The organism is Streptomyces sp. WM4235 (genome assembly GCF_001279725.1).
In the GTDB taxonomy this organism is placed as follows: Bacteria; Actinomycetota; Actinomycetes; order Streptomycetales; family Streptomycetaceae; genus Streptomyces.
This window is the reverse complement of sequence record NZ_LGDE01000393.1, coordinates 1-56,968: the sequence shown is the minus strand read 5'-3', so window position 1 is coordinate 56,968 and position 56,968 is coordinate 1. Positions and strand designations below refer to the sequence as shown.

Genomic DNA, 56,968 nt, shown 5'->3' with positions numbered 1-56,968 from the left:
GACCGCGCCGCGCCCCCCCAGCCCGCCACGAACGAAGCCACCGCCACGACCGCGCACACTGCCACAAACGCACGCACTGACACGCCCGCGCCCAAGACCACGCCCGCGCCCTACACCACCTCGGAACCCGTGACCGAGGGGGCCGCCCGAATCGAAGCCGCCGAGGCGCGTGCGGCCTCCGCCCAGCCCCGCAGGCCTCGTACGGTGCTCCTCGTCGCGGCCGGCGTGGCGGCCTGCGCCCTGACCGCGGGCGGATTGACCTACGCACTGTCCGGCAACGACGGGGACACCGCCACCGGTTCGGGCGTACGGATGTCGGTGGCGGGCGCGAACACGACGTACACCGGCAGCTGCCCGACGCCCGAGGGCCGGGCCCCGGCGTTCACCGCGACCTTCACCGCATCCGAACCGACACTGATCTCCTACCGTTGGGTGTCCGGTGACGGCTCGGTGGTGGATCCGCACTGGCGCACCCTGTCCATCGGCGACAAGGCCAACCCGACGGGCCACGACACCGTACGCCTGACCACCTACACGAAGGCGGGCACCCTCACCACCGGAATGGCCGTGGAACTCCAGAGCCCCACCCGCACCCTCTCCAACCCGGTGCCCTTCTCGATCACCTGTACCGGCTGATCCGGCTGATCCCCCAGGAAGCGGAGTCGCGGAGGCCCGACGACGGCCCGATCCGTTCCCGCACCTTGACGAGGTGCGGACCCGCGCGCACGGGCCCCGACTCGTCGGGGCCCGCCTTCCCACAGGTGCCCGCCCGGCCGTGCGCCGTTGCGTCACTCACCGCAGGAGTTGCGTCACTCGCCGCAGGATCCGCCACCGCCACCGCAGGACGAGCCGCCACCGCAGGAGTGACCGCCGCCCCCCGACCCGCCTCCCCGGCCCCCTCCTCGCCAGGGGCCACCACGTCCGCTTCCCCGTAGCGCGGCGATGGCCAGCACGATGATGACGATCCCCAGGCTCACCAGATACTCCATGTGCCCACCCCCAGTCGATGCGCAACTGTCCGAAGGAGATGTTCCGCAGGGCCGGCCCGGTAAGCACGTCTTGAGGAACTCCAGAGCTACGGCGGGCGTGGGCCGTTGGCGGGTTCGGTGCGGGCCCGGCACAGGGTCTCCGCAGCAGCAGCAGCAGCAGCGGCAGCAGCCGCAGCCGAGACCGTGGACCACAGGCCGTTGATGCGACGTGACCGCATCAGAAGAGCTGCCGTGGGGCCCGAAGCGGCCCCGTTCACCGTGCGGAGCCGCTCGGCCGCTCGGCCGCCGACACCACGTCTGCGGCCGGGCGCATTCATCCGGCACGCCCTGAACCCACGAGGTCTGCAGGGCCCGGTGGGGACGCTGGTGTCCGTGGGTCACCCATGTGGCCGAGGAGTGAGAGGGGCTTCAGTCCCGCACCGGCGTCTTCGCTCTGGAAGGCCGCGTGGCCCACGAGGCTTTCCCCTGTCCGGAAGAAGGGTGCGTTGGCCGGCAGGAGGCCGGGGGCCGCCAGTCCGAACCTGCTCCTGCGGCCCTCATCTGCTCTTGGTGTGCCCGGGCCGTGGCCATCAGCGCGTCCAGAGTGTCCCTGGTCCGCAGAAGCTCGGCGATGTGCGCGGAGAGCCGCTCGCGCTCCAGTGCCATCCGCTCCAGCGCGGCGTCGGAGTGCTCTTCACTCGGCGCATCGATGCAGGGCATCAGCTCGGTGATGGTGCGACTGGACAGGCCTGCGGTGTACATCCGCTGGATGAAGGCGATCCGCTCGACCTCGGCGTCCGTGTAGTGCCGCTGCCCGCTGGCACTGCGCGTACTGGTGAGCAGCCCCTGCTCCTCGTAGTAGCGCACGGACCGGACGCTGACTCCGGCGCGTGATGCGAGCTCCCCGATCCGCATGTGACCCTCCCGGCGAACAATTCGTGTCGTAGGCCCTTGCCTCTGACATCGATGTGAGGTTTTAGCGTAGCTGCTGTCCGCGAACCGCGGGCACAACAGCTGCGAAGGAGTGCAGGCATGACGAGTCTGTTCACCAGTTACCAACTCGGCGGCCTTACGCTGCCCAACCGTATGGTCATGGCCCCGATGACCCGCGGCCGCGCTGTCGCCGACGGCCTGGCGACCCCGTCCATGGCGACCTACTACGCCCAGCGGGCCACGGCCGGACTGATCGTGAGCGAAGGGGTGCAGCCGAGCCTGATCGGGCAGTCCAACCCGGGCACACCGGGACTGCACACCGACGAACAGGTCGAGGCGTGGCGCCCCGTGACCGCCGCCGTCCACGCCAACGGAGGACGTATCTTCGCCCAGCTCATGCACGGAGGCCGCGTCTCCCACCCCGACACCACCGGCCTCCAGCCGGTCGGTCCGTCCGCGGTTCCCGCCGCCGGCGACGTGTTCACCCCCACCGGCCCGCAGCCCGCCCCGATGCCGCGAGCATTGGAGACCACCGAAGTGCCCGAACACGCGCGGTCCTACGCCCGGGCCGCCCGCCGCGCCGTGGACGCGGGCTTCGACGGAGTGGAACTGCACGGTGCCAACGGCTATCTGATCTCACAGTTCCTGTCATCCAACGCCAACCTGCGCACGGACCGCTACGGAGGCACGATCGCCAACCGCATCAGGTTCGCCGTCGAGGCCGTCGCCGCCACCGTCGAGACCGTCGGCGCGGAGAGGACCGGCCTCCGGCTCTCACCGGGCGGGACCTTCTGGGGAGTGGAGGAGAGCGAAGTCCGTGACCTCTACACCGCACTGCTCACCGAACTGGACCCCCTTGGGCTCGCATACGTACACCTCGAAGCCACCAGCGACGAAGCCACGCTCGTCGCCCTGCGCCGTGCGTGGCAGGGCACGCTCGTGATGAACCCGGTGTTTCCGATGGGCCGCAAGCAGACCGGGAGGGAGGACGCCGACCACTGGCTCGGTTTGGGCGCCGACCTCATCAGCTTCGGCCGAGCATTCCTCGCCAACCCCGACCTGGTCGAACGACTGCGCGGTGGTCTTCCCCTCGCCCCCGTCGACGAGGCCACGTACTTCCAAGGCGGCGACACGGGCTACCTGACCTACCCGGCCCACCGGTACGCGGCGTGACTCCGAGCTGCGGCGGCCAGGCGAACCCACGGAGGTGAACAACAGCCGGCCTGCACGGTCATCGAATGCGCCCACGAGGTCGGCGACCTGGGCGGCCTCGGTACCGCGCCGTCGGTATCCGCCAGGCGTTCGCCGGACTGGGTCATCCCCCTCGATCCGGCCGCGCGGGCGCACCCTCGGGCAGCGACGCACGACCGCCCGTACCGGGTGGCTGTCCCGGTACGGGCGGGCCGGTGTGAGCGACTGCTACTTGCCGGTGGTGGCGGTGAGGTCGGCCGGGTCGGTGAGGGCGCCCGGGATGTCACGCCAGGCGGTCCACGAGCCGGTCGTGGTGTCGAGGGTGGTGCTCCGTACCCTGCCGCTCGCGCCGGTCGCGTAGACGAGGACGTTGTTGGCGGCGTGGGCGCTGGTGACTCGGGTCAGGCCGGTGCCGCCGACCTTGGTCCAAGTCGGCTTCCAGTTCCCGGCCAGGTAATCGCCCGCCTGCGCGTGGAGCGCGCCGTCAGCGCCGATGACCTGGACGTGGACGGTGTGGCCGGTGACGGACACCGCGATGTCCTTGGCGCCGGTGAAGCCACCGGGCAACTCGCCCCAGACGGTCCACTTGCCGGTGCGGGTGTCGAGGTCGCGGCCGTAGGCCTTGCCGCCGCTGACACCGTAGAGGCGGACGTAGGATCCGGCCTTCGCGCTGCTGATGGCGGTCATGTCCGCCATGCCCGCGACCGGGGTCCAAGTGGTGTTCCACCGCCCGGCGTTGTAGTCGCCGGCCTGGGTGTAGAGCGCGCCCTCGGATCCCAGGATCTGGACGTACATCACGTTGTTGATCATGGAGGCGGCGATGTCCCTGACACCGCCGGCGCCGCCGGGGATCTCGGTCCAGTTGCCCCACGTGCTGGTAAGCGTGTCGAAGTCGCGGCCGTAGACCTTGCCCCCGGCGACGCCGACGTAGCGGATGGCGGTGCCCGCGTCCACAGCGGCGAGCCGGGTGATCGCCACACCGCCCACGTTGGTCCACTGGGCGCCGAAGGAACCGGTGTCCAACTGTCCGTTCTGGCTGAACAGCGTGTTGCCGGCCGAGGCGGCCAGCGTCACCTTCGACGGGGCGGCGGCGACGGTGGCGGCGACGTCGGAAGCTCCGCCGAGACCACCCGGAAGCTCGGCGAAGGAGCTCCAGGATCCGGTGGCGGTCTCCATCGAGGCGTTGGTGATCCTGCCGCCGGTACCCACGGCGTAGAGCTCGACGGTGTTGCCCGAGGCAATGCTGCTGATGCGGGTCAGGCCCGTGCCGCCGGCCTTGGTCCACGCACTGTTCCAGCGGCCGGCGTCATAGTTGCCGAACTGTGTCCAGATCGCGCCGTCGGCGCCGATGACCTGCACGTGGACGTTGTTCCCGACGGTGCTGGAGGCGATGTCGACCGCGCCGTCGATGCCGCCCGGGACCGCACCCCACGAGGTCCAGTTGCCGGTGCGGGTGTCGAGGTCGCGGCCGTAGACCCCACCGCCGCCGATGCCCTGGACACGCACGGTGGTGCCGGCGGCCGCGCTGGTGATGTGTGTCAGGCCGGTCGCGCCGACGGGGGTCCAGTAGGTGTTCCAGCGGCCGGCCTTGTAGTCGGCGGCCTGCGCGTACAAGTTCCCTTCAGAACCGACGATCAGTACGTGGACGGTGTCGCCCACGAGCGCGGCCGTGATGTCCTTCGCGCCGGCGGCACCACCGGGGATCTGGCCCCAGACGGACCACTTGCCGGTCGCGAGGTCCAGGTCGTGGCCGTAGACCTGACCGCCCGCGATGGCGTAGGCGCGGACCGTGTCCCCGTGGCGGACCGTACTGATCCGGGAGATGTCGAGCCCGTCGATCTTGTCCCACGACGCGCCGTACTCCCCGTAGGCGAGGTCTCCGGTCTGCGACCACGAGGCCCCTCCGCCGGCGGCGATGAGCGAAACCTGCCCGCCCTGACGCGGAGCGACGGTCTGGTCGATCCAGCCGGCGATGTTGTCGGCGCGGGCGGCGATGGCGCCCGTACGGATCTCGGCCGGGTCGGTGCCGAGGCAGCCACCCTGCCAGGAACGGCTGTTGACGCCGACGAGCTCACCGGCGGCGTTCAGCAGCGGGCCGCCGGTGTCGCCCTTGCAGATGGCGTCGGCGCCCTTGCCGGTGAGGGCGAGGGTGGCGCCATCGGACGAGTTCAGCGTGAAGGCTCCGCTGTGGAGCTTGCCGGGCACCCACTCGGTCTTTGTCCTGCCGAAGCCGGCCGCGGTCACCTCCGCGCCCGACGCGGGGGCGGTGGCGGCGCGTTTGACGGTGGGGATGCCGACGGCCGGGGTGGCGAGGCGGGCGAGGATCAGGTCCCGGTCGGCGGCGCCGGCGGAGACTTCGACGATCTCGCGGCGCCGGCCGTCGCTCGATGTCGCAATGGTCTTCAGCGCGGGCTTGCCGGCCGGGACCCCCACGCCGGGAGTGGTGGCGAAGCAACTCGCCGCGGTCAGTACCCAGCGCGGGTCGACCAGCGTTGCGGTGCAGGCGCGGCCGGTCGCCTCGTCACCGAGGGCCAGCTGCACGATGGAGGCGTACGGTCCGGAGGCGGCCTCCGGCCCGGTGACGGCTTGGGCGGTTCCGACGGTGACCAGGGAGGTGGCGACCGCGACCGCGGCCACCACGAGGCCGGGCCGCACCGAGCGGGTATGGAGAACTGGCATACGGAACATCCTTAAGCAGACAGGATCAGGATCTGGTGCCCGAGCGCGCGGAGGAGCGGGCTCGTCGGCGCCGGGGACGACGGCGGGGACGACGGCGGCCCCGCGACCGGTATCGCGGGGCCGGAGAGTCGGATCAGCTGTGCAGGGTGGCTGTGATGGCGAGCGCCCCGGGAGCTCCGGGCAGGCCCTCCAGGGGCACGGTGACGGGAGCGCCCCAGGTACGGTCGGTGTGGCGGGTGGTGTGCAGGACCTTGCCGTCGGCGGTGGTGACGGCGATCTGGAGCTCGCCGTTGACTGCGGCGGCGGAGAGGGATGTGGCGGTGATGCTCCCGAAGTAGGGCTTCAGGTCTCCGAAGGCGGTCCACGTTCCGTCGGGATTGCGGAGCGTGTGGTACTGGCGGGAGCCGTTGTCGGTGGCTACCACGAAGTGCGTCCCGTCGCCGGCGCCGGCCATGCTGATCGAGGTGATGGGGCCGGTGCTGCCGGCGGCCTGGGACACGTTGCCCCAGCTCAGCCAGTTCCCGTTGGTCTGACGGATGCTGTGATAGGGCCTTCCGCCGCTGACGAGGCCGACCTGGAGCTCGCCCCGGACACTGGCGGTCGCGGCAGCGGTCACGTGGGTGAGGGAGCCGCTGCTGACGTCGCGGAAGGGGGTCCAACTGCCCGCGGCGTTGCGGACCGTGTGGAAGGCCTTTCCGTCGGCGACGGCCACGACGTGGAGGTCGTAGCCGATGGAGACGGCTGAGACCTGGGTGAGGTTGCCGAGGGTGTTTGCCGCGGCGAAGACGTCTCCGAACCGGCCCCAGGTGCCGTCCGCCTTGCGGATGGTGTGGGAAAGGCCGCCGCTGTTGCTGATGGCCAGCACGTGCGTGTCGCCGTTGATACCGGCAGCGGCGGAGCTGCGGATTCCGCCCAAGTCGTTGACCTTGGCCTGGACGTCGCTGAACCCGGTCCACGAACCGTCGGGCAGGCGAATGCCTTGGTAGAGGCTGCTGCCGGACTGTACGAGGGTCTCGGTCTGCCAGCCCGAAGTCGTCGCGCGGTATCCGTCGATCCACTCACGCAAGTCGTCGACGCGGGCGGCGATCGCGCCGGTACGGGTCTCGGCGGGGTCGGCGGCGTAGCAGCCACCCTGCCAGGAACGGCTGTTGACGCCAACCAACTCGCCGGCGCCGTTCAGGAGAGGCCCACCTGTGTCGCCCTTGCACAGGGAGTCGGTGCCCTTGCCGGTGATGCTGAGGCTGGTGGCATCCGCAGCGTTCACGTTGAACGAACCGGTGTGGGGCTTGTCGGGCACCCACTCGGTCCTGGTGCGCCCGAACCCGGCCGCCGTCAGCTCGGCACCGGCCACGGGTGCAACGTTCGCGCGCTTGACGCCGGTGAGGGCAGCGGAGGGGGTGGCCAGGCGGGCGAGGACGACGTCGCGGTCTGCGCGTGGAGCGATCTCGACGATGTCCACGGTCTTGCCGTCGCTGAGGGTCGCCGTGGACTTCAGCGCCGGCTTGCCGGCCGGGACCGTCGTACCCGGGGTGGTCGCGAAACAACTGGCGGCGGTCAGGAGCCAGTTGGCGTCGACGAGAGTGGCGGTGCAGCCACGGCTGTTTGCCTCGCCACCGACGACCAGCTTTGCGGTGAAGGCGTACTGACCGGCCGGTGTCTCGGGACCGACGACGGCCTGAGCCGGCCCGGCCGATACGAGGCCCACCGCAACGGCGGTGGCGGTGACGAGCAGACCGGTCGCCCGCGCAGGGCGGAGACGCGTTTCAGTCATGGTCTTCTTTCAGAACAGGAAAGGGAGCCGATGCGTTCGGCGGTGACACGCGGGTTTGCCCGGCGAGAAAGGGCGGCGACGCGACGAGGACTACTTGGAAGTCCTGATTTCGAGAAGCATGAAATCACGCCCCTGCTCGTCTGCGGTCTCACCAACGGCCGTCCAGGTGTTCTTGTCGACGTTGAACGTCTTCTCCTCGGAGCCGGTCGACATTTCGACCTGGGCGGCAAAATTGTTTCCCTTGATTCCGAAGACCGCCGGGATCTCCAGGCTCAGATAGCCCTTGTCTCCGGTGACTCGGAAGCAGACCTTCTCGTTCACATGGGAGAAGACTTCCATCAGTTCGGGCGCACCCGTGCACTCGGCGAGGAGGATATTCCCATTCCCGCTCTTGAGCTTGATCTTTTTCTCCGCGAGGATCTTGTCGGCGTTCGGGTAGGCGAAGTCCTCGACGGCATATCCGGGGCCCTCATCGGCGATCGACTTCGTAGAGATGCCTTCCGCGCCGGATCCTCCGGTCACGCCGCCCGCGACAGCGGCCCAGGCCAGAGCACCCGCACCCACAGCCGCGCCGACGATCCGCAGGATTGTGCCACGTGCCTTCATGTTCATCCTCAGTTTCGAATGTAGGTGATCCCGAACGTGCGTACATGCGCCGCGATCGGGGGAAATCGTCAGACCGGTAGATGGGTGCGCGCGTGCTTTCTGGGCGCCCCGGTAGCCGGCTGGGCAACGCAGTCGAATGAATGCTACGACGGAGCTTCGAGGTGGCTGACGATCTCCTGAATGAAACCAAGCCACACGCCATCCAGCCAATGGGATAGAGAGGGTATACAGGTACATAACCGCCATCGGTGGAGTGACTTGCGCCACTCCGCGAAATGGTTGTGGCGGTTTTGCGAAAACCTGAGGATGAGATCCGGCCATCTTTTGAATGTAGTGTCGGTGAGGTTCCAGCCAGGTGTGTTCAGGGCCTGTTGCTGCTTAAGGTCAGCTGACTGTCGTTCCGGTGATTGTCGATTTATCCCGGGCGTGATTGGGCCTCGACCTCGAGGAATCAACAGAGAGGTTCTTCCGTGCAGGAAACTTTTTGGAGCCGACGCCGGTTCGCTACCGCCGTCGCGGCGAGCGCGGCTGCCGTCTCCACTCCCTGGCTGTTCACCACACCCGTACGGGCAGCCACCAGCAGCGGCGCGGCCGGAGCGACCACCGCGGCCGGAGACGCGCTGTCGCTTCCGGACACGGAGCGGGCCCGGGTCGTCAAGGCCTGGATGCTGGGCGGTCGTTCGGTCAAGGAGGCGGCCACGTACGCACTCAGCGGCACCGACCAGGACATTGCGACCTTCCTGGCCGAGCAGCTGCCGAGGGCGACGCGGGTCGACAACCGTGTCGCCGCCTTCACCTATCTCGGCTACGGAGGCAAGAGTGTCCGCAGAGACGTCACCGCGGCCCTCAACGGTGGTGACGGGGCGATATCCGCATTCGTCAAGGACGGATTCCGCTCCTCGGTAACCGAGGACATGCGGGTCTCGACCCTCACTGTCATGGCCAATGGTGGAAAGAGCATCAAGCGGGACGGCAACGCCGCGCTGAGTGCCAGTACGGACCAGGCGCTGGAGCAGTTCCTGCTCACGTCCCAGTACAACGCCAGGCTGGAGGACATGCGGGTGGACATCCTCCGCAGCCTTGCCACGGCCGGACCGGAACTCAAGAAATACGCGAACCGCGCCCTGAGCGGTACCGCGGACGACGTTCAGTGGTATCTCGACACTGGCCAGCACATCGCGCGGGCCCGCGACCAGGAAGCCGCCACCATCGGGCAGTTGGTCGCCATCGTCGAGCGCGAGAGCGCGCGTGCGCGGGAACAGACCGACCTCGCGGTCGAGGCCTCCGCGCGTGCGACGACAGCCGCGAGCAAGGCGAAGGAGGCGGCTGAAACGGCAGCGGCCGAAGCCGAGAAGGCAAGGGACGACGTCCGCAGGTCCGCCGAGGCGGCCCGCCAGGCCGCCACCGCCGCCGGCGGCGCCGCGGCAGCGGCCCGCACGGCCATCCGCGCCTCCTCCGCGGCGGTCCAGGCGTCGCAGCGGGCGTCCTGGGCGGCCACGGCGGCCTCCCAGGCGGCCGCCGCCGCGGGATCGGCGGCCACGCGCGCCTATCACGCCGCCATCGCCGCGTCGAAGGACGCGTCGAAGACCAACGAGGCCAAGAACGCCGCCGTCGCCGCCCGTGACGCCGCCGCGAAGGCGTACTCCGCTGCCAAGGCTGCCGATGACGCGGCCGTCGCCTCGGAGCAGTCGGCCGGCGCCGGTCTGGCCGCGGCGGACGCCGCCCGCGACGCCGCGGCCGCCGCGAAGGCCTCCGCCCAGGCGGCCGAGGCCTCCGGTGTCGCCCAGGGTGAGGCGGCCGAGGCCAAGCGTCAGGCCGCGCTCGCCTCCACCGCCGCCAACCAGGCGACCAACGCCGCCTCCACGGCCCAGGCGCTGGCTTCGACCGCTGCCAAGGCCGCCCGCACCGCGAACAGTGCGGCCAAATCAGCCGCCGTACACGCCGAAAAGGCCGCTGACGCCGCCGAAGAAGCCGTCAAGTACGCAGGACAGGCGATCGACTTCGCCAACAAGTCCACCGCCTACGCCGACGAGGCGGTCAAGGCGGCCAACCTCGCGACGCAGGCCATCGCGGACGCGCTGAACGTGGAGAAGAACGCCCGCGCCGCCGAGGCGGCCAGGCTGGCGGCCGACAGGCTGCAAGGAATGAAGGAGGCTGCTCAACTCGCCCTGCTGGACAAGAGCGAACGCGCGGCCGTCCTGAACAAGCGCACACAGGCACAGCAGACCACCCAGGCCACCAAGGACCTCATAGCCAGGGCGGAGCAGGCCCTCGGCAGCGACAACCTGACCGTCGCCGCAACCCTGGGTCGCCAGGCAGCCACCGCTCTGCTCGAGGCCCATGGCACCTGGACCCGCCAGGCCGCACGCTTCGCTCTCGCCGGATCCGACTACGACGTGTTCTCCTGGATCGACCTCGATCGGCAGCTCGCCGCGGCCCAGGACGATCGCGAGACCATCCTCTTCATCGCCCAGGTCTCCGAACCGGCGGTCGCGAAGGCGGCGGTCCAGGCCCTCGCCGGCGGAGTCCCCGCGGAAGGGGACTTCAACACCGGCGGTGTCATCAAGGCACGTGCCGAGGACAACAGGGTCAACATCCTGAAGATCCTGCACGAGAAGCCCGGCAAGGCTGTCACCAAGGCTGCCAACGACGCACTGAACACCAATACACCGGAATCGCTCCAGAAGTTCTTCGACGAGGACCTTCCCAAGGCCGTCGAAGAGGACGACGCCGTCGCCACCATGAAGGTCATAGCCACCGCTGACGCGTACACCAAGGCCTACGCCGAAGTCGCCATGGAGGGCCCCGCCTGGATGCGCCGGCGCTTCGTGGAATTCGTCCAGCACCGAGCCACCCAGCTTGACTACGACTCCCTCAGCCACGCCGCCGCCATGCAGGCTGCCATCGCCGCAGCAGCCAAGATCGCCCAGGAGGCACAGCGAGACGCGGCACTCGCCTCCCAGGTGGCTGCGATAGCCCGGGATGCCGGGACCAAGGCCCAAGAATGGGCTGACAAGGCGGTGGACTCGGCGAAACTGGCCGACGGCTTCGCAGCCCAGGCCCGCCGGCACGCGGACGCGGCGGACAAATCCGCCGCCGACGCCCAGACTTCGGCGAACAAGGCCAAGGACGCCGCCGCCACCGCACAGAGTGCCTCCCGCGCGGCGAACCACTCCGCCAACCGCGCCATCGACGCGGCCCGCAGCGCACTGGCCTCTTCCTACAGCGCCCAGGCCTCCGCCGCCGATGCCCACCAGGCCGAGCTCGCCGCCGGCCGGGACGCCAAGACCGCCGCCGCGGCCGCCGCCGACGCACGCCAGATCGCGGCGGACAAGCGGACGGCAGAAGTGAGGGAAGCCGCGCGCGTCGCCGCCGAACAGGCACAGAAGGACCGGGACGCCAACCACAATCCCTCCGACACGACGACCAACGACACGGTCAATCCGAAGGGAAGCGAAGCAGGCAAGGACGAATGGTGGAACGACGCCAAATGGTGGGCTGACACCGCCGACAAGGTGAGCATGGCAGCCGGTCTCCTGGCAGCGGGCTTCGCCGTCTCCTGCGTGTTCTTCCCGGCGGCACCCGTTCTGGGCAGCATCGCCGCGGTCTGCCTCGGCATCTCTGTCGTAGCCGCTGGAGTCAGCGTGCTGGCCACGGGCATCGAATACGGCTTCACCAGCGGCGAGTTCGTCTCCTCGGCCGGCCGTACGGCACTGGGGCTCGTCACCCGCGGCGGCGGACGTGTTGCCTCCACCGTGGCCAAGCCGGTCGTCAAGAAGGTGGTCAAGGTCGCCGAAGACGTCGCGTCCGACATCGTCAAGGTATTCACCTGACAGCCGCTCACCACTGACCTTGCCCCCGCCGGCGGTGGTGCGTCTCCGCCCAATCGGTCGGAGACCAACCCGGGTATCTCTCCGCCCTGAGTGGCACAGACGATTCCGCTCAACTGATCACGCGGCCGGCCATGTGGTGGCTGGGGTGAGTTGCCACCGCAGGCGCCCGAGGCGCCCCCTGCCAGGTGCGGAGTATCGACCCGGCGATCTCACGCGTCTTCCCACCCCGGCCAAGACCCGGCCGGCTGCGGTGAACAGTCCGTAAGTGATCTCGCCGCACGCTCCGAGAGTGCCTGCCTCGGGCGCGTCACATGGAGTGCCACCCCTCGATACCCATCTACCAAGACAGAAGAGAGATCTGACAAGCATGCACAGCACACGTCCCAGAGGCAGCGTGCGAATACGGGCCCGGTCGACCCTGCTCTCGGTACTGATGGCCGCGACGCTGGGACTCACCACCACGGGCATGGCCACGGCACAGCCGGCCACAGACAAGCCCACGCAACTGCAGAGCACGGATCGGTCCGCCGCAACGGCTTCCGCGGCGACAGCCGGCGTCGCGCCGAGGACGTCCGGGGAACACTGCGAGGCCACGGCGCCAGACTCGAAGGAACGCAGGAAGGGCGCTGTCGAGGCCTGCCTCACCATCGCCTCCTCGCCCCGGCCCGCCGCCGCACAGCCGCGCGCCGCCGCACAGCCGGCCGCCGCCGCACAGTCGCTTGCCGGCGCCGGCTGCGCCGTCAGTGGTCTCGGCAACTACTCGTATGAGCGCTTCAGTTACTGCGTGTCCGGGCTGAACGTCCTCTACATCCTGCGCGACGGCAACGGCGCGGAGATCGGGCGAGGCACCCTGGAGGTCTCCACCAGCGCGTCGCTTCCGGCCAGTGGCACGACGTGGAGTGAGCAGGTCACCACGAAGATGACCTCTGCGCAGGGCGACGTCACCGCGCTCACCGCCAAGTTCCGCGCCGCCTGCGGAACCGGTTGCAAGGCGACGAAGGCCGCGCCCTGGTTCGGGGGCAACCTGACCGTGGGACAGTCCCTCACCGGCACCGTCTCGTACTCCTCGACCCCCGCGGCGGGAGCGGTTTCCGAGTTCGACACCTCATACCAGATGTACGTGACCATGCCGGGTGCCACGATCACCGACCCGAACGCCTCGTGGACCAACCCGCGCAAGATCCGCTGCGACGATGCCGTCGCAGACCCCGCGGGCACCCCGTCGCCGGGCTGCGTCATCCCCTCGGTCATGGCGCTCGTCGAGATGAACGCACAGGGCTCGGACCCCGGTGGCGCGGTCGCCGCCTACCAGTGGGCCCAACAGCACCTCAACGACGGGTGGGGAAAGGCCAAGCCGCTGACCCGGCAGAAGAGCGGCACGGCCGACCGCTCGGGCCGCACCTGCGGCAGCGCGGGAACGGAGCCCTTCGACGCGAACACCGACCTCGTCGACACCGACACTTGCGCCGAATTCCCCTTCGCGGAAGTCAAGGAAGGAGGAATCGACGGGGCCCGGTGCGTCGAGGTGATCCCCAACGCCAGCAGTGGCGGCTGGGACACCTACGTCCTCGGCAACAGCCTGGATCTGGATCCTGCGGCGCCGTGCGTGCGCGCTCATGTCCCGGCAAAGGAAAAGCAGTTCGCCGACGGGAAGCTCGCTGAGGGATTCCAGAGCCAGCGGGTCATTGACGCCGACCAGTTCAAGGTCGAATTCACGACGCCGGCCGGGGCTCCGCAGGCCGCATGTCTGGCGAATCTGCCGGCCGGGGCCCTTCCCAAGGGTGACGGCTGGTACCAGAACACCACCGAACCCGTCGCCCACGTCAACAAGACCACCACCCCGAAGGGCGGGGCGGGCACCCGCCCGACCAAGGCGACAGCCTGCCTGGGTAAGAACGTCGTCGAGGGCAAGCATGCCGGGGGTGACCCCACCGGCTGGCAGGACGCGAAGAAGTTCCGCGACGACTACTCTTCCGGAACCGATCTGGCCCGGTGTCACCTGATCGCCAACATCCTCGGCGGCCCGGGGAAAGTCAGGGATGGAGGCCAGAACAATCTCGTCCCCTGCTGGCAGGTGGGAATGAACACCGGAACGCCCAGCATGAGGAGCTTCGAGTACCAGGCTCAGGAGGAAGTGAAGAAGTCGTCCTTCGGCGCCAACGATGCGATTCTCTACCAGGTGACCCCCGTCTTCCGGGATGCCACGAGCACCATCCCGGTGGGCGTGACGATGACCGCTAACATCGAACGGGCGAACGGGACGACAGAGTTGCTGTTCCCCAACGTCTACGTCCCCAACACCTTGAAGGACACCGGGACTCTCAACCTCGGAAACTGATGACAACCCATTAGCACCCTAGGGGCCAGTATGAGTCGAACCACACCACCGCGGCCTCTCGAAGTCGCGGAGCTCTTCCCCCAGCTGGCCCCGCTCGAACGCACGGCGACCCGGCTGCACCCCCGCCCCGGATCGCCCACACCGCACGACAGTTCCGTCGGCGGGCCGCTCCTCTGGCCCGCCGACGAACCGTGGCCGCACTGCGAGGGACCGCACAAATGGGGCGGAAACGAGATTCTCTCCCCGCAGGACGTGAGGGAGCGGCGGCGCATCCGGGCACTGGTGGCGAACCGACCAGGCGGTGATCCCCCGGTCACCCGATACACGCCTGAGGAACTGGCGATCGAGGAGCGAATCAACGCAGGCCGCCCCTGGCCCGACGGACCGATCGCCATGCTGCCCGTCGCTCAGCTGTACGTGCGTGACGTCCCGTCGCTGCGCCCGCCCGGGCAGTCCGAGGCCGACCTGCTTCAAGTTCTCTGGTGTCCCTTCGACCACCCGGCACACCCCAGGACCGCACTGTTCTGGCGGACCGAAGCGACCGTGGCGGACGTGCTCGAGGCACCTCCCGAGCCGCCTGCCGTCCAATTCTCCGCCTACGTTCCGGAGCCGTGTCTGCTCACGCCGGAGCAGGTCACCGAATACCCGAACCACATGGAGCTGAGTGAGGAACTCCAACAGCAACTGGAGGACTGGAGCAGGTGGCAGGCGGCCGGAGCGGCAGTGGACAACTCCTACGAGGTCGCCCCGGAGGAGTTCTACACGGACGTGCTGTCGCTGGCACCCGGTTGGAAGATCGGTGGCTGGACCCGCTGGGGCCTCACTGATCCCGTCCCGCGGGCATGCTCCGTGTGTGGCGCCGAGGCGAAGCCGCTGCTCACCATCGCCACCACAGAATGGGCCGCCGACGGCGAGAGCTGGATCCCCGAGGAGGACCAGGCGGATCCCCCGCGACAACTCCCCGGCACCCCTCCGGGGAACTTCACCGGGCTCGAAGTCGCCCGTGGCTATGACCTCCAACTTCACACCTGCCCGGTAGCCGCCAACCATCCTCACATCGAGCTCATACAGTGAGGCGGCACGCGGTTCCCGCGCCTCACGCGTGACGCCGTGGGCCGGCTTCGTTGGGCCTTCCGGCGCAATTCTGGGCGTTCCGCCCGCACCTTCCCGGGAGGTGGGCGGTCCCGCGCCTAGGTTGGTCGGTCGAAGCAGAGGTCGTCGACCATCGGAGTCCTTGCATGAATGCGACCGTCACGCCGAACGGCATGCCCCGGCGTCAGTTTGTGGCGCTTTCCGGTGTCCTGGGTGCGGGTGCCCTGCTGGCCGGGGCGGGCGGCAGCGCGTCCGCGGCGGCGTGTCCGCCGCCCGGCTCCGGCGGTTCGTCGTGCTGCCCCTGCCCGACGGATCCGCCGCCTCCCGGCGGCCCGAGCCCGTGCCCCCCGGCCCAGATGCAGTCCCTGTGCGGCAGTCCCGCGGACACCGACCCGCTGTGGCAGGACGTGCAGTACTGCACGCAGGGGATCGTCCCGCCCAGCGGGCACAAGGCGGACTGCCTCAAGACCACCCCCAACTACGTGGTGCTGCACGGCGAGCCCGTGTCGACGCACAACTACCTGACCGTCCCGGCTTGCCGGATCACGGGCATCGAGTGCCCGTTCCTGCTGACGCCCAACGTCGCGAACTACTGGCACGAGGCCTGGGAGAACGCCCGCAGGGGCGGCGACGTGCCCGTGCAGTACCGCTACATCGGGCTGGGCATCAACTCGCAGGCCGCCCGGCGGCTCGACCAGCTGCACATCCACATGGCCGGCGTCCGAGACAGCACGCAGCTGCGGCTGCAAGCCCTGGACGCGGCGGGGCGGGTCACGACAAACCCGTCGCAATGGGGGGACACCCAGTACCAGTCGCTGGTGACGGGAACGCAAGGGGACCGCACCTACCGGATCCTGCGACTCCCGGCGTTGACGGCAAACCTGTTCGCCCTGCTGGACACGAACGTGGTGCGGCGGTTCGGGCTCCAGATGGCGGGCCAGACCTTGGTAGTCGTGCCGAGGATGACCCCGACCGGCTTCGACGGCGCCTTCTACGTCCTCAACAGCGACGCCTCACTCCCCAGCGGCACCACCACCTGCGACCGTCTGCTCGTGTACTGACGCCGGTCCGCGGACGCCCGGCTGCCAGGCGTGCGCCGGCGGACCGGCCGCGACGCTGAGCCTGGGAAGCCGGCCGGAGTGACCGGCGCCGGTCCGGTCGCCTTCCCGCACGGTTCCAGCTCGGCGGAGCTCGCGTTGGCCGGCGCCCGGGTCAACCGCTGCGGCAGAGCGAACACCTCAACGCCGTCGTTCAAGGGGGCAGTGACCCACTCCGGCCACACCCACCCAAGGAGCCGCTCAACTTTGTCGTGGGCCATCCGAGCATGATGTGTGACCGGACGCGGTAGTTGGAACCAGGAGGGTGTGGTGAACTTGCGATTCGGACCCCGCAGGTCACGCTTGTTGGAACCACATGGTCACACTGCTTGCAACCTGCGGTGCATTGCCATTCATGGTGGAACCCGCGTCGATACACCGGTTCGAGACGCGCGGACGAAGCCGCCTCATCCGGCGGCTGATGACGGCGGCCGTGCACATCACCAGGGGACTACGCCGGCGTCGTTGAAGAACTTGCCGGTCGGGCCGTCGTCCGGCAGGGTCGCCAGTTTGATGGCGATCGCCGCGCCCTGTTCGGGGGTGCGCACGCCGTGGAAGCTGTTGAGGTCGGTCGCGACGTAGCCGGGGCAGCCGGCGTTGATCAGGATGTTCGTGCCGCTCAGCTCCCGGGCGTACTGGAGGGTGACGGCGTTCAGGAACGTCTTCGACGGCGCGTACGCCACGGCGATCGGACCCGTCGTCTGCTCAGCAGCGGTTCCTGACTGCCGCGTGAGGGAGCCGACACTGCTGGACATGTTCACGATCCGCGGTGAGCCAGAGCGACGCAGCAGCGGCATCATGGCGTTGGTGACGCGGATGACGCCGATCACGTTGGTCTCCACGACCGTCCGGATGGTGGCGAGATCGACCCGGGTGGGTTCCTGCGGCATGCCGCCGGCGATGCCGGCGTTGTTGACGAGCACATCGAGGCGCCCGGCCTGTTCCTCGATCAGCCGTGCGGCGGAGGTCGCGCTCGCGTCGTCGGTCACGTCCAGTGGTACGCCGAACGCGTCGACGCCGGCGGCGCGCAGTCTCTCCACCGCGGCCATACGGCGCTGATCGTCGCGGGCGCCGACTCCGACCCTCCAGCCGAGGGCGCCCAGCCCCGCGGCGATCTCGTAGCCGATTCCCTTGTTCGCGCCGGTGACCAGCGCAATCGTTCGTTCGCTCATGGGGACCATCCTGCTCTCCGACCGCGGCGAAGGTCCAAGACCGATCGGGTAGGCAGCGATACCTTCAGGGTATTGATCCGGAGTACCGTGGCGGCATGGAGACCCGGGAACTGCGATATTTCGTCGCTGTCGCTGAAGAGCTGCACTTCGGGCGCGCCGCGCACCGGCTCGGGATCGCACAACCGCCTCTGTCACGGGCGATCCAGCAGCTCGAACGCCGGCTCGGGGCAGCTCTGCTGGAGAGGACCAGCCGCACCGTCACGCTGACCGAGGCCGGCTCGGTGCTGCTGGCCGAGGGCCGGGCCGCCCTCGACGCGGTCGACGCCGCTGAGCGCCGGACCCGCCGCGCAGGCCTTTCCCCAGCCGGCCGGCCTGGCCTGGTCCTGGTCACGAAGGCCAGCGCATCCAGAGAACTGCTGGCGAAACTGCTCGACGCGTACGCCGCCGAACCCGGCGCGGTCCCCGTCGACGTCATCCTGTGCGGCCCGGCCGAGCAGGAACGACTTCTGCGCGAGGGCCGGGCCGACGTGGCGCTGCTGCACCGGCCGTTCGACTCGACGGCCGGGTTCGACACCGAAGAGCTCGGCACGGAGGGCCAGGTGGTGGTCCTGCCGGCCGGGCATCCGCTCACCGTCCGCGCCCACGTGCACATGGCTGACATCACGGGGCTGCCAGGCCTGCCCCTGCCACGCTGGCCCAACCCCGACGGCACCTACCCGCCCGGCACCGGCCCGCAGGTCCGCGACCACGCGCAATTGTTGCAGCTCGTCGCGCTCGGCCGTGCTTGCGCGGTCTCACCGGAGTCGTGCCGAGCCCAACTGCACGGTGACCTCGCCGCCGTGCCCGTGCTGGACGCGCCGAAAGTCACCACCGTGATCGCCTGGCCACCGCACAGTCGGTCCAGAGCCGTCGCCGACATCGTCCGGACTGCGATCCGTCTCCAGTAGTTCCAACATGTCCAACATGCCCGGCCAGGTTCCACCGCCGTGGTTGTAGCTTTTGACTGATTGGCCGCCCGGTGCCCCGCGACGACACCGCCACTCAACATGCGCCGACCACACCGCTACCACCGTCGGTTCCTGCGCGTCTTCCATCTCTCCGCCCAGGTCACCGCCCGCTTCTGCCCCACCTCGAAGACCTTCCACGACCGCAAGAGAAACGAAGGCAAGAGCCACAAGCAGGCGATCCTGGCTTTGGCGCGCCCCCGTCTCGACGTCCTATGGGCTCTCATCCGCGACCACCGCACATTCACCACCGAACCGCCCCACCCCAGTCTCACCTCGGCATGGCGCGCCCATGCGCCTGTGCGCTTCATGTGACCTCTCGGCCTCAGCTGGTCGCTTCCAGGCCCCTGGCGGTCGGGATCAGAGGGCCCAGGGCAGTCGGAGGGCCTCGATTTCCGTGTCGTTCAGGAGCGCCTCGACGAGCGGGGCAGGGCCCGCCACTTTGGTGGCCCAGAGGTCGTAGTCAGTGCAGAGGACCCAGGACCGGTCCTGAGCCCAGAGGTTGGACGGGGTCCAACCGTCCTCCTCCGGGTGGTCGTACAACGCCTTGGCATCCGCGAGCGTGCCGGCCCGGACGTGCAGGTTGTCGAAGTCCTCAGCCCTCTGCAACAGCGGGTTGTAGTAGGCCAGGCAGCGGGTCGCAGCACCCCGCGGGCTGTGCTCGGTGAGGATATCGACCAGGCGGTTCCAGTCGGACCGGTCCAGGCTGCCCTCGGACGGGCCGGTGATGCCGACCGGCCAGCCGCTCGGCTCCCGGAGCGAGGGGAATGAGCGGTAGCAGGGCAGCCGACCCTCTGGCGCAACCGGATCACCGGTCCGCCGCGAGAGCTCCGCCCAGCGCAGTCGGCGCCAACGGGGGCCGCGGGGCTCGCCCGGCGTCCCCTCGAACACGTCCGCGGGGTCGAGGCCCGGGATGATCTCGGGCCCGCCGCCATTCAGCACGGCTCGTTGATACGCGACGTAGGACATGTCGGTGGGACCGAGCTCGTGTTCATACATGGAGTGAAGCACCCAGGCGGCGTCGGGCAGTGCCGGCGGCATGAAGCCGGTGAGCCCGTCATCGTCGGCCAGCTCCCGCAGCCAATCAGTCTCCCCAGCCGCGGTCAGCGGCCACCGAGCGGTCGCCAGAGCAGCGGATGTCTCGTTCATCCGTTCAGGATCTCACCAGTGAGGGGCCACCGAGACCGCCCCGGCCCCGGCGATCCAGGGTCGGGGCGGCACGGAGGGCTTTCAGAGCGGGGAGGTCAGCCGGCGGTATCGATGGTGTCCGGCAGGTGCGTGCGCGCCTTGGCCGGCAGCACCTTCTGGTCGGCCGCGCCGCTCGCCAGGGCGTCGGTCCTCCAGGGCGTTCATGAGGTGCTTGCTGACGCGCATGCCTGCCGTGTCGTGGTGGGCTCGGACCGTCATGGGGTCCATGGGGACCAGCGACAAGACCACGGTCCTACCGCGCCCAGCCCACAAGGAGGACAAACCCCGGGAACTGATTACGGCATCACACGGGCCCTCAGGGCGGAGCCGGGAGTCGATCAGCAATCGCATGACGATTGGTCAGCGCAATGTGAGAACGTTGGCGAGTTGATCAGTTGTGAAGGAGAGCCCGATGAGCTGCCAGACGAAGCTTGCCGACGCGTACGACGCCGTGTATTCGGCGGCTTCCCGGATGATGTGGGTGCAACAGAACCGCCTGTGGCGCCTGGACAGCCTGGGCGGAGGCTGGCCAGAGGAGCGTCGGCAGGCGTGGCGGGAGTTGGAGGCGGCACTGAGTGTCTCCGAGCACGGGCTTGAGCCGCGCGAGGGTGAACCATCCGATCCGGCACGTCATCTGATCTCGCGTCGGGCCGCGGGCCCGATTGACCGGCCAGTCACGTTTCCGGAGGCGGTCGGGGAGTGGAAGGCCCGGATGGCCGGCGATCCCGGTCCCTACGAGCCGCGGATGGAGCCGTATCCGGACGACTACCTGGTGCCGGGGCGGGCGGTGGTCGTTCCGGAGAACCACATGCTGACGCTGACCGCCCCGCTCTGGGACTTGGCCTACCGGCTGGCGCCGGGGCGGCCCCCGGTGACGATCGCCGGGGACACGGCAGAGCTCAGCCGGATGGTGCACGAGGCCGCCGACGGACTGCGGGAGGCGCTGGGAACGAGCGTGCCGACTCCGCACCCTGCCGATGCGGTGAGCGTGGCGCGCGTCTCCCACCGGCCGTCCGATGTGGACGACTTGCAGGTGCGGTACGAGGCACTGGCCCGGGCGGCCTGGCACGCGTCGGAGAACATGCCCACCCTGAAGGACATTCGGGAATCCGGGGATTACTCGGTGGAACCTGCTGCGTCGAAAGCCGCTCAAGTCCTTCAGGATCTTCTGGCCGGGAGGTCGGGCGTGTTCTGGCGGGAGAGTCACGAGCTGATCGATCCGCGCGTACACACGGTCTCGGGGGTGGACTGGCCCGAGGGCCGGCCGGTTCCCACGTTGATCGCAGCCGAGGCCAACAGTTTCGAGCTGAGCGTGGCGGCGGGGCTGAAGCCGAGTGCTCCACGTGCCGGCCAGCGCCGCTTCTATCGCGAGAAGGGAGAGTTGGAGAAAGTCGCCATATCTGCCGTCCGAGCAGAAATCCTGGCGGAGATTCTGGACGAGTACGCCGCCAGGATTCACCCGGGCGCGGAATCCGGCATCATGCACCTCTCCGCCTATGACCTGACGGAATTCATCACGTCGGGAATCGGCCGCGAGTTGGGGGAAACCGTCGGCTTCTGACGCAGGGCATGTGATGGGTGATGCATAGGGGGATCGGTGTCAGCGGCCAGTTCGGAATCCCCACGTACGGCCAGTTGTGATGTCACTCTTTGCTACGGCCCGGGCTCGACGTCTGATGCGACCAGCCGTATGCGGATGGACGCGATCGGCTGTCGGGTCACATCGGTGCCGGGCACAGGCGATCAGTGGTCTGCGGAGTGGGCATCTGCGAGGAGTTGTGCCGTGAGTTCCATACAGCGCATCCGGGCGGGAGAGAAGTCGTAGGGCATTTTGGTGATCGCTTCGTAGGGGCTCGTCTGTGTGTCCTCCTCCCCTTTCAGGTCGGCGTCGTAGATCTCGAAGAGCTTCTCCTCTGCCGCCTCCAGCCCAGCCGCCTCGATGGCCTGCTCCAGGGCCCCTTGTTGGGCGCATCGCTGTACGGCGAGTTCTTCGACGCGTGGGTCGTGGGTATCGACGCCGTTGTCGAGAGCGGCCTCGGCGGCATCGAGACGGTCGTCCTCGGCCCTCAGGTCGGGGTGGGTGGCCAGCACGATGAACACGCTGGCTTGGATGGCGGCGCCCAGCGGGCCGAAGACCCGTTCCGTGACCAGCAGGGCGTCGAGGTCGGAGGGGCGCAGTGCCCCCGGGGGCAGGTGGCTGAGCCGGTCCGTGACCAGTTCGGAGAGCAGCCCCAGCGGGTTGCCCACCGCCTGCAGGCGGTGGACAGCCGCGCGCTGACGCTCGATTTCGGCCTCCCGCGCCGCCAACGTTTCCTCCAGCCTGCTCAGGATCTCCTCGATGTCCCGGGCTTCGTCGAAGGCGGCCCGCATATCGTCCAGGCTGATGCCGACCGCTGCCATCTTGCGGATCCACAGCAGGCGGATCATGTCGTCGTAGCCGTAGCGGCGGCGGCCGTCTCCACCTCGCTCCGGCTCCGGCAGCAGGCCGATTTCGTGGTAGTGGCGGATGGCACGTGGAGTGGTCCCGGCGAACGCGGCCGCATCACCGATCTTGACCTGGCGGGGAGGCGTGATGGAGGGGTACATGAGACGGAGCCTTTCGTGCTGTGGTGCCTCGACCACACCACATGCCGCTACGGAAGGTGCAACAACACCATCCAGGTTCCACCAGAGCCGGGCCCTGGCTGCCGCGGGAACCGATCAAGAACGACGAAACATACGGCAACGCGGAGTGACCGTCGGCGGCCAGATTCCTCCCCATCAAGTGGCCGCCACTGGGGATTTCCAACTGGCCGCCGACAGCCGCCTCGTGGAGTGGACAAGTACGGTCCTCGGCCGCGAGCTCGCGATCGTGCGCAAGGCTCCGGACCCGCGCGGTTTCCAGGTCCAGCCAAGAGATGGGCGGTTGAGCCGCTGAGCATGGCGCATCCGAGCGGAGCCACGGCGACACGTCGACCGCCAGGACCAGGCGCCCGCCGTCGAAACGCGGCAGCGGCAGCCCGGCCAGCACCTTCCGGAGCCGGTCGACGTCGATCCGGCGGTGGTTCAACCCGCCGTACATCGCTCCGTGTCCGCGACGATGCTCGGGCAGCAGCGTCAAGTCCACCGGGGAATTCACCGCGCCGTCCGCGCACAGCACCGCGCCCACCAACTCGAACAACTCGTCGCGGCTGGCGATAAGACACTTGTAGAACTCGCCCCGGAAGCGTGACGCTTCCGCGAACGCCTGCCCTCGGACAGCATCACGCAGCAGACTCACCTGACGGCCTTCGTCGTGGTCACGTACACCTTGGTCGGAGCACATGATCAGACGAAGGCCGCCGCCACTGTCCGGCGAATCCCCATGCGAGCGAATCCGTTCGAGACGCCATTCGAGTCCATGGCACCATGTACCCCATGATGACGAACCGAAGGGTCGATGCCGCGTAGTAGGCCGGCACAGATCCGCGCCGGCGCCTTTGGCAGCCACCGGACAACGAGTGCAAGGCCAGTCATCGACGGCCTGTCTTCGCGCGCACTGTCCGAGATCACCCGTCTCGAGCACACCCGCAACTATCTGCAGCCAGGCGATGTCAGCACGGCTGTGGGCCTGTGGAAGGACTACGTCCACCAGCCCGAGCGGGATCTGTGGCACGACTACGAGTGGGGCAACGTGCACTGGAACTGCTGCGGCAACCCCCTCGAAGCCCGAGCCCTCCTCGACACCGTAATGCAGGCCGTATCGCCCCGAAGTGCCCGCGAACTTCGTAAGGTTGTCAGCCGGTCAGATGTCATCTGGAACCGCCCATCCCCGCCCTGTGACGCGGACAGTACGGGAGACGAGCAGGGGGCCGGGGCCCGCCGAGTACCTGCGGCCGGCCGTGCCTGCGAGGCGACGACCACCCATGGATGCACGTGATGTCGCGATGGCCGTCGGCGAGGTCTCCGGCCCGACCGGGCCCAGCAGGCGCGCCGTCAGAAGTTGTTGACGGACCGACAGCGGATCACTCGCCGTTCGCGTTTCGACTCGCGCTTCCTCGCGCGGCGGCGTTCGCCTCCCACTCGCGGCCGATGGAGCGGATCAGCACCGGGTACACCCCGAGGTACCGGAAGGGCTTGATGGCGGCCATGTAGAGGGAGCCGAACAGTCCGTTCGGCTTCACCAGGACGGTCATCTGGCCGCGGTAGCCGCCGGCTCCGTCCGGTACCCAGCCGATGTGCATCACCGCCCGCACGGTCTTGTTGGCCATCTCGGCCGCCCATTCGTCCTCGCGCTGGTAGAGCGAGGTGAACGGGGACGAGCCGAGGTCGGGACCCCGGGGCCCGTCGCGGAGGTCCGCCGGCAACCGGTCGACCAGGCCGGTCCGCCGGCCGGCGGTGTCGGAATCCGGCTCGTCCCAGCCGAACAGCGCGCCGAGCTTCCAGCGGACGGTGAAGAGGGCGCGGGAGACGAAACCGTCCCCCTTCACCCCGCTCTTCATGCCCTCGGCGAACTGGCGCACCAACCAGGCAAGGTCGTCCGGTCCGCCGGGGGTGGGCAGCGCCCATACGTCCTCGACCGTGAAGTCGTCGGCGATCTCGTGGATCCGCCAGGGGCGCTCGGTGTGGTCGGTTCGGGGAAGTCGCATGGTCGAACCCCTGTCTATACGGTGGCGTATATATCGAGTGTAGGCAGATCTATACGCCCCCGTATACTCGGCGGGACGTGAGGAGACACACAGGGAGAAGGCACACAGGATGGGCGCGACCCGCACACCCCGCGGAAGGTGGATCGAGGAAGGCCTGCGGGCACTCGTCGCCGGCGGTCCCGAAGCCGTGCGGATCGAGGCCCTGGCCCAGGCACTCGGCGTCAGCAAGGGTGGCTTCTACGGCCATTTTCGCAACCGGGACGCGCTGCTCACCGAGATGCTAGACACCTGGGAGTACGAGGTCGCCGAGGGCGTCATCGAGCAGGTGGAGAGCGGCGGGGGAGCGGCCAGGGTCAGGCTGAAGCGGCTGTTCGACATCGTCGCCGAGAGCACGGACGGGCCGGTGCGGGGCACCACCGCCGACATCGCGATCCGCGACTGGGCCCGCCGCGACGCGGCCGTCGCCGAGCGCCTGCGCCGCGTCGACAACCGCCGCATGGACTACCTGCGTTCGCTGTTCTCCTCCTTCTGCCCCGACGAGGACGAGGTCGAGATCCGCTGCCTGCTCGCCGTCTCGGTACGCATCGGCAACCACTTCAACGCCGCCGACAACGGCAGGCGCAGCCGCGCCGAGGTGATGGAGCTGATCGGTCGCCGGCTGCTGGAGTAGCCGCCGGACTCGGGGCGCAGGTGGGGGACGCGAGCGCGAGCGGGATCCCGCGGACATGATCGCCCGCGCGCACCGGCGCCAAGGGCATCCAAAGCATGTAGGTGGGGCAGGAGAGGCCCATGACCGCATCCACTTCCTCTCCCACACCCGCCGACGACCCGAAGCGCTACGTGGGTCTCGGCACCGACGAGGCCGAACGCCAGGCACACCGGCGCGGCTGGTCGACCGTACGTACGGTCCCACCGGGCGCGATCCTGACCATGGAATACCTCGCCGGACGGCTGAACCTCGAGGTCGAGGACGACACGGTGCAGCGTGCCTGGAGCGGATGACCACCCGCGCGCGGCTTCCCGGTCACGGGAAGCCGCCGTGCCGCACGGCGGACGTCCATGTCCATCGGCGATGCCACGATCTCCGAAGTCAGCGGTCCCCGACAGGCAGGTCGTCGTCGCACAGGCCCGTCCGGCAACACACGGGCAACCGGTCGGCCGCCAGCTCCCGTACGCGTTGCAGGCGAACCCTGTCCGGTTCCACCACCGTGAGGATCTCGAACGCGGCGCCGGCACCCCCGGGGGACCGATCCGACATCACCTCCTGGTACAGCAGCCAGATACCTTGCGCGGCAAGGCTCCGGCACCGCTCCGGAAGGTCGATTCCGCGTCGCGCGGAGTCCCAGTCCGTTCCCTCGCCGGCCACCATGGCCTGAAGGAGGTCCAGAAACCATCCGCGAGCCTCCGGTGACACATCGTCCGCGAGAGCCGCCAGAGCGACGGAAGTCACCGCGGGAGCCGGCTCCCACAGGATCACCGGACACCAGACGTGCTCTTCGAAGCTGACGTGGCTCGGTTCCCGAGAAGCCCCCTTGCCCGCGAGTCGCAGGAGATCCCCGACCAGATGCTCCGCCGAGTCGCCGCACCCGCACAGCATGCCCTTCCAGTCGTGCCGGGCGATCTCCATTTCGATCAGTTCATTCACGCCCACACACTAGAGGGCCCTCGCGAACGTCCGTCGACGCGCCCGGCCCGGTCGACACTCGCGCCCACCTCGGCCCCGGTGGGTCGACAACCCCGGCACGTTGCCTCAGAGGTACGACGCCGCGGTGCGGACCTCACCGATCCGGGGGAAGACCCGATCCACGGTCAGCCTGTGTTCATCGGCGGCGAACCCCGACATGGCGTCCGCCACGAACTCGACCTCGTACCCCCGGTCGGAGGCGGCCCACGCGGTTGCCGCCACCCCCATCGTGGTCACCAGGCCCGCGAGGACCACCGTGCCCACGCCTCGTTCGCGCAGCCGCCCGTCCAGATCGGTGCCCTCGAAGGCTCCGACCGTCCGCTTGACGATCTCGATGTCCCCGGGCCGTACCAGCCCCTCCACGTACCCGCTGCCGGGCGGCTGCTCGGCCACGTTCGGCCGCTCCACCCGCACCGCCACCACGGGAAGTCCCCGCTCCCGGAACGCCTCGGCCAGCCGGCGACAACGCTCCTCCACCTCCGCACCGGAGTACGGGGCCAGCGGCAGGGCGACGATACGGGGCATCAGGTCGATCAGCACCAGCGCAGGACTCATCCGCCGATCGTACGACCGCGCCGCCGGCCACCCGCCTCCGGGCCATGGTCACATGGGCACCGGCATTTCCTCCCCCGCGTTGCCGCTCCGGTAGTTGGATGGACCGGCAACACGACCGATCCGTTTGCTTCGCCGAAGGGACCCCGTGCGCACACCCACCGTCCTGATCTCCGGAGCCGGCATCGCCGGCCCCGCCCTGGCCTACTGGCTCAACGCCCAGGGCCGGCAGACCACCGTCGTCGAACGCTTCGACGAGCTTCGCGAGGACGGTCAGAACATCGACGTCCGCGGCGCGGGCCGCGAGGTCGCCCGCCGCATGGGCATCGAGGACGCGATCCGCGCCGCCTCGACCGGTGAGACGGGCACCGAGTTCGTCGACGCCACCGGCGCCCCTCTCGCCCGCTTCGCGGCCGGCACGTCCGACTCCGACGGGGCCACCGCCGAGCTGGAGATCCTGCGGGGCCAACTGTCCCGCATCATCATCGACCGCACCCGCGAGGACACCGAGTACCTCTTCGGCGATCGGATCGTCGCCCTCGACGACACCGAGGACGGGGTCACGGTCACCTTCGCCCACGGTCCGACCCGCACGTTCGACCTGGTCGTCCTCGCAGAGGGACTGCGTTCCCGCACCCGATCCCTGGTCTTCCCCGAGATCGACGCCGTGCGCGAACTCGACTTCTACATCGCCTATCTGACCATCCCCCGCACGGGCGACGACACCGACCTGTGGCGCTGGCACAGCGCCGGCCGCGGTCGCAGCGTCACCCTCCGCCCGGACAACCTCGGCACCATCCGGGCCACACTCGCCTTCCTGTCCGACGTCCGGGGCCTCGACGCGCTGGACCACCGCGCCCTCGTCACGATCCTGCGCCGCACCTTCGCCGACGTCGGCTGGGAGGCGCCCCGCGTGCTCGCCGCCCTGGACGACGCCCCGCTCTACTTCGACGCCGTCGGCCAGGCCCGCATGCCCTCCTGGTCCAAGGGGCGGGTGGCCCTGATCGGCGACGCGGCCCACTGCTCGTCCCCGCTCAGTGGAATGAGCACGAGCCTCGCGCTCACCGGCGCGTACATCCTCGCCGGCGAGCTCGCCGCTCACCCGCACCGCACGGCGTTCGCCCGGTACGAGACGCTCATGCGCCCCTACGTGGACCAGGCGCAGAAGCTGCCGCCCGGCACACCGCGCATCCTCAACCCGCGCAGCCGCGCCGGGCTCGCCACGATGAACACCGCCCTGAGGATCGTCGGCAGCCCGGCCGCCGCCCGACTCGGAGGCCTGGCGTCGAAGTGGTTCACGCCCCCCGCCGACGCGATCCACCTCCCGACCTACCCAGGCAGGGCCTGCTACAAGCCCGGTGAGCGGTCCCGACGTACCGGCCGGAGGTAATCGATGGCTGTCTCACGGCGACCGGTCTGACGCTCCGACCGGCCGACAACGCATCGAACCGGCGCGGACGACCGGGGGTGATGCCCTGTCGTCCCCAGGTTCTGGCGCGCGGCGGCGGCATCGTCCGGCCGACCGAAGCCACCCGCATGCTGTCCGGCAAACAGCCCGACATCACCCGATCAACTTCAGTGCCCCGGTCCGAGCCGCATAGACGGGTTCAGAATCCGGGGCCAAGGCTCCAAGGGTTCGAGCAACTGCGGACCACTGTTGACGGGGCCCGCATTCGGCTCGGTGAGGCCTGCGGGTTTCTACAGGTCGGTTCGATACACGGGGGCGTCAGCGCGGGTACCGGCGGCATGGTCGATGAGTTGGACTACGTGCGAATCACAGGATCGAGTTCGGGCCGTTCCTTGATATGCCGCCTGGATCGGTAGGGCGCGTTTCGGAGTCGTGGCCTGCCGAAGTGGCATAGCCCGAGATGGAAGCGGGGACTCCGTAGATTGAATTTGGCCATACCCAAAGTAATGGATGCTGACACCGGGTCGTGGTCACGTCATTGTTGGGGCTTCCGATTCCTAGGAGGCGTCATGGGCCGGCGTGAAAGGCGACTTACACGTAGAACCGCCCTCACCATTGCGACGGCCGGAGCTGGTGCCGCTGTCGTAGGCATATCGGCCGGTGGCAATGCCGTGGCCGATGAGCAAGAAAGCAGCCTGGGCAGCAAGGCGCGGACAGACCTGGCCCGGGTCCGGGAGGCGCGAGCGGGGGTGCTGCACGTCGACTTTCCGCGAGACGGCAGCCGTTCCCGCGCTCTGCTGGCGCCCGACGCAACGGCTTCCCAGGAGAGGGTGCCGATGGTCGGATTCCCTGAGGGTGTCACTCCGCGCCCTGGCGACCGCGTGATGGTGACCGACTGGTGGGACGGCTTGGAGCTCGCTGCCATCCCGGTCGTGTCATGGGTGACGGGCGTGCCCAAGGCACTCCCGGGCGGCGGGTATCAGGTTGGCGACCGGCGCACTGCCGAGACACCGCTGCTGAAGGCCGCAAGCGACAGGCGGAGCCGTACCGCTGTCTGCCTCTTGGACACCGAGCTGGAAACCGCTCAGGTGATGGCGGTCCGGGCTCCCGCACGATGACCGTGTACGACTCCCTGAACGCGGCCGTCCGGGTTGTGGCGGCTGCGCTGCTCATTTACGCGGCTGCGCAAAAGCTCGCATCACCTCGTTCGTTCCGGTTGACGCTGACGGCACTGCGCGTCCCTCGCGTGAAAGTCGTCTCGGCAGGAGTACCGGTGGTCGAACTCGCGGCAGGATTCATGCTGTTGAGCGCACCGCGGTTCGTTCTGACGGCCTCCTTGGTAACTGGTGTCGGCGTGGCGTTCGCGGTTGCGGGGGCCCTGGCTCTGAGCCGGGGAACGCGGGTCAAATGCGCCTGCTTCGGCGGGGCCGATGGCGGAGAACTGGGAGTGCGGCAGATCGTGATGCTGCCGTTGTGGTCTGGCGTTGCGGCGCTCGCCTGGTGGGCGCCGGACGGCTCACCGGCGGGGCCGGAACTGGGCATCGGCGTGATGCTCGCACTCGCAGTGTTCGCAGCCTGCAAGGTGGTTCCACTGACACGAAGGAATCGGGAGTACATGCAGGCGATGGTGCCGGAATGATCTTTCTCTGGGTCGTGGTCTCTGTCCTGTCCGTGCTGGTGCTGATCTGTCTGCTGGCGCTGGTCGACCAGTACCAGACGCAGCAGTTGATCAGGGGCAGACTTGAGCTGGACGACGCTCCTGCTCCCGTCGACATACCGGGCGACCGGGCGCTCATGCCGTCTGCGATCGGCCTTCCGGCAGAACTCGATGCGTATGAGCATCTGGTCGTTCTGTTCCTGTCGACCACGTGCGATACCTGCAAGACCATCGCCAAGAAGCTCAACGGCAGGCCGCCGAAGACTCTGTGGGTGGTGCTCGTGGAGGGGGACCAGGAGCGGGCGGAGGCATGGTTCGCCGGCACCGGGCTTCCGATGGACCGAGGGAGCGTGGACCTGGACGGACGCATCAGCGATGCATTCGAACTCGACGTCACCCCTGCGGCGTTCGTCTATCGGCGCGGCGAGGTGGCCCTGGGGCAGACCATCCCCTCGTTCCGCCAGCTCGACTCACTGCTCACCGCGGACGCCGTCCCGGCGCCCTTGCTCCCCGATTCCACGACGGAAGGAAAGACATCCGCATGAGCACCACCACCGTGTGTGCCGAGTCCACGGGCGTCGTTACGGAGCTTGAGGAGCTGAGCAGCCGGCCGGCGCGTCGACGCCGGGTGCTGCGCGCCTCGTCCACCGCCTTCGTCGCCGGTCTTGCGGCGCTGTTCATGGGAGACCGGGCCAATGCGGCCGACTGCCAGAACTCACCCTGCTGCAGTCTGGCCAAGTGCAACATGTGCAGCTACGCGGTCAACAAGGACCGTTACACCTGCCCGAACGGGTACAACCGGAGAACGTGGAGCTGCGTGAGCGGCAATGGCCGGTACTACTGCGGCGAATGCGCCAGGGGCACCGACTGCTGGACCGGGCCGTTCGCCTGCTCCATATGGTTCGGCCCCGACCCGGTCTGACTCGTCCGCACAAGTTGAAAGGCAAGGGGCCACCCCAATCCAGCGGTTGACGCGTCGCGGGGCTCTGGCCGGCCAACTCCCTGATCCATCCAACGGCTGCGCCATGCCGACCCCACCCCTCAGCCCTGGGACCGTCCGATCTTACGAATGAACAGATCAGACCCCTGTCAAGAAAGGTTGGACGCCAAGCATCATGACACTGATGGCGCTGTGGACAGTGAGCCTGGCAGCGGTGGCCGGGTTCGCCCAACTATTCAGTCCTTGAGGCCAGTCCTTCATCGGATTCGTCCGCCCCTTCGTGCAAGGGGATTCTGACCTCAGGCGGCGGAGGAACCTGCGCTTTGTCGTAATCCTCGCGTGGGCTCACATCGCCGCTGCTGGATTCATGGTCGCCCTTCTCCACCAGATCGGGACTGTCACCTTCGGTCATCTTCCCTATCAGGTGAGAGTCGTGGCGTGCGGGGTGGCCGCTGTCGTCGGCATCGCGCTCGATGCCCGTGCGATCAAGAGGGGAACCTTCACCGTGGGTCTGCGCCGGCAGACTGCAAAGACGCTATCCGACGGATCAGGCAATACTCCGGGCTGGATCACCCCCCTGCTGTGGGGACTGGACACGGGCTTGGTGTGGACGACGTTCCGCATGTCGTGCGCCTCTTGGATACTCCTGGGCGGTGCCCTGCTGACCGTCGTGCCCCAGTGGGTCGGACTGGTCTACGGTGTGTTCTTCGGGATTCCGTTGATCATTTCGACATTGATCGGAGACCCGTCGGGAATCGGGAGGCCTCGCAAGTACTCCCTCACTCGGATGACACAAGGGGCGGGCATCATCGTCTTGGTCATGTTGCCGTTGTGGTTGACAGGGAGACTTCATGGGGGCGTTTGACGCCAAGCTCCGGCGAAGAGTCGGTGTCGTCCCGCTGGCGTGCTGCGCTCTGTTGTTCAGCGCGTCCTGTACTGAACAACGGAGCACGCCGCCGTCCGCGTCCGCGCCGCACTCCGCCACGCCCTCTCCTTCGCCCTCACGGCTCAGCAGGGACGTCTGTGACGACGCCGTCGTCCCGGCCTCCCAGCCGCCGGACAAGCTGTCCCAGCAGGGGCTGAAGGCGGTGGGACAAGGCCCCATCTGGTTCATCGCCCCGCAGACCGACAACTGGAGCGACCTGCTGGAGCGGCAGGGCGCCGGCGGGCGGGGCAAGTTTCCCTTGTGGGTGGACCAGAAGGATCTCCCACACGTCACGGTCCAGGGGATTCGTGGCACCACCGGGACGGGCCGGGCGAACCTGACCCCCACGTCGGAGGGCACCCCCGGGCCGGTTCCCATGAGTCTCGAGCTGCCCGGGCCGGGCTGTTGGCAGGTGACGGCCCACAGCCCGCAAGGCACGGCCCGCATCCTCTTGAACGTCACATGACCTTCGGTGTCTGCGAAGAGGCGTCCGAGAGGGGTGTCCGCACGCATGCGGACACCCCTCTGCGCGTCAGACGACTTCTCGGCGGTGGTCTTCCAGGCGACGCGTCAGCCGCCGGCCGTCGAGATGCCGCAGCAGAGGCAGGGAGACCCTCCTGGTCGTGTCGAGGGCTCCCGTGGCCTCGGCCACGGTGAACGGCTGCTCCAACAGCCGAAGCCGGACAAGCGCGCGGCGTGGTGCGTCGGGAAGAAGCGCGATCTTCCCCTCCAAACACAGCAACAGGCCCGCACGGACGGCCCTACGCAGTTCGCCTTCGCCCAGGTGCAGTCTTTGGAGTTCCTGGGCTTCAGGAGCCCGGAACGGAGCCCGACGCAGTACGTCACTCACCTGTTGTACTGACCTGGCGAGCGGCTCCGGCAACTCTGCGCTCCCGTGGACGATCCGCCCGTAGTGCAGCACAAGCGGTGGTCTGACGAGGGACTTCAGCAAGGCGAGGTCGGGAAGTCCGAGCTTCTGCCGTGCCGTCTCCGCCGGCAGACCCTCCGAGTGGGGCCGCGCGGCGGTGAAGTCGGACACCAGGGCGATGAGACGCCGGCTCAGGTCCTGCCAGTAGTCCGGATCGACGAGCCAGTCCGCGGTCACGGGAGCACTCGTGACGGTCACCCCCATGGCTTCGAGCTCGGGTCGTCGGATCAGTTGTCGCCGGGCGAGCTCCTGTGCCTCAGTCGGCGTCCCGGAGAGCGTAGTGAGGTGCCGGGCCCTCAGGGCCGCAGCTCCCCGACGGCGCAGTTGAGGCGGGCGTACATCAAGAACGGTCACTCCGGCGATGATCCGATGGCGGCCCGGATCACGCAGTAGGGCACGGTCGCCGATATGCAGCGGAAGGGCCGGGGCGAAGGACAAGCGGATGGTGTCCTCGCCGAGCGGGCGAACATGCACCGGCCGGACAGCTGCTCCGATGTGCAGCATGAGCGTGCTCGGCAGACGGTTGACGGTGACGGCGGTCTCGTGCAGGCGCACATCGCACTGCGTCGTGTCGAGAAACCTCTGTGGGGTGAGGAGAGCGTCGCCACGGCGTACGTCCTGGCGGGTGAGGCCGCGGAGGTTCAGAGCGACGCGTGCCACACCGGTGACACTGTCCGTCGCCCGCTCCAGCGTTTGAATGCCGCGGACCTTGGCGCGCGTTCCCTGCGGTGCGACAACGAGCTCGTCGCCGATCTCAATACGGCCCTGGGCCAGGGTGCCGGTCACGACCAGACCCGCTCCGCGCACGGTGAAGGACCGGTCCACCCACAGACGTACCGGCGCGGAAGCATCAGGTGGGTGCATGCCGCGAGCGAGCCGGGCAAGAGCGCGCCGTAATGGGCCGAGACCAGATCCGGTCGGTGCGCTGACTGCCGCGCATTCGATTCTGCCGAGTGACGTAGCACCGATTTCGGAGAGTGCCTGCGACCGGGCAGGTGCGGGATCGGCGAGGTCGCTGCGGGTGACGGCCAATATCCCGTGGCGGACGTGGAGGGCATCGAGAGCCGCCAGGTGTTCAGCGGACTGAGGCATCCACCCTTCGTCCGCCGCCACGACAATCAGCGCGGCCGGCACTGGACCGATACCGGCGAGCATGTTGGGCACGAAGTTCTCGTGCCCAGGCACATCGACGAACGCGATCTCCTCGCCCGTGTCCAGGGTGGTCCACGCGAACCCGAGGTCGATGGTCAGGTTCCGGCGCTGCTCTTCGGCGAGACGGTCGGGGTTCTGACCGGTAAGTGCTCGCACGAGCGTGCTCTTGCCGTGATCGACGTGCCCGGCGGTGGCGATGACGAGCATCAGACTGCCGCCGCCGCGATGACAGCCCCGAGGAGGATTCCGTCGTCGGACTCCGGGACACAGCGCAGGTCCAGGAGGAGTCGGCCGTGCGCCACACGGCCGACGACCGGCGGGGTACCGGTGCGCAGGCGAAACGCAAGCTGTGCCGGAACGCTCACGGCACAGGACGGCAGCACGGTGCCCGGGGCCCCACCGCCGCCGACGACGGCTTCTGCCGCAACCACCTGCGCTTCGATCCCGTGACCGTGCAGTGACTCGGCGAAGACCTGGGAGCGTTCCCGCAGCTCTGCCAGGGGAAGGTGCAGGGCTTGCCACACCGGCGGTCGAGGCCCGGTCAAGGTGGCTTCCAGCGCGGCGAGAGTGAGCTTGTCGACACGCAGGGCACGGGCCAGGGGATGGCGCCGGAGAATGCCGACCTCGGCCGCCGCGCCGAAGATGAGGCCTGCTTGGGGCCCGCCGAGGAGCTTGTCGCCGCTGGCAATGACGAGGCCGGCCCCTTCCCGCAAGGCCGTACTCACATCGGGTTCGTCGGGAAGTAGCCCATCGGGTACCAGTAGGCCGGAACCGATGTCCGCGACGACCGGCAGACCAAGGGAGGCGAGGTCCGCAAGGCTCGCCTCCGCGGTGAAGCCGCGCACGGTGAAATTGGACGGGTGGATCTTGAGGATGAAGCCGGTCTGGGGGCCTATGGCGCGGGCGTAGTCGTCCAGATGAGTCCGGTTGGTCGTTCCCACCTCACGGATTCGCGCACCGGTGGAGGTGAGCAGTTCGGAGATGCGGAATCCATCGCCGATCTCCACGAACTCGCCTCGGCTGAGGAGGATCTCCCGGCCGGCGGCCAAAGCTGTGGCAGCGAGGACAAGCGCAGCGGCGCCGTTGTTGACCACATGGGCTGCCTCCGCCTCGGGCACCGCCCGGCACAGCGCGGACAAGGTGGAGCGGCCGCGCGGGGCCCTGCGCCCGTCGGCCAGGTCCATTTCGACGTCGGTGTACCCAGCAGCGGCCACCACCGCGTCCACCGCACTCCGCGAGAGCGAAGCGCGCCCCAGGTTGGTGTGCACGATCACGCCGGTCGCGTTGTGGACCGCACGCAGGGATGTGGCCTGCTCCGGCAGCGCTGTGGTGATGGCATCCAAAGCGTCCTGCGGCGCCACGACTCCCTGCCGGACGCGTTGTTGAACCTCTCGGACGGCTGCCTTGACGATCGAACGGCCCAAGCGCCCGATGTGTACCTGCAGGCGGGGTTCATCCAGTACCGCAGACACACTCGGCAGATCACGCCGAGGATCCAAGCCCCCTTGAGCTGCATCCTCCATGGACGGTTCCCCCACTAAGAATGGCGGAGGCGGACGGGAATCGAACCCGCCTGACCCGGATACCGGATCACATCGATTTTGAAGATCGGGAGGGGCACCAGCCACCCAAACGCCTCCATGCTGGAATGTTCTGCGCCCTCTGGTACCCGAGCGACGAGGGTGAAACCATCCTGCCATGACCGATCAAGAACCGTCACCGATACGGAGATTGACGTCCTACGCACACGGGGGCGGCTGTGCATGCAAGATCCCACCCGGGGAGCTGGAGAGCGTGGTCGAGGGGCTGCGGTTCACCGGGCCCTCCAACCCGGAGGCCGAGTTGCTCGTCGGCCTGGAGTCCGGGGACGACGCCGCGGTGGTCCGGGTGTCCGGCGACACCGCACTGATCTCGACAGCCGACTTCTTCACTCCGGTCGTCGACGACGCCTACGACTGGGGACGCATCGCCGCGGCCAACGCGCTGTCCGACGTCTACGCCATGGGCGGGCGCCCCGTCTCAGCCATCAACCTGCTGGGCTGGCCGCGCGACGTGCTCCCCTTCGAACTGGCTGCCGAGGTCCTGCGCGGGGCCCTCGATATCGCCCACAGCGCGGGATGCCATGTCGCCGGCGGTCACAGCATCGACGACCCGGAGCCCAAGTTCGGCATGGCAGTCACCGGCCTGGTCCACCCCGACCGCATTCTGCGCAACAACACCGGCCGGGCGGGCCGACCGCTGACACTGACCAAGCCTCTGGGCGTCGGAATCCTCAACAACCGTCACAAGACAACAGGTGAGGACTTCCCTCACGCGGTGGCATGCATGACGGCCCTCAACGACCGGACCAGCGCCCAGGCCGTACAGGGGGGCGTGGAATGCGCCACCGACATCACGGGCTTCGGATTACTGGGGCATCTCCACAAACTGGCCCGCGCCTCACAGGTCACCGCGGTGCTGGACTCAGCGGCCGTGCCCTATCTCGACGGCGCGCGCACGTCCCTGCGCGCCGGCTACGTCAGCGGGGGTACACGCCGCAACCTGGAATGGGTCCGCCCACATCTTGACTCCTCATCCGTCACGGAGGAAGAGCTTCTCTTGCTCGCTGACGCACAGACCTCCGGTGGGCTCTTGGTCGTGGGCGAGATACCCGGCCACCCCATCATCGGTGAGCTGATTCCGGCCGCGGAGACAGGCAAGACCATCATGATCAAATAGTTGCCCGAGGGACCGGAATCAGCGAGCCCATGGCGGCCGCCGAGGGACTCCACCCGCGCACCCACCTGTCCCGCCTCGCCGGCGGACGCGGCCGGTGTTGCCGGCCGGGTACTTCCCGGCCGGCAAACCCCCGACACACCGCCCGCCTTCGGGCGGCCGCATGTCCACGTGGCCGCCACCCTCGTCGACGCGGCCGCTCGCATCCGCACCCTCCTGCACACCCTCGTCGCCCAGTACGTGCGTGCCACGAAGGCCCGCCGCGTGGTCCTGGTCACCGGGCACGGCGGCAACCGCGGCGTCCTGGCCGCCCTCGTCCACGAACTCCGCCACACCCACGACATCAGCGTGTGCGCCCTGCACCCCTGGCCCTGGCCCACCTCCCCGCCGGTGACCGGCCCGAAATCCACGCCGGCCTCCACGAGACGGCGCTCATGCTCCACCTCGCACCCCAACGGCTTCGGAAGCGACTCGACCCGCGCCGCAGGGAAGTACCCCGCGAAGAGTCGAGACTTCCAATTCGTGATCGAGAACCTTGTGGCGCACGCTGTTACCGCCGGGTACGGTGATCACCGCGTGAAACGGCGACCGTGACCTGGTCGTTGTTGCACGCGTTCACGGCGGCCGGGGGGACCAGCGCCGCTACGGGGGATGACATGATGCCGCGGGCCGCTATTCGGACCGCATCAACGGGCGCTGCCGGCTGCACATTTGTGCTGCCGGCTCGACCCCGCGCGCCACCTCGAAGCGAAAGATCCCCGTCTGCCTTCGCCTGCCACGAGGGAAGACGACACCACTTTGTACACAAGACCAGGCCGGAGCCTCCGCAGATCGCGCAGACCCGCCTTCCTCACCCCCGCGATCTCGGCCGCGGTCGCCGTCGCCGTGATCGCCGTCGGCGGCCCGCAGTCACCGCCCGGCCCCCTCGACCGGACGGAACTCGCGGGCAACTCGTACGACTGGTTCGACGACACCACCGCGGAGCAACTGCGGCAGGACCAGTGCCTGATGGCCGATGTGCTGCGGCTGGGCGGTCCGGCCATGGCAGGCACCGCTCAGGACGGGCTCAACCAGCCTGCGGACAAGCTGCGCGTGCTGGCGAACCGCCAGCACTGGCAGGACACGCCGCTCTCCCAGGCGTACGCGCTGGACCGGACCGCCGCCAACAAGGAACTGGCGGACATCAACGCCCTCCGGGACAGCTGGAAGAAACCCCTCGCCGGGCTGACGACCCCGGCCGGCATCAATGACGCGACGTTCCACTGGCCGCCCGGCATCAGCGAGGGCGTGGACTTCCACACCCAGACCGGGCTGACCTCGTGGATCGCGGACCAGTACTGGAAGAACGAGAGCGACTTCTACGCGGACCCCACCCCCAAGGCCGACGAGAAGACCCGCAAGGCCGTATCCGACCTGGGCACCCCTCTGTACGGCAAGGACCCGGACGCGGCGACGAGCACCAACTTGGACCGTGACCGTGCCGAGCACGCCGGGTTCGAGTGGCTGAAGGAAGCCACCTTCGAGCCCACGGGCGCGGACAACGCCCGGCTCTTCCTCGCCTCCGGCGGCTTCCCCCGTACCGGCCCCACGCCGGGCACGGCGGAGTACCGGGTCGCGGTCGAGGACATGAAGACCCGCTTCTCGACCTGCGCCTGGCGCGATGCGGTCGACCCGAACAAGGTCCTCGGCGATGTCTCCGCGACGGCCGCCACCGAGTGGCAGCAGGAGATCGGTTCCCAGGCCGCCCAGCGCAACCAGGTCGTGAACGCCGGCAAGGACGCCACCAAGGCGCTCGCCGCCGGAGCCGAGGCCCTGGGCCAGATGCTCGGCCACTCGTGGGTCGCCGACCACCTCACCCGCTGGCAGGACCACTGGTCGGCGGGCGGCGTCGGCTGGATCGGTGAAGCCGACGGAATCATCGAACTGCAGGGTGCGAAAGGCAAGTGCCTGGACGTCCAGGGCGGCGGGACGGCCGACGGCACCCCCGTCCAGGTCTACACCTGCAACGGCGGGGCCCAGCAGGGGTGGCGGGTGTGGGGTGACGACCACGGCCTGTACCTGCGCAACGCCAAGTCCTTCAAGTGTCTCGAAGTCGCCGGGAACGGCAAGACGGACGGTACGAAGCTCCAGATCGCCACGTGCAACAGCGGCCCCGCGCAGGTCTGGGCGTACACGCCCCGCGCGACCACCGCGCTCAAGCACGTCAGCTCGGGCAAGTGCCTGAACTTCCCGACGTACGACCTCAGCAGGGACGCGCTGCTCGCCACGTGCACCGGCGGAGGCCCGCAGCAGGTCAACATCAAGCCGTCCGGCCACACCGGCGAGGTCCAGCCCAAGGCGCACTTCGACCAGGCGACGAAGGGCATCGCGGACGCCCAGGCGAACGCGAAGAAGCAGCTCGCCCTGCTCAAGCAGCAGGCCATCGCCGCGAAGGCGGCGGCCACGACTTCGGACGCGGCCGTGCAGGCCGCTTACGCCATCGCGGACAAGAACGGCGCGCCGCGTGGCCGCGGCATGCTGGTTGGTCTGCAGAAGGCCCAGGTCACCAAGGGTGTCTCCGCCGCGCTCGACGCGATGGTGAAGGCCGGTGAGACCGCGGAGGCGGCCACCCGTGCCTCCGGCGCGGACAGCGACACCATCGCGCAGCGCGCTCTGGCCCAGGCCGCGCAGTCGAAGGCGGAGTTCCGCCGGGAGGCCGCGCACACGGCCGAGCTCCAGGCGAAGGCCGCCGCGGATGCGGCCAAGACGCACCGGGACAACGCCAAGAAGGAAGCGGACACCGCGAAGGCGAAGCTCGGTGAGGCGCTGAAGGCGGAGGCCGACGCGAAGGCGGCTGCCGCCAACGCCCACGCGAAGCGGCTCGCGGCCGAGGCCGAGGAGGCCACGGCGAAGAAGGAGAAGGAAACCGCGGCCCTCAAGCAGAGCGAAGCCGCCCAGCACAAGAAGAACGCGGAAGCGGAGGCGACGAAGGCAAGCAACGCCAGGACCAAGGCCGAAGCCGCCGAGGCGACCGCGGTCGAGCACAGGAACGGCGCCTTCAAGGCCCGCGACACCGCCAAGGCCAAGCGCGACGACGCCTGGGAAGCGGAACAGAAGGCCGACGCCGCGCGCGCCAAGGCGGACGCCAAGGCCGCCTACGCCGCCTCCCTCGATGCCGCCCCGGAGGCCACCGCCGCACGCGCGGCAGCCGATCAGGCGAACAAGTACGCGACGGACGCGGAGACGGCGGCCGGCAGGGCGCGCGGCGAGGCCGACGCGGCGACGAAGGCCGCCTCCGATGCCGACGCGGCCGCGACCCGCGCCGAGGCGGCGGCCAAGCGCTCGCGCGCCGACGCCGACGCCGCCCAGGCAGAGAAGCTGAAGGCGGACGCCGCCGTGCGCACCGCGACCAGCGCCACCGCAGACGCGATCGCCGCTTCACAGCGCGCCGCGTTCTCCGCGCGGGCCGCCGTCTCACAGGCCAACGAGGCGGAAGCACAGGCCAAGACGGCCAAGTCCCAGGCGGACATGGCGAGCGTGGAAGTCGGCAAGGCCCGGGCCGCATCGGCGAAGGCGGCGGGTTACGCCCATGTGACCGCCCAGGCCGCGGTGGACGCGGGCAAGGCGGCCGCGCAGGTCGCCAAGCCCGCGAACGACGCGATCCAGCTCGGTTCGCCCTACGTCACCACCGACTCGGCCGCGAGCCTCGTCGTGCTGACCGGGCAGGCGTCGAAGAGCATCGCCGAACAGCAGAAGGCCATCGCCGACGCGCACGCCAAGAACGCGCAGGAGGAGGCCGCCTCGGCCAAGGTCATAGCCGATCAGGCGCAGGGTGACGCGAAGGCCGCGTACGAGCACGCGGCGACTGCCGCGAAGCATGCCTCGGACGCCCGTACCTACGCCAAGGAGGCTCTCGGCTACTCGGCCGACGCGGCGAAGTCGGCGTCGATGGCGGCCGCGTCGCTGGCGCGCAGCACCGAGTTCGCCGGCCAGGCCGCGGCGGACGCCGTGGCCGCGGACCAGGCGGCCGGACGCTCCGAGGGCTACGCCAAGGCGGCCCGGGAGTCCGCCGACCAGGCGGCCCTCGACGCCGCCGCGGCCCGCGCTGCGGCGACCCGCGCCGAAGGGGACGCGAAGAGCGCCCGGGCGGCCGCCGACCGCGCCGCCATCGCCGCGACCGAGGCCGAACAGGCCGCGAAGGACGCGGACAAGTACGCCAAGGAGGCCCAGGAAGCCGCCGACAGGGCGGAGAAGGCCGCCCAGGCGAAGCAGATCGACACCGGAACGGTCCCCGACCTGGCCGGCGGGTCCATCGGACGCATGTTCTATCTGGTCAACCGCACCGAGCAGATCGGTGATCCGCAGACCCTGAAGAAGACGGCCGGCTGCGAAGGCTGGATCGACGCCCTCTTCTACAAGGGCGACTGCACGATGACCATCAGGATCCGGTACAAGGCCTTCCTCGACCTGTACCTGTGCGCGGCCGAAGCCCCGGACCCGTCGACCGGCAGATGCCCCGCCAACGAGACCAAGTATCTGGGCGAGTACCCGACGGACGAGCTGACCCAGGAGATCACGCACACCATCTCGATCGGCGAGTACCAGTCGGGCATCAACCCGGTGGACATCCTCTTCGGGCACTGGATCAAGTGCGCAAAGCTGTGGCCCGGTGGTGAGGGCGGCAGTTGGGGCGGATGCGCCTGGGCGGCCCTGGACGTCGCCCTGCTGTTCTCGGGGAAGATCCTCAAGCCCATCGCCGAGGGCATCATGGCTTCCGACGCCGCCATGCGCACCGGAATCGGCATCGCCGACGCCCTGCGGGCCCTGCGTTCGCTGAGGCTCAACCCGGAAGCCCTGGCAGCCATCGAGTACGAGGCCGGCCTGGCTGAATCGCTCTTCACCAAGTGCGAGACGAACAGCTTCCCGGCCACCACGCCCGTGCTGATGGCGGACGGATCACACCGCCCGATCAGCTCGCTTCGGGTGGGTGACGCGGTACTCGCCGGCGACCCGGCCACCGGAACGGTCCGCCCCGAGCCGGTCAGCGACACCTACCAGCACGCGGCCGACGACCTGGTCACCATCAGCCTTTCCGACGGCACCACCCTGGACACCACCCCCGGACACAAGATCTACGCCGAGAACCGCGGATGGATCCTGGCCTCGGACCTGCGCCCGGGAGACCGGCTGCTGCGTCCCGACGGCGAGCTGCTCACGGTGGCAGGAGTACGCGGCGACACCGACGCGGAATCCCGGCAGGTCTACGACCTCACGGTCAGCGGCCTGCACACCTTCTACGTCCGCGCCGAAGGATCACAGGCGTCGGACGTGCTGGTACACAACTGCCTCAAGCTCAGCGACGAACTCCTGCCGGCCCTCTCGAAGTACAAGGACTCGGGCGAGATGCACGCCCTGAGGGAGCACGTGCTTCCGACTCCGGCCGAAGCGTTCCGCATGGCGGCGGAACAGCGCGTGCCGAAGACGGTGTGGACCAGCCAGGACATAGCCCAGAAGGCCATCGAATACGTCTTCGAGGACTACTTCACCGTCGTGAGGAACGGCGAGAGGGTCCGGGACATGGAGCAGGTGAGAAAGTTCCAGCGGAAGCTCAGCAACGCGAGGGACGGAGAGATGGTTCTGGAGATCACACGGCCCTATCCCGCACTCCAGTCCTTGGGGAAGACGTACAGCACGGACGGCGTCACGGTGACCAACGCAGGTAACGTAGTCAAACTGAAACTGTTGAAGGTTACCGGTCACAGCGGCAACGGGCGCGGCGGATATGCCATCATGACCGCCTTCCCCACAGGGGTGGCTCCGTGACAGGCGAACGTCCCGCGTACTACGTACTCGGCTATGGCGAGGACTTCGGTCTGACCGCCCTGACCGAACGTCTCAGCCGCCCCGGCTCCGCCACCGACCCGGCCGCCGCGCTCGGGTTCGCGCAGGAGCTGGCCGACCAGTCAGAGGGCGAGGACGCCATCGAGCTGGGGGAGGACGCCCGCCGCCTGTTGGCGTCCGAGCTCCCGGAGCGAGTCCTGCGCACGGTATGGCTGGCCTCCACCGGCAACGCCTTCGACCCGACCGGCCACGGCATGACCTGCCGTGAATGGCTGGAGCGGATCTCGGAAGTGTCCACGGCACGGCTCCGGCGGGACAAGCCCTCCTACACTCCACCACCGGTGCGACCGGTGCGGGACGTGGGACTGTGCCAGGCGGTCGTGGCGGAACTCCGTGCCACGGCCCCGGCCCTTGTCGGCGCGTCGGCGCTGCCGGACCTCGTCGACGCCCTGGAAAGGGCGGTGACGGGTGCCGACGGTGACCTCGGCATGCGGCTGTTCCTCCGCGCGCTCAAGGCCCACGCCGTGCCCGTCCCGTACGGGCAGTACAGCCGCCTGGTGGCCCTCGGCTGGCAGTTCGGCTTCCCTCCGGGCGCCGTCCACGACGGCCTCGTGATCACCTGGCCGCCGGTCAGCGCCGCTTCCCGGCAGGGCATCAACGGGGACTTCGGGCTCTCCCGACTCGCCAGGCAGTTCACGGCGGGCTGGCACTACCGAACGCCCCGCGGGGCAGTCGCGGCCGCCGCGAAGGCCGACGGCTACGAGCGCCCTCCAGGCTCGGAGGCGGCGGTGCTCCTGGAGGACACCCGCCGGGTGCTCGACACCGGCCTCTCCGATGACGCGATCACCGTGTTGTGGCTGGCGGCAACGGACCGTGGCTACAACATCGACCGGTTCGGCATCGGCGGCCGAGAGTGGCTGGAGCAGGTCGTCGAAGTGTGCGAGGAGCACCTGACCGAGGTCGCACCCGCCTACGTCCCGGCGGCCCGTCCGCCGGCCACCGGTGCCGGCGACGAGGTCCTGCGCGAGATCCGGTGCATGTCCCCCCTCGCAGCGGGCACGGTGGTCAGCCCCGAATTCCACCCCATCGAAGGCACCACGGTGATGGAAGCCCTGGAACAGGTCACCACCCAGGTCGACCCCGACCTCGGGTTCCGGCTGCTGCTGCGCACGGTGGAGGTACTCCAGCTTCCGCTCACCGAGGAGCAGTACATGCGCTACGAGGCCCTCGCCGGCCGTTTCCACTACGACGAGGACCACCTCCACTTCTCGGTCAACCACCTGGTGCAGCGCACCTGACCCACCTGCCCGAACCGGTACGCACAACCAGAGCGCCCCTCCCTCCGGAGGGGCGCTCTGCGTCATCGGATCCTCAATCGGTGGCGTCGTTCGGCGTGCCGGGGAGAACGCGGACATGCGTATCAGGGCCGCGCCCGGATGTGCCTTGGAGATCCGGCGGGCCCGCCACCAAGCGCCATGCCCGCGCCGACCGGCCCGAGTGGAGGCTCCGCGTCACGAAATATCGGTCCAGCCTCGTCGATGCCCACCGAGAGCACCTGCGCAGACGCCGGGCCGAAGACCTCCTCGGCTCCTCGGATAGCGACATTCTCCGTCATTACCGTATGTGAGACAGAGCCGAAAACTTTACAGACCCGGGCCGTTCAATGGACAGACCCCGTCCAGGTCCTCGCGCACCTTCTTGGCACTGCCGTTCCATCGAGGTGGCGCCGGAGTTCAAGCGTAGGCAGCAATGGTCCTTCTACGCTGGTCGGAGCCGACCATTGGAGTGGCGCCCGAGCAGCCGCGCGACGCGCGGCAGACCGACGGGAGAGTTTCGAACGCCCCTTCGGCGAGCGCCCGGTGGCCCTGAAGCCACAGTGCTCGAACCGCCGCGGTGCCACACCAGAACCGCAACACCGCGCCGTGCGGTGCCATGATCGCCGCACGGGGCGCCGAGTAGAACAGGAGAAGTAATGGTTTCCGGAAAGATGAAGATGGTGCGCCTTCTGACCTCGGCACTGGCCACAGCAGGCGTGTTCACCCTGTTAGGGCCGTCCGGTATTGCCTTCGCCGGCAACGTCGACTGCCAGAGCGGTAATGACTTTCTGAAGATCTGGTCGCACGGTAGCCGCTTCGGCGATGTGAACTGCTTTGCCAACGCCGGCGTTTACAAGGTCGACGGATGGGTCGATCGGGTCTTCACCGGCAATAACGACATCAACATGTACGACTACAACGGCGCCACGGTGAGGGTGAACCGGTGGTACGACGTCACGTATCCGAACAGGCCGCTGCACATCTGGAAGGTTGAGATTCTCTAGCACGCGCGTCGCTTGGGGGCGCGACGCAACGACACCGGGTCGTGAAGAAGCTCACGTTCCGTTGGGGCGTCCGCCAGCAGGTGGTGGCAGCAGGGCAGGCACGCCTCGCCCGATCATGGAGTTCTCTACGCTTCATGCTCACTGGGGGATCCGTGCCTGCCGTCCCCTCATGCACTCTCGACCCGATCCGCGACCAATTCCTCGCGCTGTTGCCCGTGCGCGAGGACCGGCATCCGCTGGGCTGTCACAACCCGCGGATCAGCGACACCGTCGACTTCGGCTGTCTGGTACAGGTCCCGTTGATCACCGAGCCCGCACCGGCCAACACGCGCGACCACACCCTGCCGGCCGCCACCCTCGACCGCTTCACCGCCCTGGAGTCGACCCTCGGACCACTGCCGGAGCACATCCACCTCGCCGTGGACGCCGGATACGACTACCGAAAGGTCAACGACGGCCTGGCCGTCCGCCGGATCGACGCCCACACCGACGCCCACATCGCCGCACGCGGCGCGAAGACCCCGATCCAGACCGGACGTCTCTGGGTGGTGGAGCGCACGAACTCCTGGATGAACAACTTCGGAAAGCTCCGACGCTGCACCGAACGCCGGAGAGCGGTTGTCGATTTCTTCCTCGCCCTGGCCTCCACCATCATCACCGTCCGCTGACTGATACGTCGCGCCTGGTCCCTCCACCGCTGGGCCACCCCCCCCGGCCCCGGAACCCACGCACCCGATGACCCGCTGGCGGATGCCCTTGCCTGGCTGCGGATTCGCTGCAGGGACACACCCGCGAGGCGGGCCACGGCCGGGGCGGGAACCGCTGGATCGAGTTCGCCACGGTGGGACAACCCGCTCTTCCCCGCATGCCCGCCAGGCGATCCGGCTCAAGCGCCGCCGCGTGAACGACTGTTCTGGCGTCCGGGGCGTTTCAGAGTCCCGGTGATGACACGGGTCCGCAGGCCGGAGCGGTCCGGAGGATCCGGGTCGGTCCGTCACGTACGCATCGAAGCTCCAGTTGAACGAGGTGACCTTGCCAAGTCGCCTTGATCGCTGGAGCTTCGATGTGCCGTCAGCCTTCCATCGCCCGACTCGTGAGGTCGCCCGCGCTGGAGGGCATGGGGGAGGCTCTCGCCGGTGGAACGGTTGCGATTGCTGCCTGATCCGCGTCGGGCGGGGGGTGTGTCGCCCGCTCGTGGCGGTGCTGCTGGTTGCCGTCCGTACGGTGGTCGCCGGTGGGGCGAGAGGAGGGAGCCCTGAAGTTCGAGGCGGCGTCCCCGGGGGACGGCGAGACGCTTGAAGTGAGTGGAGCGGTGTGAAGGGCCAGGTGGTCCCAGCGAGCAGAACGAACCACACGCCTTGCAGGCACAGCCGGTCGTCCACCGGACGAGGGCCCGGGGACCGCTCCGGCCACGGCGGCAACACCGGCTCGATCGGCGCCCACAGCTCGTCATCGATCGTCCACGGCACACTTCCACCACCACCAACGGACGAACCTCAGTCGCTGCGGCACCCGACGCGCTGTCAGGCCGGATTCTCCTCGAGATTGGCGACGAGCCTCGTCAGCAGGTCCACCAGGAGATCGATCTCTTCGGCGCTGAAGCCTCGCAACGCCTGATCGTTGGTTTCGAACAACACCGAGCGCACCTGTGTGAGCTTTGCCAGTCCGGTCTCGGTCAACGAGAGCAGGGTGACCCGTCGATCATGCTGGGCGACCGTGCGCTGGATGAGGCCGTCGCGGTCCATCCGGGCGAGCAGCTGGGCCATGGACGGCTGCTCGATCCGGGCCAGCCCCGCCAATTCCTTCTGGGAGAGCGCGTCGGCCTTGCTCAGCGCCGCCAGCACGGGCATCTGCGCGAACGTCAAACCCAGCGGCCGCAGTCGCCGGTCATTGATCCGAGACAGCGCACGCGAGGCGATGTTGATCAACGCGGCGGGCGCGGAACCGAACCTGGAGTGCATCACGCGTCGAGTGTATAGGTTCCTATTGACCAACTACATAGGCACCTATACAGTCAAATGCATAGGGTCCTATGTAGTTGGGGCCGTGGAGCAAAGGGAGAAAATTCGTGATCATTCGCAACGTGACTGTCATCGGCGGGCAGGAGGCCGCCCCCATCACCGGTGCCGAAGTGGTGGTGACCGACGGACGGTTCAGCGCCATCCGGCCGGCGACCGACGCGGCGCGACCGGCGCCCGGCGGCACTCCCGTGCTCGACGCGCGGGGTGGCTACCTGGTGCCGGGCCTGTGGGAGAGTCATACGCACCTGGGTGGGCACGCCTGGTTCAAGCCCGAGAACGAGCGGGCGAAGTACGTCTCCCAGTTACTCACCGACTTCTTGAGCGCCGGGGTGACCAACGTCGTCGACCTCGGCGGCCCACTGGAGATGGAGCTCGCCGCCCGCGACTACCGCGACAAGGCCACCGACGTCGCCGCCGGGTTGTTCTTCGCCGGGCCGGTGTTCACCGGTGTCAAGGGTTGGCCGGTCCTGGACGATCCGGCACGTGCCCCCATCGCCTACCAGACCGACAATGCCGACGTCGCCTATCGTCAAGCACTGGAGCTGGCCGATCAGGTCGACTTCATCAAGTGCATCTACGACGGTGAGCCCGGTGCTGCGGACAAGCTGCCCCTCGACGCCCTCAAAGGCATCGTCGCGGCCGCGCACGAGAAGGGCAAGAAGGTACTCGTGCATGTCCACGAACGCATCGACCTGGAGGAGGCGGTGGCGTCCGGCGCGGACGGCATCGAACACGCCTTCCGGCCGGAGGACCCCGGTAGTACCGCAGAGGCCCTCGACGTCGCCGCACTACTTGCGGAGACGAACACCTACTACTGCCCCACCCTGGTCACCTGGGAGCAGATCGCGCACAACGGCGAGGCCGGCTATCTGCAGCAGTTGATCGATGATGGTTTCGCCACGCACGACGACATCCCGCAGATCACCAGCCGCCCGATCTACGGGCACCAGTTCCCCCGGCATTCCGCGCAGGACTCCCGCATTCGTTTCGACTACGCGATGCGCACGCTGGCGCTGATGCACGACGCGGGAGTGAAGATCACCGCGGGCAGCGACGTGGCCATGTTGATGCCCTCGCCACCCGTCGCCCTGATGCGAGAACTGCACTTGCTGGCAAAGGCGGGCCTGCCGCTGCCCGCGGTCCTGGCGGCCGGCACCCGGCATGCGGCCGAGAAGATCGGTCAGCAGGCGACGACACCGGGGACGATTACCGTCGGAGCCATCGCCGACGCTCTGTTGCTCGACGCCGACCCCTACGTGGACATCGCGCACCTGGTCGACCGTTCCCACCACATCGGCACGTTGCGGGCTGGTCGGCCGAGCTGGGAGATGGCGTCCAGCTGAGTGGTGCCCCGGGTCGACGCCAGCGTTCCCATGGCGACCGACATCCGGCAAGGACTCGACGCGGGCCGCGCGAGCTGAAGGCCGCTGCCGAGGCTCGCGCCGACGGTCGGCCCTGCCGAGGCGCTGCTGACGACCCCGCCTCGCAGCCGCTCACCTCACCGCAGCCCGGCAGGGGTCGATCTTCATGGGCGTCGTCGCGGGGTCCGGGCTCCTTCGCCCGGTCGCGGGCCTCCCTCACGTAGGCGCCGTGCTCGGCGGCCCCCGCGCCGAACGCTTCGAGGGGCTCCAGCAGCGTCCGCCCCAATGAGCTGAAGCAAGTACTCCACGTGCGCCGGCACCGCCGGCGTACCCGCGCCGGGGACCGCATGGGCATCCGGCTCACCCTCGACCTGCCGACTTGGATGCCCATGCTCGCCCTGACCGGCGACGTGCTCCCACTGGGGCCCAAGCGGCTGCGGCAGTTCTCCGCGACTTGGCTCGTGACCACCGGACGACACCGCCGGCTCCGCCTGGCCCGCCGCCGGCCCTGGACCGAGGTGAGCACCACCACGTTCGAGCGCCCCGAGCCCTGCCGCACCCTGGCTGACCAGCGACAACGTGCCTGTCTCAACGAGAACCGCAAACCCGAGCGGTGGAACCCGGCGCCCACCCGACGCGACGGCCGGGCCATCACCCTGTCCATCACCAACCGGAGAAGCCGAAACGGCCCGCCGGATGAACCGACGGACCGTCACAAAGGAGATCGAAGTCAGGCACGACACCAGTGACTTGAGAGTCCCGGGCGCGTGGACCTTTGGCCGGAGGATTGAACATCTTGCGTTTGCGACACGGGGGTTGGAACGTCCGCGACAAACAGGCAGGGGCGTTCGGCCATCTCACCGAGGCCGACGGTGATGGCCGTGGCCAAACGGTCGGCGGGAACCCTCCGCGCGGGAAGGCGGACCACTCTCCGCGGTGCGCCTTCGGACGGCCGAGCCGGGCAACGTTCTCCTGGCTGTCAGGGACGTCGAAGGTCGTTCCGTCGATCGCCACGACACGCCACCTCCCGCACCGAGCACCGGCCGTCGACGGGTGTGGCCAGAGGCCAGCAAACTCGCCGAGCAGAGCCTTCAAGGGGCGGTGGCCCCGGCTTCCCCCGGGACCGCGAGCTCACCGCGCTGGTCGGCGCCTGCCACGCCCCCGGCCAGCGCCTTGCCCAGGCCGGCCCACGGCCGGTCGGTGAACGGCCTCCTCGTAGCCCTGTCCGGAAAACAGGCACATTGAGATTGGGCATCATTCCATTTCCGTCAATGAATCCATGCTGAAGCTGCCATTGCGGCTGCACTGTGAACCTTTGCAGGATGGGGATGCATGGAAAGCGCGACCGGCGAGGCCTTCGTGACCGTCATGACTGCGCCCGCCGGGAACTTCGGCCGTCAGTCACTCCCCGGAAACATGGAGTCTGCCTCCGCGGTCAATGAGGTGCTGCGCGTGATCGGGCGTAACCCACGCGCGCTCAGGATTACTTCCTCGGGGACAACCCCCTCAGCATCAAGCCGTCCAGTAATCAGGGGAGGTCCAATGGTCAGGAACTCCGTGATCCCCTACGGCAGGAGCGCGAATCTGGCTACTACGCTCCATCTGCGGGTCGGTCCGGAGCGCCTGACGCACAACGCGCCTCCCCCACGCCGGCCGCGGTCTCCGACCCTGCAGGGCGAGCGGAAGCCTGCTCCCGAGCCGGCACACCGTCACTTTGGCGCCGTCCCGACGAACATGCTCTGGTCCGGTGACGTGACCGAGATCGACCCCGGCGGACGAAGGCCCTACCTGGCCACGACCTTCGACCTCTTATCCCGATGCCTGCTCGGCTACGGGACGGCGCCACAACGCCGTCCTGGCCAGTGTTTCGCTCACGAGGGCCCCGGCAGCCAGGGGTGGGCCCGTGGACGGCTCGATCCTCCACTCGGATCGCGGCAGCGAAGACAGCTCCGCGGCCTGGACCGTAGGGCGCATCGGGTCGGTGCTCGACGACGCCGGGGCCGAAGCTTTCCACTCCCGATCAAGGCCGAGTACATGCACCGGCACCACTTCACCCCCCGGACACCGAAGCCGGTCTTCTGAAACACCAGCCCCCCGACGCAGCTCAACCAGGTGCCTACCACCAGTGGCGTTCTAACTGATCGTCAGCAAAGCGCGAGCCGAAGCCCATCAGAAGGCCAGGGCCGCATGACGAAGAATTCCACGGTTGCAGGGATTGCCACGGCGTTCACGATCCTGTTACGAGATCCGAGGAGAGCAAGGATTCATGACCGCGGCCGACAAGCTCGAAACGGCAGTGGAGTTTGCTATGCACATCATTGCCCCGAAGACCCCGGAGGATGGATTCGTCATCTTTCGGTGCGGCCGGGAGGAGCAGACGGGTACGGCATATCCGGCTCCTGCCTTCGTTCCGGGCCGCAGCGGGGAATGTGAAATCAGCACTTGCGCCGTCACGGTGCTCGGCGCGGTCATCGCCGATGCGCTCAGCACGTCACTCCCGGGGACCTTACCCGGTGTGCCCTTTTGCGAGGAGAAGCGGGTGGTGGTGCACGTGGTGCGGCGCAACACCTGCTCGTTCGACCGGCACGGCGTCGGCCAGTCGACCGTCTCAGCGGGGAGGTTCCCGGTGCACCGCAGCGGCGCTGCCATCCACGAGGCAGCGCGCGACACCGCAGCAAGTGTGCTCATCCTGCCGGCCTCGTCGGTCGGTCCACTCAGGGGCGATCGGCAGATCACGGGATCGGCCGACGCCCCGGAGACGCGGATGTTCCTCGCCCACGTCCGGGTGATCGACGAGACGCTCACAGATCCGGCTCCGGCCGGGTTGCATGCCGGTCGCAACAGGCTGATCGAGTTGGGCGACGGAGTGGTGGCCGGGCAGCCCGACGGCTCCGAGCCGCAGCCGGCGTCCGTCCTGGTGCGCGCGGTGAAGGACATCATCGATCGTCGATTGACCGACCCCGACCTCTCCCCGGCGGCGCTGGCCCGTGCTCTCAACATCTCCGTACGCACCCTGCACCGGGCATTCGCGACCGCCGCTGCGGACCATTCGGGCATCAAGGGCGGGACCATTGCCGGCAGGGCGGAGACGGTAGCCGGGTACATCCGCGGCCGCCGGCTCGAACAGGCACGGTCCGCCCTGAGCGCCCGGGCCGGGCGGCCCAGCGTCGCAGAGGTCGCCGCCCGCTGGCAGTTCGCTGACAGTAGCCACTTCATCCGGGCCTTCAAGAGCCGGTACGGTCAGACTCCGGCCGCATATGCTCGCGACTGCGACCACGCTGAGCCTCCCGGGGAGTGACTGAGCCTTTCCAGAGTGGCCACCGATCGGGTGACGGCCGGGCAGTTGTGGACCGGGGGAGAACGGAGGGCCGGCTTCGAAAACAGCGTCGGCTTCTTCACGTTCACGCACCCGGTGGTCATCACGGAGGGCGCCTCGCCGCTGGCCCTGGCCTCGTTTGTCGTGAAGCAGCCGGCGGCGGGCACGCATGCCGAGCGGGTCTTGGTAGAGCTCACTGCGGTGAACGCGGCAAGCGCGCAGGTCGCATGGCGGCTGTCACTGGACGTTCCGGAGTGGGCGAAGGACATGCAGGACCCGCTGATCCCAACGGTCGCCGCGAGCTCGGGCCGCGTGGCGCTGCTGACGGTCGGCGCCTTCAAGCCCGCCGGCCGTACCACCTACGCCATCGACCTCGTGGACCAGCGGGTGCTGTGGACACGTGACCTGCTCGAAGCGAAGGAAATCGTCAAGGGCACCATGGTGGGTATCACGAAGGATGCGATCGACAGTGGCTACCAAGCCGTTGCCGGGTACGACCTGAACACGGGAGAACAGCGCTGGCGTGGGGAGGACAGCGAGTATCCGGTCGTGGGCACGGGAGGGCCTCAATTCGTCCACGTCGGCGGGCAGAGCAAGGCTGGTGTCAGCTTCGACCGGCTGGTCGATCCGCAGACCGGGGTGATCCAGAAGGAGCTCCCGCACATGGGCAGAGACTGTGAGTACGACGGCATCGGCACCCTGGTCTGCTTCCGGAACTGGCAGGGCCTCTCCGTATGGGCCTTCGACACCTCCAACGGCGAGCTCCGGTGGACACTGCCGAAGAAGGCCACGAACCGGATCGCACCCACGGTGACCGCCGTGTGGCACGGACGGATCTACGGCAGAACCGAGAGCGGCCCGCTGACACTGGACGCCCGCACAGGCGAGGACCTGCCCACGCCCCCGAGTGTCGCGCCCTACGCCGTGAACGAGTACGTCGGCCTGGCACTCAATGGAACAGACGCGATGGCCTACCCAGCCATCGGGTGACCGAGGCCGGCGAAGAGGCTGACGCTGCGGAGGGGCGACATCGGCGGCCGGGGGTGTCACGGCCGTCGAGTTCCTTCCTCACCCGAGCACCACCTCCATCGGGCTGGTCACGGGAACGGACGACGGCACGGTCAGCCTGTGGGACACCGTATCGGGCGGCCGGATCCGCGCCCTCTCGGGCCGCGGCACGCCGGTGGATGCGATCGCCGCGGCCCCCGACGGCTCCTGGCTCGCGTGCGGCGGCGGCGCCGACGGAACGGTATGCGTGTGGGACCCGGAGTCGGGGGAGCTCCGACACTCCTTCCCCCGGGGCGGCCGTGTGCCGGCCATGGCGGCCTCCCCGTACAGCAGGTGGCTCGCCACGGCCGGCCACGACGCGACGCTGCGGATCTGGGAGGCCGCGAACGGCCGCCCCGCGGCCTGCGTCCGCGTCGAGGACCGCCTGGAGGCCTGCGCATGGCACCCGGACGGCATCACCGCCGCCGGCACCGGAGGCCTGTTCGCGTTCGACTTCCACCCCTGACGCCCCGGTGCCTACCCCCGTGCGGTAGCGATCGCGCTGTCCTGTCCGCACGATGACGAATGCACCCGCCGGACCTGGGCGCCCGCGTATGGCGTCACCTGCCTCGCCCGCGCGCCCAACGGAGCACTGGACGACAGCGAGGACATCGTCCGCTCCATCCACGGAGGCTTCGACGACACGGACCAGGATCCCGACGAGCACGCCGCCGAACTGCCGTGCGAGACCGCCGGGAGCGCGCGATGACCTTCCTCCTGGAGAGCAGCAAGGCCGGCCACATCAACTGGGAGCCGGCCGTCCCTGGTTCCGGCCGTCACCTTCGGCCCGGGCTCCGGCCGCGATCCGCGCCCCGGGTCTGAGATGGCCCGGGAGGCGTGTTCGTGCGGGGCCGGCCGTGCTTGCGAAGGGCTGCGCGCCTCGTAGCCGCGGCGGCAGGATTTGAGCGCATGCGAGATCCCGGCAGCACCGGGGCAGTCCTGAGCAGGAGTTTGCCCCGGCAGCAGGCGTCGTTCCCCGGGAGGGGCAGCCCTCACGTCCTGCTCGGCTGGATCATCCTCCGGCCCGCGGTGCTTCCGCCGTCCACGCTGATCGACGCACCCGTCATGTAGGGGAAGTCGTCGGACGCGAGCCCGAGCGCGGCCCGCGCGATCTCCTCTGCTTCGGCCATCCGTTCGAAACCGTCGACGTTGAGCGGTCCCCAAGCCTGCTTGTACTTCACCCAATCCGCGTCCGGGATGCCCGGCGGGCGGACGAAGGGGGTATCGGTGGTGCCGGGCAGCAGGGCGTTGACCCTGATCCCCTTGGGTCCGTACGCGAGGGCCGCGGACTTCACCAGGCCCTGCACCGCCCGCTTGCTCGCGGTGTACGCGGCGCTGTTCGGCCGTGCCTGTTCGGCCGCGGATGACGAGGTGCAGATGATGACGCCGCGCTGCGCCCTGAGCATGTGCGGGATCTCGTACTTGATCGCGAGGAATACGCCCCGGGCGTTGGTGGCCTGGACGTCATCCCACTCCTCGACGCTCATCTCGTGGGGCAGTTTGCCGCCGCCGATGCCGGCGTTGTTGAAGGCGACGTCGATGCCGCCGTAACGGCTCGCGACCCGGTCCACGAAGCCGCGAACCTGGTCTTCCAGGCGGATGTCGGCCTCGATGTACGTGGCTTCGCCGCCGGCGTCCCGGATCTCGCGTTCCACCTGGCGCCCCAACTCGGCGCGCCTGCCGCAGAACCCGACATGGGCGCCCTCCAGTGCGAACGCCTTCGCCGCCGCCCTGCCTATGCCGGATGTGCCACCCGTGATGAGCACGGACTTCCCCTGGAAGCGGCCGGCCTTGTCACGGGACCTCGACGGGGCGCCGGCGGCGTGGGCGGTGGTGCCGAAGGCCGCGATCCCGAGCCCCAGAACGGCCGCACCACCGAGGACGGACCGCCGTCCCCTGGCCGGGGATTCAGCGTCTGCGTCGGAGCTCGTGGAGGTATGCGCATTGGTATCCATGCCGCTCACTCTCGCCGCCCGACCAGGGTCCCCGACTCCCTCCACGGGCCGGACATCCCGGCCGGTGGGAGGAGGCGGCCTCCTCCCATGGCAGGACCCCGGGCGTACGGGTGTCCGCCTATCGTGGGAGTGTGAACAGAGCTTGGATCGAGCCTGCGTTCGACAGAAGATTCGCCGGCCTGCGCATCCTGGTGCTTGCCGGCGTCATGATCGGCTACGTACTCCTCCTACAGCGGCCGTCCGGGACGCGGGACTGGGCCCTGGCCGCAGCCGGGCTCGCGCTGTGCCTGGCCGCGGGGAAATGGGTGTTCGGTGCGCTCCTGGCGCAGTCGGTTCTGCTCGTGGCCGCACACGCGCTGGGCGCGAGCACCGTCGCCTCGTTGAAGGTGCTGGCCGCCGTCACCCTCTTCGAGCTGGCGGTACAGCAGTCCGGACGCCGCCTCGCCGCCGCGGCGACGGCACTGGCACTCGCCGTCGCCGCGAACCGCCTTGAGGACCTGCCCGGCGAACTCCTGCCGGTGCTCTACAAGATGGGGATCGTCGCAGGTCTGCCGCTGCTCCTGGGCGCGTACGTACGCGTGACCCGCGACGCTGCGGTGCATGCCCGTCGACACGCGCAGCAGCAGGAGCTCCGTGCCGAACAACAACTGCTGGCCGCCCGCGAGGCGGAGCGCACGACCATTGCGCGCGAGTTGCACGACCTCGTGGCCCACCACGTCTCTTCCATGATGCTGCGCGTCGGTGTCGCCCGGCATGTCACCGCGGCCACCAGCACCCCCACCGACCCGCGGATCTCCGAGGTCCTCGACGACCTGCACACCAGTGCCGGCGCGGCACTGTCGGACCTGCGGCGCCTGGTCGCCGTACTGCGAGCCCCGGACCGGACCGGTCCCGGCACCGGCTCCCTGGTCGAGCCCGGAGCCCTGCCGGTGGCTTTGGAGGCAGTGGTGGAACACAGCCGCCGGACCGGCCTGACGGTAACCGCTTCCGTGGATCCCCGCCTCGCACGGCTCGACGCGGTACGTGGCCTCGCGGTCCTGCGCTTGGCCCAGGAGGGCTTGGCCAACGCGGCCAAGCACGGCGGGCCCGGCGCACACGCCGAGCTGGCCGTACGGGTGGCCGATGACGCCGTTCACGTGACGATCCACGACGACGGCGCCGGAAGGGCCCGGCCACCGGCCTCCGGCCCTTCCGGACACGGCTTGATCGGCATGCGTGAACGCGTGGACCTGCTCGGCGGCCGACTGGATGCGGGCCCCGCCGCCCAGGGCTGGCGGCTCACGGCCGAACTTCCCTCCCTCGCATCCGACATGGAGCCCCACCTGTGATCCGCATCCTCGTCGTCGACGACCAGCAGCTCGTCCGTATGGGACTGCGCATGCTCTTCGAGCAGGCGCGGGACATCGAGATCCTGGGCGAGGCGGACAACGGCGCGGAGGCGGTACGACTGGCGGAACACCTGACTCCCGACGTCGTCCTCATGGATTTGAGAATGCCCGGCATGGACGGCATCACCGCCACCCGCCGCATCCTGACCGCACGCCCCGCCACCCGGGTCGTTGCCCTCACCACGTTCGACGACGACGACCATCTGTATCCGGTACTCGCGGCCGGAGCCTGCGGTTTCCTCGTCAAGGACACCCCGCCGGCCGAACTCCTGGAGGCCGTACGCCGGGCCGCCAACGGAGAGGCGCCCTTCAGCCGGGACGTCCTCGACCGCCTCGTCGCCCAGGCCCTCCACACCCGTTCCTCCTCGGACGCTCCGACGGACATGCCGGTGCCGGCCATCACCCCGCGCGAACGTGAGGTGCTTGGACTGCTCGGCGTGGGCCTGTCCAACAAGGAGATCGCCGATCGGCTGCATCTCGGGGTCACCACGGTGAAGACGCACGTGGCCAGCCTGATGACAAAAACGGGCCGGGACAACCGCATCCGTCTCGCTGTCCTCGCCGTCCTCACCGGCATTACACCGAACTGACCCGCCGGACCGGGTGATCGCCGCGTGGCAGGGCATTGCGCGGCGCCGGACATGATCGCCTGCCCGGTTCCGTGGCCGTACGTAGACGGCTGTTGTCCGCCGCATCCCCGAACGCGGATAACTCCTCCACCCACTCCGGGGAATTGTGGCACTTGAGCGGGCGTCATCACCGCACTGTGCTCAGGCCGCCGACGTCATAGGACGTCGAAGACGGTCACGCTCCTGGCCTCAGGGCCGAAGGTACCAGTCCACGAGCGCCGGGGGAGGACCACCTCGGCCTTTCTGTTGGCCTCCCACGCCTTCTACTTCATGGCCTGGAGATCTTCCGCTTTTGCCGCGCGCAGGCTTGATTCGATGACGAAATGCCGCGCCCAATCGTAGTCGTCGGCTGTTACCTCCTCCAGGTCCTTTCCGACGGTAGAGCGCTCACTCCCGTCGCCGAAGGTGTGCACCTCGGGCGTCAAAATCTGGAAGCGAGCCATGCTCGGATAGTCGATTCCGAAACTGATGGCCATCAGTGTGTGTTGGGCAATCTCCATGAAAGTAAGGTGTGTGCTGCGGTAGTCGACGGGGCCGGCCATCACGAAGACGTCGTCCGGTACTCCTCGGTTGCGCCGGCGGCGATGACCCACATCGGCATGGCCCTGGGCGGACTGGCCGGACTGATCACGGCCGGGCAGATGGCGCACGCCTACGGGACCCCGCCTCAC

44 protein-coding genes, 1 tRNA gene and 5 pseudogenes are annotated in these 56,968 nt (G+C 68.9%); 32 read left to right on the top strand and 18 right to left on the bottom strand.

All coding sequences use genetic code 11. The features are described 5' to 3' along the window. A pseudogene (locus ADK55_RS23590) lies at window positions 1–636 on the top strand (serine/threonine protein kinase); the annotation flags it as partial. A gap of 875 nt (window positions 637–1,511) precedes the next feature. Here ADK55_RS23590 and ADK55_RS23585 read toward each other — a convergent pair. After that, window positions 1,512–1,883: pseudogene (locus tag ADK55_RS23585) on the bottom strand (MerR family transcriptional regulator); the annotation flags it as partial. A gap of 117 nt (window positions 1,884–2,000) precedes the next feature. Here ADK55_RS23585 and ADK55_RS23580 point away from each other — a divergent pair. Next, window positions 2,001–3,074, top strand: a complete 1,074-nt coding sequence (locus ADK55_RS23580) for an alkene reductase (RefSeq protein WP_053681790.1) — start codon at window positions 2,001–2,003, stop codon at window positions 3,072–3,074. Window positions 3,075–3,320: 246 nt separating this feature from the next. Here the strand turns inward: ADK55_RS23580 and ADK55_RS23575 are convergent, their stop codons facing one another. The 3 genes from ADK55_RS23575 to ADK55_RS23565 all read right to left on the bottom strand — a co-directional run bounded on the left by ADK55_RS23575 (window position 3,321) and on the right by ADK55_RS23565 (window position 8,154). Further along, a complete protein-coding gene (locus ADK55_RS23575) occupies window positions 3,321–5,771 on the bottom strand; it encodes a trypsin-like serine protease (protein WP_159041532.1) in 2,451 nt (816 codons plus the stop codon). A 133-nt stretch (window positions 5,772–5,904) separates the two neighbouring features. Next, window positions 5,905–7,542 carry a trypsin-like serine protease gene (locus tag ADK55_RS23570; RefSeq protein ID WP_053681788.1) on the bottom strand — a complete coding sequence of 546 codons (1,638 nt, stop codon included), beginning with the start codon at window positions 7,540–7,542 and terminating at the stop codon, window positions 5,905–5,907. A gap of 90 nt (window positions 7,543–7,632) precedes the next feature. Then, window positions 7,633–8,154 (bottom strand): hypothetical protein, encoded by a 522-nt coding sequence (locus tag ADK55_RS23565; protein WP_324611197.1) that lies wholly within the window; start codon window positions 8,152–8,154, stop codon window positions 7,633–7,635. A gap of 464 nt (window positions 8,155–8,618) precedes the next feature. Here ADK55_RS23565 and ADK55_RS23560 point away from each other — a divergent pair, with 464 nt between their 5' ends. From ADK55_RS23560 to ADK55_RS23545, 4 genes are all read left to right on the top strand, one after another. Then, window positions 8,619–11,981, top strand: a complete 3,363-nt coding sequence (locus tag ADK55_RS23560; RefSeq protein ID WP_053681787.1) for an ALF repeat-containing protein — start codon at window positions 8,619–8,621, stop codon at window positions 11,979–11,981. 289 nt (window positions 11,982–12,270) lie between these two features. Further along, window positions 12,271–14,319: a DNA/RNA non-specific endonuclease gene (locus ADK55_RS23555; RefSeq protein ID WP_234350213.1), complete on the top strand. Its 2,049-nt coding sequence runs from the start codon at window positions 12,271–12,273 to the stop codon at window positions 14,317–14,319. A 30-nt stretch (window positions 14,320–14,349) separates the two neighbouring features. Further along, window positions 14,350–15,393 (top strand): hypothetical protein, encoded by a 1,044-nt coding sequence (locus tag ADK55_RS23550; protein ID WP_053681785.1) that lies wholly within the window; start codon window positions 14,350–14,352, stop codon window positions 15,391–15,393. 374 nt (window positions 15,394–15,767) lie between these two features. Next, window positions 15,768–16,472: a CDP-diacylglycerol diphosphatase gene (locus tag ADK55_RS23545; protein WP_053681784.1), complete on the top strand. Its 705-nt coding sequence runs from the start codon at window positions 15,768–15,770 to the stop codon at window positions 16,470–16,472. 476 nt (window positions 16,473–16,948) lie between these two features. Here the strand turns inward: ADK55_RS23545 and ADK55_RS23540 are convergent, their stop codons facing one another. Beyond that, a complete protein-coding gene (locus tag ADK55_RS23540) occupies window positions 16,949–17,680 on the bottom strand; it encodes an SDR family oxidoreductase (protein WP_053681783.1) in 732 nt (243 codons plus the stop codon). A gap of 95 nt (window positions 17,681–17,775) precedes the next feature. On the opposite strand from ADK55_RS23540, the gene ADK55_RS23535 reads away from it, so the two are divergent. Further along, a complete protein-coding gene (locus ADK55_RS23535; protein WP_053681782.1) occupies window positions 17,776–18,627 on the top strand; it encodes a LysR family transcriptional regulator in 852 nt (283 codons plus the stop codon). A 99-nt stretch (window positions 18,628–18,726) separates the two neighbouring features. After that, window positions 18,727–18,999: a hypothetical protein gene (locus tag ADK55_RS23530; RefSeq protein WP_053681781.1), complete on the top strand. Its 273-nt coding sequence runs from the start codon at window positions 18,727–18,729 to the stop codon at window positions 18,997–18,999. 45 nt (window positions 19,000–19,044) lie between these two features. Here the strand turns inward: ADK55_RS23530 and ADK55_RS23525 are convergent, their stop codons facing one another. Next, window positions 19,045–19,833, bottom strand: coding sequence for a hypothetical protein (locus ADK55_RS23525; RefSeq protein WP_053681780.1), 789 nt, complete (start codon window positions 19,831–19,833; stop codon window positions 19,045–19,047). A 451-nt stretch (window positions 19,834–20,284) separates the two neighbouring features. Here ADK55_RS23525 and ADK55_RS23520 point away from each other — a divergent pair, with 451 nt between their 5' ends. Then, on the top strand, window positions 20,285–21,433 hold the full coding sequence (locus tag ADK55_RS23520) for a hypothetical protein (RefSeq protein ID WP_053681779.1): 1,149 nt from the start codon (window positions 20,285–20,287) through the stop codon (window positions 21,431–21,433). A gap of 182 nt (window positions 21,434–21,615) precedes the next feature. Here ADK55_RS23520 and ADK55_RS23515 read toward each other — a convergent pair whose 3' ends face one another. The 3 genes and pseudogenes from ADK55_RS23515 to ADK55_RS23505 form a co-directional block, all read right to left on the bottom strand. Next, window positions 21,616–22,458: a MerR family transcriptional regulator gene (locus tag ADK55_RS23515; protein ID WP_053681778.1), complete on the bottom strand. Its 843-nt coding sequence runs from the start codon at window positions 22,456–22,458 to the stop codon at window positions 21,616–21,618. A gap of 325 nt (window positions 22,459–22,783) precedes the next feature. Continuing rightward, window positions 22,784–23,131: pseudogene (locus ADK55_RS40520) on the bottom strand (transposase); the annotation flags it as partial. A 724-nt stretch (window positions 23,132–23,855) separates the two neighbouring features. Next, on the bottom strand, window positions 23,856–24,479 hold the full coding sequence (locus ADK55_RS23505) for a DUF2867 domain-containing protein (RefSeq protein WP_053681776.1): 624 nt from the start codon (window positions 24,477–24,479) through the stop codon (window positions 23,856–23,858). Window positions 24,480–24,588: 109 nt separating this feature from the next. Here ADK55_RS23505 and ADK55_RS23500 point away from each other — a divergent pair, with 109 nt between their 5' ends. After that, the gene (locus tag ADK55_RS23500; protein WP_053681775.1) at window positions 24,589–25,149 is read left to right on the top strand and encodes a TetR/AcrR family transcriptional regulator; all 561 of its coding nucleotides are present in this window, start codon (window positions 24,589–24,591) and stop codon (window positions 25,147–25,149) included. 119 nt (window positions 25,150–25,268) lie between these two features. After that, window positions 25,269–25,481 carry an I78 family peptidase inhibitor gene (locus tag ADK55_RS23495; RefSeq protein ID WP_053681774.1) on the top strand — a complete coding sequence of 71 codons (213 nt, stop codon included), beginning with the start codon at window positions 25,269–25,271 and terminating at the stop codon, window positions 25,479–25,481. Window positions 25,482–25,569: 88 nt separating this feature from the next. Here ADK55_RS23495 and ADK55_RS23490 read toward each other — a convergent pair whose 3' ends face one another. Further along, window positions 25,570–26,124: a hypothetical protein gene (locus tag ADK55_RS23490; RefSeq protein WP_159041531.1), complete on the bottom strand. Its 555-nt coding sequence runs from the start codon at window positions 26,122–26,124 to the stop codon at window positions 25,570–25,572. A 105-nt stretch (window positions 26,125–26,229) separates the two neighbouring features. Next, window positions 26,230–26,718 (bottom strand): isochorismatase family protein, encoded by a 489-nt coding sequence (locus ADK55_RS23485; RefSeq protein ID WP_053681772.1) that lies wholly within the window; start codon window positions 26,716–26,718, stop codon window positions 26,230–26,232. 145 nt (window positions 26,719–26,863) lie between these two features. Between ADK55_RS23485 and ADK55_RS23480 the strand changes: the two genes are divergently transcribed. The 7 genes from ADK55_RS23480 (at window position 26,864) to ADK55_RS23450 (ending at window position 32,111) form a co-directional block, all read left to right on the top strand. Beyond that, window positions 26,864–28,105 (top strand): FAD-dependent monooxygenase, encoded by a 1,242-nt coding sequence (locus ADK55_RS23480; RefSeq protein WP_053681771.1) that lies wholly within the window; start codon window positions 26,864–26,866, stop codon window positions 28,103–28,105. A 689-nt stretch (window positions 28,106–28,794) separates the two neighbouring features. Next, entirely contained in the window at window positions 28,795–29,241 is a 447-nt protein-coding gene (locus tag ADK55_RS23475) for a hypothetical protein (protein WP_053681770.1), read from the top strand. Beyond that, window positions 29,238–29,762 carry a MauE/DoxX family redox-associated membrane protein gene (locus ADK55_RS23470; protein WP_159041530.1) on the top strand — a complete coding sequence of 175 codons (525 nt, stop codon included), beginning with the start codon at window positions 29,238–29,240 and terminating at the stop codon, window positions 29,760–29,762. The genes ADK55_RS23475 and ADK55_RS23470 overlap by 4 nt, the downstream gene beginning before the upstream one ends. Next, entirely contained in the window at window positions 29,759–30,325 is a 567-nt protein-coding gene (locus tag ADK55_RS23465) for a hypothetical protein (RefSeq protein ID WP_053681768.1), read from the top strand. The genes ADK55_RS23470 and ADK55_RS23465 overlap by 4 nt, the downstream gene beginning before the upstream one ends. Beyond that, window positions 30,322–30,702: a hypothetical protein gene (locus tag ADK55_RS23460; RefSeq protein WP_053681767.1), complete on the top strand. Its 381-nt coding sequence runs from the start codon at window positions 30,322–30,324 to the stop codon at window positions 30,700–30,702. Before ADK55_RS23465 ends, ADK55_RS23460 begins: the two co-directional genes overlap by 4 nt. A 385-nt stretch (window positions 30,703–31,087) precedes the next feature. Further along, the gene (locus ADK55_RS23455) at window positions 31,088–31,585 is read left to right on the top strand and encodes a hypothetical protein (protein ID WP_159041529.1); all 498 of its coding nucleotides are present in this window, start codon (window positions 31,088–31,090) and stop codon (window positions 31,583–31,585) included. Continuing rightward, window positions 31,572–32,111, top strand: a complete 540-nt coding sequence (locus tag ADK55_RS23450) for a hypothetical protein (RefSeq protein WP_053681765.1) — start codon at window positions 31,572–31,574, stop codon at window positions 32,109–32,111. The genes ADK55_RS23455 and ADK55_RS23450 overlap by 14 nt, the downstream gene beginning before the upstream one ends. 66 nt (window positions 32,112–32,177) lie before the next feature. On the opposite strand, the gene selB is transcribed toward ADK55_RS23450, so the two are convergent. The 3 genes from selB to ADK55_RS38760 form a co-directional block, all read right to left on the bottom strand. After that, window positions 32,178–33,932: a selenocysteine-specific translation elongation factor gene (selB, locus tag ADK55_RS23445; protein WP_053681764.1), complete on the bottom strand. Its 1,755-nt coding sequence runs from the start codon at window positions 33,930–33,932 to the stop codon at window positions 32,178–32,180. After that, entirely contained in the window at window positions 33,932–35,248 is a 1,317-nt protein-coding gene (gene selA / locus ADK55_RS23440; protein ID WP_053681763.1) for an L-seryl-tRNA(Sec) selenium transferase, read from the bottom strand. The genes selB and selA overlap by 1 nt, the downstream gene beginning before the upstream one ends. A gap of 21 nt (window positions 35,249–35,269) precedes the next feature. Next, a tRNA-Sec gene (locus tag ADK55_RS38760) sits at window positions 35,270–35,365 on the bottom strand. Window positions 35,366–35,423: 58 nt separating this feature from the next. Here ADK55_RS38760 and selD point away from each other — a divergent pair. The 6 genes from selD to ADK55_RS23410 all read left to right on the top strand — a co-directional run bounded on the left by selD (window position 35,424) and on the right by ADK55_RS23410 (window position 45,248). After that, entirely contained in the window at window positions 35,424–36,443 is a 1,020-nt protein-coding gene (gene selD, locus ADK55_RS23435) for a selenide, water dikinase SelD (protein ID WP_053681762.1), read from the top strand. Window positions 36,444–36,611: 168 nt separating this feature from the next. Then, window positions 36,612–37,034, top strand: coding sequence for a hypothetical protein (locus ADK55_RS23430; RefSeq protein ID WP_053681761.1), 423 nt, complete (start codon window positions 36,612–36,614; stop codon window positions 37,032–37,034). Window positions 37,035–37,448: 414 nt separating this feature from the next. Further along, window positions 37,449–42,242 carry a ricin-type beta-trefoil lectin domain protein gene (locus ADK55_RS23425; protein ID WP_234350214.1) on the top strand — a complete coding sequence of 1,598 codons (4,794 nt, stop codon included), beginning with the start codon at window positions 37,449–37,451 and terminating at the stop codon, window positions 42,240–42,242. Continuing rightward, on the top strand, window positions 42,239–43,558 hold the full coding sequence (locus ADK55_RS23420) for a hypothetical protein (RefSeq protein ID WP_053681759.1): 1,320 nt from the start codon (window positions 42,239–42,241) through the stop codon (window positions 43,556–43,558). The genes ADK55_RS23425 and ADK55_RS23420 overlap by 4 nt, the downstream gene beginning before the upstream one ends. Window positions 43,559–44,232: 674 nt before the next feature. After that, a complete protein-coding gene (locus tag ADK55_RS23415) occupies window positions 44,233–44,580 on the top strand; it encodes a beta/gamma crystallin domain-containing protein (RefSeq protein ID WP_063839597.1) in 348 nt (115 codons plus the stop codon). A 152-nt stretch (window positions 44,581–44,732) separates the two neighbouring features. Next, on the top strand, window positions 44,733–45,248 hold the full coding sequence (locus ADK55_RS23410) for a hypothetical protein (RefSeq protein WP_078999312.1): 516 nt from the start codon (window positions 44,733–44,735) through the stop codon (window positions 45,246–45,248). A gap of 648 nt (window positions 45,249–45,896) precedes the next feature. Here the strand turns inward: ADK55_RS23410 and ADK55_RS40060 are convergent. Then, window positions 45,897–46,049: pseudogene (locus ADK55_RS40060) on the bottom strand (transposase); the annotation flags it as partial. A gap of 54 nt (window positions 46,050–46,103) precedes the next feature. Continuing rightward, a complete protein-coding gene (locus tag ADK55_RS23405; RefSeq protein ID WP_053681758.1) occupies window positions 46,104–46,541 on the bottom strand; it encodes a MarR family winged helix-turn-helix transcriptional regulator in 438 nt (145 codons plus the stop codon). Window positions 46,542–46,618: 77 nt separating this feature from the next. On the opposite strand from ADK55_RS23405, the gene ADK55_RS23400 reads away from it, so the two are divergent. The 6 genes and pseudogenes from ADK55_RS23400 to ADK55_RS41030 all read left to right on the top strand — a co-directional run bounded on the left by ADK55_RS23400 (window position 46,619) and on the right by ADK55_RS41030 (window position 52,791). Beyond that, window positions 46,619–47,944, top strand: coding sequence for an amidohydrolase family protein (locus tag ADK55_RS23400; RefSeq protein WP_078999310.1), 1,326 nt, complete (start codon window positions 46,619–46,621; stop codon window positions 47,942–47,944). A 326-nt stretch (window positions 47,945–48,270) separates the two neighbouring features. Continuing rightward, the gene (locus ADK55_RS23395; protein ID WP_053681756.1) at window positions 48,271–48,711 is read left to right on the top strand and encodes a hypothetical protein; all 441 of its coding nucleotides are present in this window, start codon (window positions 48,271–48,273) and stop codon (window positions 48,709–48,711) included. A gap of 1,517 nt (window positions 48,712–50,228) precedes the next feature. Further along, window positions 50,229–51,260 (top strand): helix-turn-helix domain-containing protein, encoded by a 1,032-nt coding sequence (locus tag ADK55_RS40055; protein ID WP_234350211.1) that lies wholly within the window; start codon window positions 50,229–50,231, stop codon window positions 51,258–51,260. A 15-nt stretch (window positions 51,261–51,275) separates the two neighbouring features. Continuing rightward, window positions 51,276–52,268 (top strand): PQQ-binding-like beta-propeller repeat protein, encoded by a 993-nt coding sequence (locus tag ADK55_RS23385; protein WP_053681755.1) that lies wholly within the window; start codon window positions 51,276–51,278, stop codon window positions 52,266–52,268. A gap of 61 nt (window positions 52,269–52,329) precedes the next feature. Continuing rightward, window positions 52,330–52,530, top strand: a pseudogene (locus ADK55_RS41035) (hypothetical protein); the annotation flags it as partial. Window positions 52,531–52,533: 3 nt separating this feature from the next. Beyond that, window positions 52,534–52,791: a WD40 repeat domain-containing protein gene (locus tag ADK55_RS41030; RefSeq protein ID WP_420713682.1), complete on the top strand. Its 258-nt coding sequence runs from the start codon at window positions 52,534–52,536 to the stop codon at window positions 52,789–52,791. Between the two features lie 526 nt (window positions 52,792–53,317). Here ADK55_RS41030 and ADK55_RS23375 read toward each other — a convergent pair. After that, on the bottom strand, window positions 53,318–54,280 hold the full coding sequence (locus ADK55_RS23375) for an SDR family NAD(P)-dependent oxidoreductase (protein WP_053681753.1): 963 nt from the start codon (window positions 54,278–54,280) through the stop codon (window positions 53,318–53,320). Window positions 54,281–54,411: 131 nt separating this feature from the next. Here ADK55_RS23375 and ADK55_RS23370 point away from each other — a divergent pair, with 131 nt between their 5' ends. Then, complete coding sequence (locus ADK55_RS23370; RefSeq protein WP_063839595.1) at window positions 54,412–55,608, top strand: sensor histidine kinase; 1,197 nt, start codon at window positions 54,412–54,414, stop codon at window positions 55,606–55,608. Next, complete coding sequence (locus ADK55_RS23365) at window positions 55,605–56,258, top strand: response regulator transcription factor (protein WP_053681751.1); 654 nt, start codon at window positions 55,605–55,607, stop codon at window positions 56,256–56,258. The genes ADK55_RS23370 and ADK55_RS23365 overlap by 4 nt, the downstream gene beginning before the upstream one ends. A 302-nt stretch (window positions 56,259–56,560) precedes the next feature. On the opposite strand, the gene ADK55_RS23360 is transcribed toward ADK55_RS23365, so the two are convergent. Next, window positions 56,561–56,968 (bottom strand): hypothetical protein (locus tag ADK55_RS23360; protein WP_234350210.1); only part of this gene is annotated, 408 nt, incomplete at its 5' end.

What these genes read in the sequence shown, in the direction of transcription:
- ADK55_RS23485 (WP_053681772.1), bottom strand. Translation starts at nt 26,718, where the DNA reads ATGAGTCCTGCGCTGGTGCTGATCGACCTGATGCCCCGTATCGTCGCC.
- ADK55_RS23530 (WP_053681781.1), top strand. Translation starts at nt 18,727, where the DNA reads ATGCGCCGACCACACCGCTACCACCGTCGGTTCCTGCGCGTCTTCCAT.
- ADK55_RS23495 (WP_053681774.1), top strand. Translation starts at nt 25,269, where the DNA reads ATGACCGCATCCACTTCCTCTCCCACACCCGCCGACGACCCGAAGCGC.
- ADK55_RS23405 (WP_053681758.1), bottom strand. Translation starts at nt 46,541, where the DNA reads ATGCACTCCAGGTTCGGTTCCGCGCCCGCCGCGTTGATCAACATCGCC.
- selB (WP_053681764.1), bottom strand. Translation starts at nt 33,932, where the DNA reads ATGCTCGTCATCGCCACCGCCGGGCACGTCGATCACGGCAAGAGCACG.
- ADK55_RS23450 (WP_053681765.1), top strand. Translation starts at nt 31,572, where the DNA reads ATGGGGGCGTTTGACGCCAAGCTCCGGCGAAGAGTCGGTGTCGTCCCG.
- ADK55_RS23565 (WP_324611197.1), bottom strand. Translation starts at nt 8,154, where the DNA reads ATGAACATGAAGGCACGTGGCACAATCCTGCGGATCGTCGGCGCGGCT.
- ADK55_RS23580 (WP_053681790.1), top strand. Translation starts at nt 2,001, where the DNA reads ATGACGAGTCTGTTCACCAGTTACCAACTCGGCGGCCTTACGCTGCCC.
- selA (WP_053681763.1), bottom strand. Translation starts at nt 35,248, where the DNA reads ATGGAGGATGCAGCTCAAGGGGGCTTGGATCCTCGGCGTGATCTGCCG.
- ADK55_RS23540 (WP_053681783.1), bottom strand. Translation starts at nt 17,680, where the DNA reads ATGAGCGAACGAACGATTGCGCTGGTCACCGGCGCGAACAAGGGAATC.
- ADK55_RS23425 (WP_234350214.1), top strand. Translation starts at nt 37,449, where the DNA reads ATGGCCGATGTGCTGCGGCTGGGCGGTCCGGCCATGGCAGGCACCGCT.
- ADK55_RS23545 (WP_053681784.1), top strand. Translation starts at nt 15,768, where the DNA reads ATGCAGTCCCTGTGCGGCAGTCCCGCGGACACCGACCCGCTGTGGCAG.
- ADK55_RS23505 (WP_053681776.1), bottom strand. Translation starts at nt 24,479, where the DNA reads ATGCGACTTCCCCGAACCGACCACACCGAGCGCCCCTGGCGGATCCAC.
- ADK55_RS23570 (WP_053681788.1), bottom strand. Translation starts at nt 7,542, where the DNA reads ATGACTGAAACGCGTCTCCGCCCTGCGCGGGCGACCGGTCTGCTCGTC.
- selD (WP_053681762.1), top strand. Translation starts at nt 35,424, where the DNA reads ATGACCGATCAAGAACCGTCACCGATACGGAGATTGACGTCCTACGCA.
- ADK55_RS23525 (WP_053681780.1), bottom strand. Translation starts at nt 19,833, where the DNA reads ATGAACGAGACATCCGCTGCTCTGGCGACCGCTCGGTGGCCGCTGACC.
- ADK55_RS23415 (WP_063839597.1), top strand. Translation starts at nt 44,233, where the DNA reads ATGGTTTCCGGAAAGATGAAGATGGTGCGCCTTCTGACCTCGGCACTG.
- ADK55_RS40055 (WP_234350211.1), top strand. Translation starts at nt 50,229, where the DNA reads ATGACCGCGGCCGACAAGCTCGAAACGGCAGTGGAGTTTGCTATGCAC.
- ADK55_RS23465 (WP_053681768.1), top strand. Translation starts at nt 29,759, where the DNA reads ATGATCTTTCTCTGGGTCGTGGTCTCTGTCCTGTCCGTGCTGGTGCTG.
- ADK55_RS23455 (WP_159041529.1), top strand. Translation starts at nt 31,088, where the DNA reads ATGGTCGCCCTTCTCCACCAGATCGGGACTGTCACCTTCGGTCATCTT.
- ADK55_RS23535 (WP_053681782.1), top strand. Translation starts at nt 17,776, where the DNA reads ATGGAGACCCGGGAACTGCGATATTTCGTCGCTGTCGCTGAAGAGCTG.
- ADK55_RS23500 (WP_053681775.1), top strand. Translation starts at nt 24,589, where the DNA reads ATGGGCGCGACCCGCACACCCCGCGGAAGGTGGATCGAGGAAGGCCTG.
- ADK55_RS23515 (WP_053681778.1), bottom strand. Translation starts at nt 22,458, where the DNA reads ATGTACCCCTCCATCACGCCTCCCCGCCAGGTCAAGATCGGTGATGCG.
- ADK55_RS23375 (WP_053681753.1), bottom strand. Translation starts at nt 54,280, where the DNA reads ATGGATACCAATGCGCATACCTCCACGAGCTCCGACGCAGACGCTGAA.
- ADK55_RS23470 (WP_159041530.1), top strand. Translation starts at nt 29,238, where the DNA reads ATGACCGTGTACGACTCCCTGAACGCGGCCGTCCGGGTTGTGGCGGCT.
- ADK55_RS23460 (WP_053681767.1), top strand. Translation starts at nt 30,322, where the DNA reads ATGAGCACCACCACCGTGTGTGCCGAGTCCACGGGCGTCGTTACGGAG.
- ADK55_RS23520 (WP_053681779.1), top strand. Translation starts at nt 20,285, where the DNA reads ATGAGCTGCCAGACGAAGCTTGCCGACGCGTACGACGCCGTGTATTCG.
- ADK55_RS23575 (WP_159041532.1), bottom strand. Translation starts at nt 5,771, where the DNA reads ATGCCAGTTCTCCATACCCGCTCGGTGCGGCCCGGCCTCGTGGTGGCC.
- ADK55_RS23550 (WP_053681785.1), top strand. Translation starts at nt 14,350, where the DNA reads ATGAGTCGAACCACACCACCGCGGCCTCTCGAAGTCGCGGAGCTCTTC.